Source organism: Acinetobacter sp. IK31, assembly GCF_035615195.1.
In the GTDB taxonomy this organism is placed as follows: domain Bacteria; phylum Pseudomonadota; class Gammaproteobacteria; order Pseudomonadales; family Moraxellaceae; genus Acinetobacter; species Acinetobacter calcoaceticus_C.
In genome coordinates, this window is record NZ_JANBOB010000030.1 from 288358 (window position 1) to 345869 (window position 57512).

At 38.9% G+C, this 57512-nt stretch carries 64 protein-coding genes, 1 tRNA gene and 1 pseudogene (2 of these 66 only partly in view); 35 read left to right on the plus strand and 31 right to left on the minus strand.

Annotated features, from left to right (window positions below; all coding sequences use genetic code 11):
- The 3 genes from rarD to uvrB all read right to left on the minus strand — a co-directional run.
- Nucleotides 1-110 carry the beginning of an EamA family transporter RarD gene (gene rarD, locus MSG66_RS14795; protein WP_127492705.1) on the minus strand. Its footprint begins 838 nt before the window's first position, so the window shows 110 of its 948 coding nt (coding positions 1-110); it begins with the start codon at nt 108-110; the stop codon falls past the left edge of the window.
- A gap of 110 nt (nt 111-220) precedes the next feature.
- Nucleotides 221-808, minus strand: a complete 588-nt coding sequence (locus tag MSG66_RS14800; RefSeq protein ID WP_324654489.1) for a lipocalin family protein — start codon at nt 806-808, stop codon at nt 221-223.
- Between the two features lie 93 nt (nt 809-901).
- Complete coding sequence (gene uvrB, locus MSG66_RS14805; protein ID WP_133972277.1) at nt 902-2923, minus strand: excinuclease ABC subunit UvrB; 2022 nt, start codon at nt 2921-2923, stop codon at nt 902-904.
- A 180-nt stretch (nt 2924-3103) separates the two neighbouring features.
- On the opposite strand from uvrB, the gene MSG66_RS14810 reads away from it, so the two are divergent.
- Together MSG66_RS14810 and MSG66_RS14815 are read left to right on the plus strand one after the other, a co-directional pair.
- On the plus strand, nt 3104-3895 hold the full coding sequence (locus MSG66_RS14810) for a hypothetical protein (protein WP_042898096.1): 792 nt from the start codon (nt 3104-3106) through the stop codon (nt 3893-3895).
- A gap of 164 nt (nt 3896-4059) precedes the next feature.
- Nucleotides 4060-5496, plus strand: a pseudogene (locus MSG66_RS14815) (diguanylate cyclase domain-containing protein); the annotation flags it as partial.
- A 32-nt stretch (nt 5497-5528) separates the two neighbouring features.
- Here MSG66_RS14815 and MSG66_RS14820 read toward each other — a convergent pair.
- Nucleotides 5529-5708 carry a hypothetical protein gene (locus MSG66_RS14820; RefSeq protein ID WP_005038911.1) on the minus strand — a complete coding sequence of 60 codons (180 nt, stop codon included), beginning with the start codon at nt 5706-5708 and terminating at the stop codon, nt 5529-5531.
- Nucleotides 5709-5915: 207 nt separating this feature from the next.
- On the opposite strand from MSG66_RS14820, the gene MSG66_RS14825 reads away from it, so the two are divergent.
- A complete protein-coding gene (locus MSG66_RS14825; RefSeq protein ID WP_324654490.1) occupies nt 5916-7151 on the plus strand; it encodes a pyridoxal phosphate-dependent aminotransferase in 1236 nt (411 codons plus the stop codon).
- Nucleotides 7152-7206: 55 nt separating this feature from the next.
- Here MSG66_RS14825 and MSG66_RS14830 read toward each other — a convergent pair whose 3' ends face one another.
- Nucleotides 7207-8046: a DMT family transporter gene (locus MSG66_RS14830; protein WP_262472612.1), complete on the minus strand. Its 840-nt coding sequence runs from the start codon at nt 8044-8046 to the stop codon at nt 7207-7209.
- Nucleotides 8047-8285: 239 nt separating this feature from the next.
- Between MSG66_RS14830 and MSG66_RS14835 the strand changes: the two genes are divergently transcribed.
- A complete protein-coding gene (locus tag MSG66_RS14835) occupies nt 8286-8723 on the plus strand; it encodes a PaaI family thioesterase (RefSeq protein WP_262472611.1) in 438 nt (145 codons plus the stop codon).
- Nucleotides 8724-8738: 15 nt separating this feature from the next.
- Here the strand turns inward: MSG66_RS14835 and MSG66_RS14840 are convergent, their stop codons facing one another.
- Together MSG66_RS14840 and MSG66_RS14845 are read right to left on the minus strand one after the other, a co-directional pair.
- Nucleotides 8739-9170, minus strand: a complete 432-nt coding sequence (locus MSG66_RS14840; RefSeq protein WP_262472610.1) for a hypothetical protein — start codon at nt 9168-9170, stop codon at nt 8739-8741.
- Between the two features lie 42 nt (nt 9171-9212).
- A complete protein-coding gene (locus MSG66_RS14845; protein ID WP_133976199.1) occupies nt 9213-9359 on the minus strand; it encodes a hypothetical protein in 147 nt (48 codons plus the stop codon).
- 46 nt (nt 9360-9405) lie between these two features.
- On the opposite strand from MSG66_RS14845, the gene MSG66_RS14850 reads away from it, so the two are divergent.
- Nucleotides 9406-9481 (plus strand) — tRNA-Asn (locus MSG66_RS14850).
- A gap of 178 nt (nt 9482-9659) precedes the next feature.
- On the opposite strand, the gene MSG66_RS14855 is transcribed toward MSG66_RS14850, so the two are convergent.
- The 12 genes from MSG66_RS14855 to MSG66_RS14910 all read right to left on the minus strand — a co-directional run bounded on the left by MSG66_RS14855 (nt 9660) and on the right by MSG66_RS14910 (nt 19999).
- Nucleotides 9660-10418: an SDR family NAD(P)-dependent oxidoreductase gene (locus MSG66_RS14855; protein WP_262472608.1), complete on the minus strand. Its 759-nt coding sequence runs from the start codon at nt 10416-10418 to the stop codon at nt 9660-9662.
- A gap of 289 nt (nt 10419-10707) precedes the next feature.
- Complete coding sequence (locus tag MSG66_RS14860) at nt 10708-11352, minus strand: tRNA-(ms[2]io[6]A)-hydroxylase (RefSeq protein ID WP_133972263.1); 645 nt, start codon at nt 11350-11352, stop codon at nt 10708-10710.
- A 6-nt stretch (nt 11353-11358) separates the two neighbouring features.
- Complete coding sequence (gene pdxJ, locus MSG66_RS14865) at nt 11359-12084, minus strand: pyridoxine 5'-phosphate synthase (protein WP_133972261.1); 726 nt, start codon at nt 12082-12084, stop codon at nt 11359-11361.
- A gap of 13 nt (nt 12085-12097) precedes the next feature.
- The gene (gene recO / locus MSG66_RS14870) at nt 12098-12811 is read right to left on the minus strand and encodes a DNA repair protein RecO (RefSeq protein ID WP_262472604.1); all 714 of its coding nucleotides are present in this window, start codon (nt 12809-12811) and stop codon (nt 12098-12100) included.
- A 9-nt stretch (nt 12812-12820) separates the two neighbouring features.
- A complete protein-coding gene (locus tag MSG66_RS14875; RefSeq protein ID WP_133972259.1) occupies nt 12821-13024 on the minus strand; it encodes an NF038104 family lipoprotein in 204 nt (67 codons plus the stop codon).
- Nucleotides 13025-13053: 29 nt separating this feature from the next.
- Nucleotides 13054-14076 carry a GTPase Era gene (gene era / locus MSG66_RS14880; protein WP_133976197.1) on the minus strand — a complete coding sequence of 341 codons (1023 nt, stop codon included), beginning with the start codon at nt 14074-14076 and terminating at the stop codon, nt 13054-13056.
- Nucleotides 14077-14087: 11 nt separating this feature from the next.
- A complete protein-coding gene (gene rnc / locus MSG66_RS14885; RefSeq protein WP_004643662.1) occupies nt 14088-14780 on the minus strand; it encodes a ribonuclease III in 693 nt (230 codons plus the stop codon).
- Nucleotides 14752-15126 carry a DUF4845 domain-containing protein gene (locus MSG66_RS14890; protein ID WP_133972257.1) on the minus strand — a complete coding sequence of 125 codons (375 nt, stop codon included), beginning with the start codon at nt 15124-15126 and terminating at the stop codon, nt 14752-14754. Before MSG66_RS14890 ends, rnc begins: the two co-directional genes overlap by 29 nt.
- A 24-nt stretch (nt 15127-15150) precedes the next feature.
- Nucleotides 15151-15978 carry a signal peptidase I gene (lepB, locus tag MSG66_RS14895; protein WP_262472601.1) on the minus strand — a complete coding sequence of 276 codons (828 nt, stop codon included), beginning with the start codon at nt 15976-15978 and terminating at the stop codon, nt 15151-15153.
- 76 nt (nt 15979-16054) lie between these two features.
- A complete protein-coding gene (gene lepA / locus MSG66_RS14900) occupies nt 16055-17872 on the minus strand; it encodes a translation elongation factor 4 (RefSeq protein WP_133972255.1) in 1818 nt (605 codons plus the stop codon).
- Nucleotides 17873-18048: 176 nt separating this feature from the next.
- Nucleotides 18049-18498, minus strand: coding sequence for an acyl-CoA thioesterase (locus MSG66_RS14905; RefSeq protein WP_324654491.1), 450 nt, complete (start codon nt 18496-18498; stop codon nt 18049-18051).
- Nucleotides 18499-18622: 124 nt separating this feature from the next.
- Nucleotides 18623-19999: a Do family serine endopeptidase gene (locus MSG66_RS14910; RefSeq protein ID WP_197730988.1), complete on the minus strand. Its 1377-nt coding sequence runs from the start codon at nt 19997-19999 to the stop codon at nt 18623-18625.
- Nucleotides 20000-20229: 230 nt separating this feature from the next.
- Between MSG66_RS14910 and nadB the strand changes: the two genes are divergently transcribed.
- A complete protein-coding gene (gene nadB / locus MSG66_RS14915) occupies nt 20230-21873 on the plus strand; it encodes an L-aspartate oxidase (protein ID WP_133972253.1) in 1644 nt (547 codons plus the stop codon).
- Between the two features lie 55 nt (nt 21874-21928).
- Here the strand turns inward: nadB and MSG66_RS14920 are convergent, their stop codons facing one another.
- From MSG66_RS14920 to pabC, 4 genes are all read right to left on the minus strand, one after another.
- The gene (locus tag MSG66_RS14920) at nt 21929-22345 is read right to left on the minus strand and encodes a PaaI family thioesterase (protein ID WP_202743024.1); all 417 of its coding nucleotides are present in this window, start codon (nt 22343-22345) and stop codon (nt 21929-21931) included.
- A 137-nt stretch (nt 22346-22482) separates the two neighbouring features.
- Entirely contained in the window at nt 22483-23082 is a 600-nt protein-coding gene (tmk, locus tag MSG66_RS14925) for a dTMP kinase (RefSeq protein WP_262472594.1), read from the minus strand.
- Between the two features lie 9 nt (nt 23083-23091).
- The gene (gene mltG, locus MSG66_RS14930; RefSeq protein WP_324654492.1) at nt 23092-24162 is read right to left on the minus strand and encodes an endolytic transglycosylase MltG; all 1071 of its coding nucleotides are present in this window, start codon (nt 24160-24162) and stop codon (nt 23092-23094) included.
- Between the two features lies 1 nt (nt 24163).
- Nucleotides 24164-24976, minus strand: a complete 813-nt coding sequence (gene pabC / locus MSG66_RS14935; protein WP_324654493.1) for an aminodeoxychorismate lyase — start codon at nt 24974-24976, stop codon at nt 24164-24166.
- Between the two features lie 263 nt (nt 24977-25239).
- Here pabC and MSG66_RS14940 point away from each other — a divergent pair, with 263 nt between their 5' ends.
- From MSG66_RS14940 to MSG66_RS14965, 6 genes are all read left to right on the plus strand, one after another.
- Nucleotides 25240-26247 carry a sulfate ABC transporter substrate-binding protein gene (locus MSG66_RS14940; protein WP_042898110.1) on the plus strand — a complete coding sequence of 336 codons (1008 nt, stop codon included), beginning with the start codon at nt 25240-25242 and terminating at the stop codon, nt 26245-26247.
- Nucleotides 26248-26277: 30 nt separating this feature from the next.
- Nucleotides 26278-26886, plus strand: coding sequence for an alpha/beta hydrolase (locus MSG66_RS14945; protein WP_324654494.1), 609 nt, complete (start codon nt 26278-26280; stop codon nt 26884-26886).
- A gap of 81 nt (nt 26887-26967) precedes the next feature.
- Entirely contained in the window at nt 26968-27801 is an 834-nt protein-coding gene (gene cysT / locus MSG66_RS14950) for a sulfate ABC transporter permease subunit CysT (RefSeq protein WP_202743030.1), read from the plus strand.
- Nucleotides 27798-28682: a sulfate ABC transporter permease subunit CysW gene (cysW, locus tag MSG66_RS14955; RefSeq protein ID WP_133972247.1), complete on the plus strand. Its 885-nt coding sequence runs from the start codon at nt 27798-27800 to the stop codon at nt 28680-28682. Before cysT ends, cysW begins: the two co-directional genes overlap by 4 nt.
- Before the next feature lie 11 nt (nt 28683-28693).
- Nucleotides 28694-29755: a sulfate ABC transporter ATP-binding protein gene (locus MSG66_RS14960; protein WP_324654495.1), complete on the plus strand. Its 1062-nt coding sequence runs from the start codon at nt 28694-28696 to the stop codon at nt 29753-29755.
- A gap of 71 nt (nt 29756-29826) precedes the next feature.
- Nucleotides 29827-30750 (plus strand): CysB family HTH-type transcriptional regulator, encoded by a 924-nt coding sequence (locus tag MSG66_RS14965; RefSeq protein ID WP_003650277.1) that lies wholly within the window; start codon nt 29827-29829, stop codon nt 30748-30750.
- Between the two features lie 88 nt (nt 30751-30838).
- Here the strand turns inward: MSG66_RS14965 and carO are convergent, their stop codons facing one another.
- On the minus strand, nt 30839-31588 hold the full coding sequence (carO, locus tag MSG66_RS14970; RefSeq protein ID WP_324654496.1) for an ornithine uptake porin CarO type 1: 750 nt from the start codon (nt 31586-31588) through the stop codon (nt 30839-30841).
- 295 nt (nt 31589-31883) lie between these two features.
- On the opposite strand from carO, the gene dapD reads away from it, so the two are divergent.
- From dapD to MSG66_RS15010, 8 genes are all read left to right on the plus strand, one after another.
- On the plus strand, nt 31884-32705 hold the full coding sequence (gene dapD, locus MSG66_RS14975; RefSeq protein WP_042898115.1) for a 2,3,4,5-tetrahydropyridine-2,6-dicarboxylate N-succinyltransferase: 822 nt from the start codon (nt 31884-31886) through the stop codon (nt 32703-32705).
- A 78-nt stretch (nt 32706-32783) separates the two neighbouring features.
- Nucleotides 32784-33494, plus strand: coding sequence for a 7-carboxy-7-deazaguanine synthase QueE (gene queE, locus MSG66_RS14980; protein WP_133972243.1), 711 nt, complete (start codon nt 32784-32786; stop codon nt 33492-33494).
- Nucleotides 33495-33534: 40 nt separating this feature from the next.
- Nucleotides 33535-34203 carry a 7-cyano-7-deazaguanine synthase QueC gene (gene queC, locus MSG66_RS14985; protein WP_197730987.1) on the plus strand — a complete coding sequence of 223 codons (669 nt, stop codon included), beginning with the start codon at nt 33535-33537 and terminating at the stop codon, nt 34201-34203.
- A gap of 16 nt (nt 34204-34219) precedes the next feature.
- A complete protein-coding gene (locus MSG66_RS14990; protein ID WP_003650267.1) occupies nt 34220-34636 on the plus strand; it encodes a hypothetical protein in 417 nt (138 codons plus the stop codon).
- Nucleotides 34637-34732: 96 nt separating this feature from the next.
- Nucleotides 34733-35419, plus strand: coding sequence for a diphthine--ammonia ligase (locus tag MSG66_RS14995; RefSeq protein ID WP_324654497.1), 687 nt, complete (start codon nt 34733-34735; stop codon nt 35417-35419).
- Nucleotides 35420-35436: 17 nt separating this feature from the next.
- Nucleotides 35437-35898, plus strand: coding sequence for a peroxiredoxin (locus MSG66_RS15000; RefSeq protein ID WP_262472581.1), 462 nt, complete (start codon nt 35437-35439; stop codon nt 35896-35898).
- Nucleotides 35899-36015: 117 nt separating this feature from the next.
- Nucleotides 36016-36585 carry a CAP domain-containing protein gene (locus tag MSG66_RS15005; protein ID WP_324654498.1) on the plus strand — a complete coding sequence of 190 codons (570 nt, stop codon included), beginning with the start codon at nt 36016-36018 and terminating at the stop codon, nt 36583-36585.
- A gap of 11 nt (nt 36586-36596) precedes the next feature.
- Complete coding sequence (locus MSG66_RS15010) at nt 36597-36959, plus strand: glyoxalase superfamily protein (protein ID WP_324654499.1); 363 nt, start codon at nt 36597-36599, stop codon at nt 36957-36959.
- Nucleotides 36960-36974: 15 nt separating this feature from the next.
- Here the strand turns inward: MSG66_RS15010 and MSG66_RS15015 are convergent, their stop codons facing one another.
- Entirely contained in the window at nt 36975-37550 is a 576-nt protein-coding gene (locus MSG66_RS15015) for a nicotinate-nicotinamide nucleotide adenylyltransferase (protein ID WP_075431503.1), read from the minus strand.
- A 109-nt stretch (nt 37551-37659) separates the two neighbouring features.
- Here MSG66_RS15015 and MSG66_RS15020 point away from each other — a divergent pair, with 109 nt between their 5' ends.
- Nucleotides 37660-38460 carry an enoyl-CoA hydratase-related protein gene (locus tag MSG66_RS15020; protein WP_133972229.1) on the plus strand — a complete coding sequence of 267 codons (801 nt, stop codon included), beginning with the start codon at nt 37660-37662 and terminating at the stop codon, nt 38458-38460.
- On the opposite strand, the gene MSG66_RS15025 is transcribed toward MSG66_RS15020, so the two are convergent.
- The 4 genes from MSG66_RS15025 to purL all read right to left on the minus strand — a co-directional run bounded on the left by MSG66_RS15025 (nt 38453) and on the right by purL (nt 44284).
- Complete coding sequence (locus MSG66_RS15025) at nt 38453-38773, minus strand: NGG1p interacting factor NIF3 (protein ID WP_133972227.1); 321 nt, start codon at nt 38771-38773, stop codon at nt 38453-38455. The two genes, MSG66_RS15020 and MSG66_RS15025, sit on opposite strands and share 8 nt — an antisense overlap.
- A 68-nt stretch (nt 38774-38841) precedes the next feature.
- Complete coding sequence (locus MSG66_RS15030) at nt 38842-38967, minus strand: KGW motif small protein (protein ID WP_262472576.1); 126 nt, start codon at nt 38965-38967, stop codon at nt 38842-38844.
- A 201-nt stretch (nt 38968-39168) separates the two neighbouring features.
- On the minus strand, nt 39169-40374 hold the full coding sequence (locus MSG66_RS15035) for a multidrug effflux MFS transporter (protein ID WP_202743040.1): 1206 nt from the start codon (nt 40372-40374) through the stop codon (nt 39169-39171).
- Nucleotides 40375-40450: 76 nt separating this feature from the next.
- Nucleotides 40451-44284, minus strand: coding sequence for a phosphoribosylformylglycinamidine synthase (gene purL, locus MSG66_RS15040; RefSeq protein ID WP_133972225.1), 3834 nt, complete (start codon nt 44282-44284; stop codon nt 40451-40453).
- Nucleotides 44285-44594: 310 nt separating this feature from the next.
- On the opposite strand from purL, the gene MSG66_RS15045 reads away from it, so the two are divergent.
- The 9 genes from MSG66_RS15045 (at nt 44595) to pal (ending at nt 52931) form a co-directional block, all read left to right on the plus strand.
- The gene (locus MSG66_RS15045) at nt 44595-45935 is read left to right on the plus strand and encodes a deoxyguanosinetriphosphate triphosphohydrolase (protein WP_042898125.1); all 1341 of its coding nucleotides are present in this window, start codon (nt 44595-44597) and stop codon (nt 45933-45935) included.
- Between the two features lie 90 nt (nt 45936-46025).
- Nucleotides 46026-46625, plus strand: a complete 600-nt coding sequence (ruvA, locus tag MSG66_RS15050; protein ID WP_133972223.1) for a Holliday junction branch migration protein RuvA — start codon at nt 46026-46028, stop codon at nt 46623-46625.
- Between the two features lie 7 nt (nt 46626-46632).
- Complete coding sequence (ruvB, locus tag MSG66_RS15055; RefSeq protein ID WP_133972221.1) at nt 46633-47637, plus strand: Holliday junction branch migration DNA helicase RuvB; 1005 nt, start codon at nt 46633-46635, stop codon at nt 47635-47637.
- A 313-nt stretch (nt 47638-47950) separates the two neighbouring features.
- On the plus strand, nt 47951-48358 hold the full coding sequence (ybgC, locus tag MSG66_RS15060; RefSeq protein ID WP_042898140.1) for a tol-pal system-associated acyl-CoA thioesterase: 408 nt from the start codon (nt 47951-47953) through the stop codon (nt 48356-48358).
- A 23-nt stretch (nt 48359-48381) separates the two neighbouring features.
- Nucleotides 48382-49080, plus strand: a complete 699-nt coding sequence (gene tolQ, locus MSG66_RS15065; protein WP_133972219.1) for a protein TolQ — start codon at nt 48382-48384, stop codon at nt 49078-49080.
- Entirely contained in the window at nt 49080-49532 is a 453-nt protein-coding gene (gene tolR, locus MSG66_RS15070; protein WP_042898128.1) for a protein TolR, read from the plus strand. The genes tolQ and tolR overlap by 1 nt, the downstream gene beginning before the upstream one ends.
- Nucleotides 49533-49535: 3 nt before the next feature.
- Nucleotides 49536-50969, plus strand: a complete 1434-nt coding sequence (gene tolA, locus MSG66_RS15075) for a cell envelope integrity protein TolA (protein ID WP_324654500.1) — start codon at nt 49536-49538, stop codon at nt 50967-50969.
- Between the two features lie 93 nt (nt 50970-51062).
- The gene (gene tolB / locus MSG66_RS15080) at nt 51063-52343 is read left to right on the plus strand and encodes a Tol-Pal system beta propeller repeat protein TolB (protein WP_262472566.1); all 1281 of its coding nucleotides are present in this window, start codon (nt 51063-51065) and stop codon (nt 52341-52343) included.
- 27 nt (nt 52344-52370) lie between these two features.
- Nucleotides 52371-52931, plus strand: coding sequence for a peptidoglycan-associated lipoprotein Pal (pal, locus tag MSG66_RS15085; protein WP_009393712.1), 561 nt, complete (start codon nt 52371-52373; stop codon nt 52929-52931).
- Between the two features lie 54 nt (nt 52932-52985).
- On the opposite strand, the gene MSG66_RS15090 is transcribed toward pal, so the two are convergent.
- Nucleotides 52986-53171 (minus strand): NF038105 family protein, encoded by a 186-nt coding sequence (locus tag MSG66_RS15090; RefSeq protein WP_009393678.1) that lies wholly within the window; start codon nt 53169-53171, stop codon nt 52986-52988.
- Nucleotides 53172-53356: 185 nt separating this feature from the next.
- Here MSG66_RS15090 and MSG66_RS15095 point away from each other — a divergent pair, with 185 nt between their 5' ends.
- From MSG66_RS15095 to MSG66_RS15115, 5 genes are all read left to right on the plus strand, one after another.
- Nucleotides 53357-54328 (plus strand): class 1 fructose-bisphosphatase, encoded by a 972-nt coding sequence (locus MSG66_RS15095; protein ID WP_262472565.1) that lies wholly within the window; start codon nt 53357-53359, stop codon nt 54326-54328.
- Nucleotides 54329-54387: 59 nt separating this feature from the next.
- Nucleotides 54388-55164: a TrmH family RNA methyltransferase gene (locus MSG66_RS15100; RefSeq protein ID WP_075431506.1), complete on the plus strand. Its 777-nt coding sequence runs from the start codon at nt 54388-54390 to the stop codon at nt 55162-55164.
- A gap of 159 nt (nt 55165-55323) precedes the next feature.
- A complete protein-coding gene (locus MSG66_RS15105; protein WP_262472784.1) occupies nt 55324-55938 on the plus strand; it encodes an RNA polymerase sigma factor in 615 nt (204 codons plus the stop codon).
- Nucleotides 55928-56248, plus strand: coding sequence for a hypothetical protein (locus MSG66_RS15110; RefSeq protein ID WP_004643705.1), 321 nt, complete (start codon nt 55928-55930; stop codon nt 56246-56248). Before MSG66_RS15105 ends, MSG66_RS15110 begins: the two co-directional genes overlap by 11 nt.
- Nucleotides 56238-56627 (plus strand): DUF3106 domain-containing protein, encoded by a 390-nt coding sequence (locus MSG66_RS15115; protein WP_133972211.1) that lies wholly within the window; start codon nt 56238-56240, stop codon nt 56625-56627. The genes MSG66_RS15110 and MSG66_RS15115 overlap by 11 nt, the downstream gene beginning before the upstream one ends.
- A 91-nt stretch (nt 56628-56718) precedes the next feature.
- Here MSG66_RS15115 and MSG66_RS15120 read toward each other — a convergent pair whose 3' ends face one another.
- A protein-coding gene (locus MSG66_RS15120) for a CSLREA domain-containing protein (RefSeq protein WP_324654501.1) crosses the window boundary here: on the minus strand, nt 56719-57512 show its 3' end. 1636 nt of this gene lie beyond the right edge of the window; the window shows 794 of its 2430 coding nt (coding positions 1637-2430); its start codon lies beyond the right edge, outside the window; it ends in the stop codon at nt 56719-56721.

Consider the following 57512-nt stretch of genomic DNA (forward strand, 5'->3'; position numbering starts at 1 on the left):
CATCCAAAAGTCTGTTCACTATCCAGCTGACTTAATAATTGAGTATAAAAATAAAGTACACCAAAAGTGATAGATGCCATGACAGACAAGCTCACGCCTTTAAACATCATCACCCTCTTAAACTTTAATAAAAACAACTCACCACAATACTTGATTTATCCACTATAAAAAAGAAAAAACCATGTAAAAACATGGTTTTTTATTAATCAGACATCTACAGCTATTCTTTATGTTCTGTACGGATAACATCGCGAATATCAAAACCTAAGGTTTTTGCATAATTTAGATATTCATCAACCACTTCTTGTTCAGGATGAGGTGTTCTTGATAATACCCACAGATATTTACGAGAAGGTTCTCCGACTAAAACAGTTTGATAGCCTTCATCTATTTTTAAAATCCAGTAATCTCCACGAATAACGGGAATCCATCTCACAGCTTCGGGTAAGAAACTCACCTTCAATTTCGTGTTATATGGGGGGTTGACCACGAAGGCTTCACCAATAGATTGCTGTAATTGTTTTCTATTGTCATAACAGCGATTATCTACAACCACATTGCCATTTTCATTTAAGGTGTAAGTTGCAGATACGTTGTAAGCACATTTTTTTTGAAAAAATGCAGGTTTACGGGCAACTTCATACCAGACGCCTAAATATCGGTCCAGTTCAACTTTATAAACAGTTTGCAAGGGTTTCGGTTGAGCATAGACATACGTTCCAACAGCTAAACCAGCCAAAACGATGCCGCCCAACGCAATTTTACCCAAACGCCAACTGGCTTGCGGAACATTATTTCGAAATGCCATTGTTGCCCTCAACGATTAGTTGTGAATACAAAAGAACTCAAACATCTACAGTAGCTTGTTTTTTAAACACATTATGTAGCGTTATGTATTCGTTTATTGCAACATCTGCGCTTTTAATCGAATGATATCATCACGTATCCGCGCTGCTTGTTCGAACTGTAAATCTTTCGAGGCTTTTAACATATCTTTTTCAAGCTTAGTAATATGTTTACTAAACAATTTTGGATCTGAAAGAATATGTCTTTCGTCGGCACTCAATGCTTGTGCTTGTTCAAGTACTTTTTCATCAATCTCGTCATCTGAAAGTACCTCACCCGAGTCAATTTCTTTGATAACCTGACGGACAGCACTACGTGGCGTAATACCATGCAGCTCATTAAACTCAATTTGTTTGGCTCTACGGCGATCAGTTTCATCTATTGCTTTTTGCATAGAATCGGTAATTCGGTCAGCATATAAAATTGCTTTACCTTTCACATTACGTGCAGCACGACCAATTGTTTGAATAAGTGAACGTTCAGAACGTAAAAAGCCCTCTTTATCTGCATCTAAAATAGCAACCAAAGAAACTTCAGGCATATCCAGACCTTCACGTAATAGGTTAATACCGACTAAAACATCAAATACACCTGTACGTAGTTCATGAATAATTTTGACACGTTCAACCGTATCAATATCTGAATGGAGATAAGCAACCTTAACGCCATATTCTTTTAAATAAGAAGTCAGGTCTTCTGCCATACGCTTTGTTAAAGTGGTAATTAATACCCTTTCATTCAAGTTTTTACGAATATTAATTTCAGAAAGAACATCATCTACTTGGGTTAAGACAGGACGAATTTCAATCTCAGGATCGATGAGACCTGTTGGACGTACCACCTGTTCAACGATTTGGTCTGACTTTTCTAATTCATATTTAGCAGGTGTTGCACTTACAAAAATGGTCGTCGGTACAATACGCTCCCACTCTTCAAATTTCATAGGACGGTTATCAAGCGCACTTGGTAAACGGAACCCATAATTCACTAAGTTTTCTTTACGTGATCGGTCACCTTTATACATCGCTCCAATTTGCGGAACCGTAACGTGTGATTCATCAATAATGAGCAAAGCATCTTCTGGAATATAGTCAAATAAAGTCGGCGGCGCTTCACCAGATGGACGTCCAGACAAATGACGTGAATAGTTTTCGATACCATTGGTATAGCCCAACTGTTGCATCATTTCTAAATCGTAGCGTGTCCGTTGTTCAATGCGCTGTGCTTCGAGCAATTTGTCATGTTCACGGAAGAATTTGAGCTGATCTTGTAATTCATCTTTAATTGTATCGATGGCACGGGTCAAATGATCTTTTGGTGTCACATAGTGGCTTTTCGGATAAATCGTTATCCGAGAAACTTTACGAACCATTTTACCTGTTAGCGGGTCAAACCAACGAATTGAGTCGACCTCATCATCAAATAGTTCAATACGAATTGCATGTTGATCGGATTCTGCTGGGAAAATATCAATAATTTCGCCACGAATTCGATAAGTACCACGTAAAAATTCAAGTTCATTACGCGTATATTGCATTTCAACCAATCGGCGGATGATTTCATCACGACTTACTCGGTCGCCCTCAACCACATGCAGCAACATTTGCATATAAGCATTCGGGTCACCCAAACCATAAATTGCAGACACTGATGCCACAATAATTGCATCACGACGTTCTAATAAAGCTCGTGTTGCCGATAATCGCATCTGATCAATGTGATCATTAATGGCTGAATCTTTTTCAATAAACGTATCCGAAGACGGAACATAAGCCTCTGGCTGGTAGTAATCGTAATAACTTACAAAATATTCAACTGCATTATTGGGGAAGAAAGATTTAAACTCACCATAAAGCTGGGCAGCCAAAGTTTTGTTATGGGCCATCACAATTGTAGGTCGCTGTGTTTGAGCGATCACATTTGCCATGGTATAGGTCTTACCCGAACCTGTTACCCCTAGCAATAACTGATTACGAAAACCATGTTCGATACCACTGACCAGCTTTTCAATTGCCTGTGGCTGATCACCTGCTGGCTGATAATGAGTGACTAAATCAAAAGGTTGATTTTCGTTCAAAGTTATCTCTCTTTATTAAAAAATTGAATTTAACGTCTCCCTCATTAATGGGGATTTTTCTTTTAATTTAAAGTCCAAATTGCGTTGAAAATTCTATGCAAAAGAATAAGCATCTTAACACTTGACCAATACCATAATCAGTTGCAACATGGACCTATCCATTAAATAAAAAGCATAACCATGACCTACCAATATCATGATGAAAGTATTGTAACCGAACTTCCCGAAGATACCGTTTTTGTATTTGGAAGTAACCTTGCTGGACAGCACGGTAGCGGTGCAGCACGCGTTGCCCGCCAACACTTCGGAGCAGTTGAAGGTGTAGGTCGTGGCTGGGCTGGTCAAAGCTTTGCAATTCCCACCTTAAATGAACATATTCAACAAATGCCTCTTTCACAAATTGAGCACTATGTTGAAGATTTTAAAATATATGCAAAAAACCATCCTAAAATGAAATATTTTGTCACTGCTTTAGGTTGCGGCATTGCGGGTTATAAAGTTTCTGAAATTGCACCACTGTTTAAAGATATTCATCACAACGTTATCTTTCCAGAATCTTTTAAACCTTATGTTGAAGACAATGCAGTTTCTCAATTTCCGACATTAACTCAAAAGATGGTGAAAAGTTTCATTAATGATGAGGTTATTTTTTACTTCAATCATGGAAGTGAATCTTTTGAAGAAGCCTTAGATAAAACAGATTTATCAAGTGCCGAAAAAGCCATTGCTCTAATTGTTTTAAATGAAGAGCTTTACCCTCGGGATCGTTATGGACGAGGCCGTGATCATGAGCTGAGTGATATTTTAGGTAAGCTCAACGGCAAGATATTTGATCTTCATGGAAATTCTGAGGGTGCCATGATTTTTGTGAGTGCAGTCGTTGCCCTCATGGAACTTTACGATTTTGACGAGCAAGACTTTATCAAATTATGGCGTGGTGAAAAAAATATTGATCACCCTATTAATCGATAATTTATTTTATAACATTCTCAAAAAGCAGATTAATTTCTGCTTTTTTATTATTCTATTTTCAATTACTACTATTTAATTATTCTAATAAATTTAAAATCTTTATCTTTTCAAATATGAGCTTTTCTCATTATACTTTAAGGCAAACTGAATACTTAAAGAAACATATGGAAACTTTAGATTCTTCAATTTTTGACCTTAGCCCAATTCCAATGTGGATTGAAGATTTCAGTGAAGTTAAACAACAATTTGACTTATGGAGAAATCAAGGTATTGAAAACCTCCATGAGTTTTTAAGTCAAAATAAAAATTTAATTATTGAATGCGCACATAAAATTAAAATCGTTCGCGTTAATCAAAAAACATTAGAACTTTTTGAAGCAAAAACTCACGAAGAACTCTATTCGAATTTAAATCTTATTTTTAAAAAAGAAATGTTCGAATCACATATTCATGAACTTGAAGAACTATGGAAGGGTAAAACTCACTTTTCAAGTACGACTGTAAATTACACCTTATCAGGCAAACGTATTGATGTTCAGCTAAGAGGTTCTATTTTACCCGGCTCTGAATCGACCTTTGAGCGTGTATTAATCACGACCGAAGACATTACGCCCTATCAAAATGCACTTCGTGAGGAAGAAAAAAATCGTCGATTAGCTGAGTCTATGTTTATCTATTCACCCACCTCTCTTTGGGTTGAAGATTTCAGCCGTATAAAAAATAGAATTGATCAACTTAGGCTATTGGGAATTGAAGATTTTAGAACTTTTCTAGATGTTCATCCTGAATTTGTCCGCCAATGTATAGAAGATATTCTGATTTTAGATGTTAATCAGGCAACTTTAGACTTATTTAAATCACCTGATAAAACGACACTCTTGAGAAATACACATAAAATTTTTGCACAAGAGATGATTGAAACCTTTCGGGAACAACTTATCGAACTTTGGCAGGGTAATATTCATCATAAACGTGAAGCCATCAATTATGCCTTAGATGGGCAAATAAGAAATGTATTGCTTCAATTTACCGTTTTCCCTGGTTATGAAGAGACTTGGGGACTGGTACAGGTTGCACTTACAGATATTACCGCACGTAAAAAAGCAGAAAACTATCTTGAATATCTGGGACAACACGATGTTCTTACCAAACTATATAATCGTGCTTTTTTTACAGAAGAACTTAATCGTTTAAACCGAAGTATTATTCGGCCTGTTTCTTCAATTTTCTTAGATATGAATGGATTAAAAGAAACAAATGATCAGTTTGGTCATGATATTGGGGACGGCTTATTGCGTCGCGTCGGAAATATTTTAAATCAGACCATTATAAATACGCCCTATACAGCCTCTAGAATAGGTGGCGATGAGTTCGTAATTTTAATGCCGGGGGCAGATGAAGCGAATGTTCTAATTATGCTTCAAACTATTCAGGAGCTTTTTAATATCGACAATCAATATTATTCAAGCCACCCAGTTAGCATTGCAATTGGACATGCAACAACTCAAGCAAATGAACAAATTGAGGACATGTTGAAGCGAGCTGACCATCACATGTACCAAAAGAAAAAAAGCTATTATCAGGAAATTTTATTTAATCAATAAAAAAACAGGCATATTGCCTGTTTTTGAACTTAACGTTTTCCCATAGAACGACGAGTACCACGTGGAGGCATCCATGTTCTATCTGCGTATTGCTCTGGTTTTGGACGCACTTGGTTGTGTACCGCGTCGTCGGCTTCATTGCTATCATTCGGCATTGGGAATGGCAATTTCACCAAAGCCTTTTTCTGTTTTGGCTGTTGCTCAGTCATGATTCATTCTCGAAATTTCGATTGCGACCTATTATAAATGATTTTCTCATTTCTTTCTAAAAAAGCTTCAATTGAATAAATATTGCTTAAGATGATTACTAAACTAAACTTTTTTACATCTGAAAAGGTTCACATCCGCAAATTACTTAATTTTTGCGATAAGATAGTATGCTTTTTATTTTTTAATCCCATAAGAGGAATATTGCCGTGGACGTACGTCTTTCTGATCGTGTCAATGCTATCAAACCGTCCCCTACACTTGCTGTAACCAACAAAGCTGCTGAACTTAAAGCTGCTGGCAAGAACGTAATTGGTTTAGGTGCTGGCGAACCAGACTTTGATACCCCTCAACACATCAAAGATGCTGCAATTGAAGCGATTAATAATGGTTTCACCAAATATACGGCTGTAGATGGTACTCCTGGGTTAAAAAAAGCAATTATTGCTAAATTTAAACGCGATAATAATCTTGATTATCAAGCGAATCAGATTTTGGTTTCATGTGGTGGCAAGCAAAGCTTCTTTAACTTAGCACTTGCTCTATTAAACAAAGGCGATGAAGTTATCATTCCAGCACCTTTCTGGGTAAGCTATCCAGATATGGTCATTATTGCTGAAGGTACTCCAGTCATTGTGAAATGTGGTGAAGACCAACGTTTCAAAATTACTCCTGAACAATTAGAAGCGGCTATTACTCCTAACACTCGTTTAGTGGTATTAAACAGCCCATCTAACCCAACAGGTATGATCTATAGCAAAGCTGAATTAGAAGCTTTAGCTGAAGTATTACGTCGCCATCCACAAGTATTTGTTGCATCTGACGATATGTATGAACCAATTCGTTGGGAAGATGAGTTCTACAACATCGCAACTGTTGCTCCAGATTTATATGATCGTACGATTGTTTTAAATGGTGTGTCTAAAGCATATGCGATGACTGGTTGGCGTATCGGCTATGCAGCCGGCCCAGCAAAAATCATTGGCGCAATGAAAAAAATCCAGTCTCAATCAACTTCAAACCCAACTTCTATTTCACAAGTTGCTGCTGAAGCTGCATTAAATGGTCCTCAAGATGTACTTCAACCAATGATTAAAGCGTTCAAACGCCGTCATGACTTAGTTGTAAATGGTTTGAATGAAATCCAAGGGATCTCTTGTTTGCCTGCTGACGGTGCCTTCTATGCCTATGCAAACATTCGTCCTCTTATTCGTGCAAAAGGCTTAAAATCTTGCACAGAGTTCTCTGAATGGTTACTAGAAGAAACTGGTGTAGCAGTAGTTCCTGGTGATGCATTTGGTCTAGGCGGTTTTATGCGTATTTCATATGCGACTGCTGATGAAGTGCTTGTTGATGCGTTAGCACGTATCAAAAAAGCTGCTGACTCAATTGACGGTGTAGATGCTGCAATTGCTTCTATTGAAGCTGAAAAAGCTGCGAAATAATCTGCATCTTTTATAAAAAAGGGTTCTCTTCAAAGAGAACCCTTTTTTAATTGTTCTATGCTTTGCCTTTCTTGGGCATCATATAAATAACCAGAAAAATTCCAAACAAAACCATAAAACTAGACAAAATCACTCGCCCTGTTACCACTTCATTAACAAATAGATTTCCACCTAAAATTGCCAAACATGGCACACTCAACTGCACGGTACTAGCAGTCACTCGATCAATATGCTTCAAAATTGCATACCAAACTACATAAGCCCCACTTGAAGTCACACCACCAGACAAAATTGCTAATACCCAACCGTAAAAATCAATATACCGCTCTTGATTAAACAATATATTTGCCAACAAAACGATTGGTACAGCCAATATAAAATTTGCCAATGTGCTTCCGACAGGTTGTGTCATGTTACGGCCAGCAATGCTGTATCCAGCCCATGCCAAACCAGACAGGATCATAAGCAAAGCATACTTCCAATGAGGTGCGTGAGTACCAGGTAATAGCAAAACAATCATGCCTGCTAAAGCTATGCATAAACCGATACCACGGTACATGCCAATTTGTTCGCCATACCAATAACCGTAAAGCACCATGGTAAGTTGTACGACACCAAATAATAGTAAAGCGCCTATACCTGCATCTATTTGAAGATAGGCACAAGAAAATGCTAAAACATAAACTGCTAGAAAAAATGCGTTCTTAAAATTCCATTGAACATCAGTTTGAGACGTTTTTGAATATAAAAATAGCCCCAATAAAACAACTGCACCACTCACTACTCGTATTAAGCTAAAACTCATTGGGTCGATATGATGCCCTGCCAGAGCCAAACGGCACAACACAGAATTTGCCGCAAAAGCCACCATCGCAAGTGCAATTTTTAAAAGCATTATCCTTATGCTCCTGCTATTTTTTATAGTGTATAAGAAGAACTTCTTATCTATCTAATTCATTATGCAACTAATTTATTCCACTTTTTAGAATAAAGATGTTTTATGCTCCGTAGGTAAGCTGTAAGTCTTCAACTCATCAGTTCAATCTTTAATTCGTGGAATTGACATATCGATGACTTAATAATAGGCTAACAACAAGTTCCATTTAAGAACTTATATAATTAAAGGACTCAAAAATGAAAAATCCGATGGAAATGACTGGTCTTGAATTTTTACAAGCGATGATTGATGGCCATATTCCAGCAGCAAGTATTAGTAAAACCATACCTATGCAACCTACTGAAATTTCAGAAGGGTCTGTTACTTTTAAAGCCCAAGCAGATCATAATCATCTAAATCCGCTAGGCGGCGTACATGGTGGCTTTGCTGCTACAGTTTTAGATTCTGTGACTGGCTGTGCAGTACATACGATGTTACCTGCTGGTGTAGGCTACGGAACAATCGATCTTAACGTAAAAATGTGTCGCCCTATTCCAAAGAACCACCCTTTAATTGCGATAGGTAAAGTCATTAACTTAAGTAAAAACTTAGGAATTTCCGAAGGAAAGATTATTGATGAGGAAGGTAAACTGTATGCCTATGCAACAGCAACCTGCATGATTATTCGTCCATAATCATTAAAGGCAGCTTTAAACCGCTGCCTTTTTTATTGAGTAAACTGGATTATCTGGACGGTCACAGGTTTGTGCCACGACATAAGAAGCCCAAATATTCTTGAGTTGAAGCTCTACCACCTCTTGATGTTCAACAGACCAAGCTAGAACTTTATTTTTGCCCAGCAGCAACTCTCCTTCTAATTGAAAAATATATAAAGCTTTAGAAGGGTTTAATAGTTTTGAACTTTTTAAAATTTTTAGTGAACTATGCACATTCCATTTGGAACTAAACCAAAGCTGCAATAAATCACCTAAATACAAGTCCTGCTTTTTAAAAGGATAAGCATCAATCGACGCACCCTCTACAGGCGTGTAATAAGATTCTGGTTGACTTAAAATATTGAGATAATTACGTTGATAAAAATCAAAATTAGAAAAAATAGAGGCAACAGTAAGTGTTTTCATACTTATCTCCGATTTAGCCATTTTAGTGCTGGCAAGTTGGTTTTAAATCCACACTGTTTGAATTTCTTCAAACGCTTGTTCTGTTCCGAATTTAGCAATTGATTTTTTAAAGTGCAAGTAATTTCTTAGCTCACCCCTTAACTGATCAAATAAAAAGCATACAGCACAAAAATAAAGTAAACATGGCAATTTACACTTGACCCTTCTCAAAATCTCCTTATAATCGCATGCAGATTCTCCCATAGCTCAGTCGGTAGAGCGACGGACTGTTAATCCGCAGGTCCCTGGTTCGAGCCCAGGTGGGAGAGCCAAATACTAAAAAGCCCGCAGTATTAAAGCGGGCTTTTTTTTGCCATAAATTTATCAATAACTATAAAAAAACCCCTATCATAACATAGAGGATTTAATGATTAATTTCATTCAATGTCCGAATCAAAATTCAAAAGACCTAGCATCTATAAACTCACTATCGGTTCATTCTGAACCTTATTACTCTACCTCAACAACTTTTAAAGGATTAAAAGACTGAGAAGTAGGCATCATTTCAATACGGTTAATATTAATATGTGGAGGTTGTGATGCAACCCACGCTACCGTATTTGCAATATCTTCAGGCAAAATTGGGTTCTTTTTATCATATAGATTGTTCACTTTCTCCTGATCGCCTTTAAAACGTACTAAAGAAAATTCTGTACCACCACAAAGACCTGGCTCAATATTAGTTACTCGAATGCCAGTACCAGACAAATCAGCTCGAAGATTTAAACTAAATTGCTCCACAAATGCTTTAGTTGCACCATAAACATTACCGCCCGGATACGGATATGTACCTGCAATAGAACCCATATTGATGATTAAACCGGACTTTTTCTTCACCATATTCGGTAAAATTAACCGTGTAACGGTGATCAACCCTTTAATATTGGTATCAACCATAGTGTACCAATCACCCAAATCTGATTTATCTGCTGACTCTAACCCTAATGCTAGACCAGCATTATTAACCAATAAATCAATTTGACTGATTTGAAATTCGGCTGGTAAAGCAACCAATGCTTTATTTATATTTTCTGCCGTATCTGTCATATCAAATACTAACGGATAGAATTTATCACCAAGCTCTTGCTGTAATTCTTTTAGTTTTTCTGCCCGTCTTCCACAGCCAATAACCTTATAACCTAACTCAATCAGTTTTTTAGAAATGCTATAACCAAAGCCCGCCGAGGCACCCGTAACTAATGCTAACATTCTTATATCCTTAAAATATTTGACTACTTTAGTTGATCCGATTATGAACAATCTTATCTGTATATTTACATAATATTCGTTATTACTTTAAAAATAAAAATTTTCGAAAATTTTATTACGAATAATAAAAATCGAGAAAATAAAAATATATGAATATAGTTTTATTAAGATTAACAGGTAATAAACAGCGCAGATCTGAGCTAACCAATCCTAAAAATTAATTTAAAATTAAAGGGTTAAAATAAAAAAGTTTATCTAGATAAGATAAACTTTTTTAAAACTTTTAATATTATGCAGGCACACCACTGTGAAAACGGAAGGTATCATCAGGCGTTAAAATCAGATTCTTTTCAACCTCACGAATATGCTCAATGCGCTGTTGAATATCCTCTTTAGGATTTTTCATTTTTGCATTTTTTGCAGCATCAAGTGCAAGTGCCAAATAGTCTTCAAAATGACGAGACTCCGACTTAAGCAAGTAGCGATAATAGCGCCCCAACTCTTCATCTACGCGTGGAGCAAGTGCATGGAAACGTTCGCATGAGCGAGCCTCAACAAAAGCACCTACCACTAGTACATCAATTAAAGCTTCGGGTTCATAAGTACGAATCTCTTTACGCAAGCCACCCGCATAGCGCCCTGCACTTAAGCCATCCCATTTCTGACCACGCTTGGCCATAAGCTCAAGCACCTGTTCATAATGGAGCATTTCTTCCCGTACTAGTTGTGCAAGCTTTACTTGCAAATCAGGAAAAAAGCTATAACGGAACATTAAGTTCATTGCTGTACTAGCTGCTTTTTTTTCGCAATTAGCATGATCTTGCATCAAGATATCTAAATTATTAATTGCCTCATCTAACCACGCGTTTGGTGTTTGACATCCTAAAAAAGCCAAGACAGGTTGCATTAATTCATCGTAATTGATACTCGACATAACCAATTAACCTGCCACCTGAATTGCCGCTTTCATATCTTTAACAGCTTGAACCAGACCTACAAAAATGCTGTCAGCAATAATCGAGTGCCCAATGTTTAACTCGTGAATTTGTGAGATAGCAGCAATTGGAGCAACATTCTTTAAATTAAGTCCGTGACCCGCATTTACCACCAAACCTTTTGAAGCTGCGTATTCCACACCTTTTATAATACGTGCTAGTTCTTCTTGCTGCTCTTGTTCTGTTATCGCGTCTGCATAGGCCCCCGTGTGTAATTCAATAGTAGGTGCTCCACAAGCAATTGCTGCATCAATCTGAGCTAAATCGGCATCAATAAATAATGATACATCACAACCAATAGCAGCCAAGGCCTGAGTTGCAGCTTTAACCTTATCAAAGTTACCTACTACATCTAAACCACCTTCAGTTGTTACTTCTTGGCGTCTTTCTGGCACGAAGCATACATGCTGTGGCTGAATTTCTTTGGCAAACTCAACCATTTCATCAGTAACAGCCATTTCTAGATTCATGCGTGTTTTTAATAATGGTCGCATACGACGTACGTCATCATCCTGAATATGGCGACGATCTTCACGCAAATGCAAGGTAATCCCTTCTGCACCAGCTTGTTCACAAATGAGAGCAGCTTCTACAGGGTCTGGATAAGTAGTACCGCGCGCCTGTCTTAAAGTAGCAACATGGTCTATGTTTACACCAAGCAATGCAGCCATAAATAAATCCTAATTACGATTGAGTTTGAGTATTTTGAATCCACAATTGTCGACTTTTTAGAGGACGATCTCCTAAAAGCGATGTAATCATTTGACGGTATAGTTTACCTAATAATTGCAGTTGTTCGTGAGAAAAATCCTGCCCTTGCTCATAATCCACCATAGACAAAATCGCTTTTCCTGACAAAGAGGAACGACTCGCCTGCGCAATGGGAGCAAAACCTTCGGTCACTTGAAATTGATAAAACTGATGAGGCTGAATCGGCTGCTGCTGAGTATCAACTGAAAAATCAAGTGCGTATCCCAATTCAGGCAAAAGCACATGTTCGAACTGGCGCAGTATCTGTCTTAAAAAAAGATCGGGGTGATCAGTAGAAGCCAACTGCTGTAACTGCAATAGCGTTAACTGATATTGCTCAAAAGATTGAGGCATTGGTTCTTCTAGTGGACATAGCCGAAGAATGATTTCACTTAAATAAAATCCGGCAAAAAAGGCGTCACCAAAAAAGAAAACAGGCTGATTTAATATTTCTAACTTGGTAAAGTTTTTTAGCTCACTTTTACCTGTCGCTTGTAATCGGATAGGTTGATACTGAGGGGGCGGAGTCTGTCTTAAAATACCATCGACTCGCCCATATTCCTGAGTAAAAAGATGCACAATATGACTTTTTTCACGGTACTTACGGTGATGAATCATATATCCATGGAGGACTTCATTGCGCATCATAAAAAGAAACTATTCCTCAGATTCTTTTTCTTTTTTGTCATCCTCATCATCACCATCAGGAATCACCGCACCTACAACAGCCGCTGTACCTTTGACAACACCTTTTGTAGTTTTATAGGCGATCCCTACTGGTACGGTTACAAGCTTATATACACAACCTTGTAACATCAATGTACATCCAACTATAGTCACCAATGATGTAATTGTTTTCATACCAGTATCCTTATCCTTATCCTTATCCTTTAGATATCACTATATCCTAAGCTTTTTAAGGCACGCTCATCATCAGACCAGCCACCCTTCACTTTCACCCAAAGTGTGAGCATAATTTTTTGCTCAAACATTTTTTCCATGTCTTTTCGGGCATCCATACCGATTGTTTTAAGCTTGGCACCTTTTTCACCAATTACAATCGCTTTTTGGCCCGCACGATCTACAAAAATCGTTGCATCAATATAAGTACAAGCTGGTTTTAAACGACCCGTTTTTTCACTAACAGCAGCTTCTTCCGTTTTGAAAGATTCGATTTGTACTGTTAAATCATAAGGTAGTTCTTCACCTAACTGGCGCATGATTTTTTCACGAATAATTTCGCTAGCTAAAAAGCGTTCAGAACGGTCAGTAATCTGATCAAATGAATACAAAGGCGCTTGATAAGGAAGATACTTCTCAATCGTTTCACTCAAGTGTTCCAGATTTGCTCCGCGTAATGCAGATACAGGAACGATCTCGGCAAAATTCATAAGCTTTGCACGCTCTTGAATTAAAGGCAGAATATCTCTTTTATCTTCAAAAGTATCAGCCTTGTTAATCACCAAAATAACTGGCATTTCAGCATTCTTGAGTTTTTCAAGCACTAAATCATCATTTGGGGTCCACTTATAAGCATCAATAACAAATAAGACCAAATTGACGTCACGTAATGCAGAATGAGCTGCACGGTTCATCATTTTATTAATAGCGCGTACTTCTTTTTTATGCATACCTGGGGTATCTACATATACCGCCTGCATTTTTTCACGCGAATCAATACCAATAATTTTATGACGTGTTGTTTGAGGTTTACGCGAAGTAATAGAGAGCTTTTGACCTAACAAATGGTTCATGAGGGTAGATTTACCCACATTTGGACGTCCTACAATCGCCACAAATCCGCTCTTAAAATCCGAAGGAATTGTCACGCCTTTGGAACTAAAAAATTGATCAATCAGATTATTAGGATCTTGGTTATCATTTGAATCTGGATTGATTTGATCAGAATGCATCGACATGCAGGTTATTGCTCCAATAACTTTAAAATTTCCGCCGCTGCTGCCTGCTCGGCAAAACGACGACTTGAACCCTCACCATAAATCTTTGATAAACCATCAATCAAACATTCAACTTTAAAGTGCTGGTGAGGTGCATCACCCTGAATATCTACAACCTCGTAAACAGGGAGAGGTTTTTTACGTGCTTGTAGATACTCTTGTAAACGTGATTTCGGGTCTTTAAGTTGATCCGTAGGTTCAATATGGTCTAAATAGGGTACATACCATTTTAGCACAATATCTGTAAGTAAGTTGAGATCACCACTATCAATATAAATTGCACCAATAATCGCTTCTACCGTGTCAGCCAATATTGACTCACGATGATGACCACCAGATTTCAATTCACCCGTACTTAATATTAAACACCGACTAAGTTGCAAATCGGTTGCAATCTTACCTAAAGCTTCCTGACGTACTAAAGTCGCTCGCATACGCGTTAGACGACCTTCGTTTTCATTTGGATAGGCATGATATAGATAATTGGCAACAATCATACCTAATAATGAATCGCCTAAAAATTCCAAGCGCTCGTAATTGTATTTATGACTCACCGAACGATGAGTCAAAGCTAACTGTAACAATTCAAGCTGCTTGAATTGATATCCGATTCGACTCAATAAGCGAGGATCACTTAGTTTGAACTGATGTTTTATCAAAACTCTTCTCAAATGTTAAAACTAAATCAATATTTGATAAGAAAGGTTTTCTTACTTCATATTTCTTTTTGACTATCAGACCAGACTGATTAAACACTTGCGCAATCTCTTTAAAGTGGAGATCACGAATATTGTTCATTTCCAGTCGCTGATCCATTTGTGTCGCAAACTTCTGTGGTGTGATCTCAGAAGAGCTTTCTTGTAAAAGCTCCTCTATCTGATTATTAATCAAGCGATCATCCCAATATGCTGGCCAAACTGCAAGTACAGCTTTTACTGCAACTGCAAATATAACCACCCCAAATAAAATTGCTAAATACGAAGTACCTTGTTGTGCCTTACGCATTTCTTTTTTTCCTAATGGTTGTTTTTAATCTATTTTTCCATTTCGGCCAAAGTTAGGAAGATGTAAACCCGGTTCTTTATGCATCCACACATAGAATGCTCGCCCTGTTAAATTTTCTTCAGGAACGAAGCCCCAGAAACGACTGTCTGCACTTTGATCACGGTTATCTCCCATTGCAAAGTAATGTCCTTTTGGAACAGTCACTTCCCAATATAAACCGTCTTGGTTTGCATATTTACCATTTTCAACATAGTTGATAAACGGTGCTTGACGCGCCACATTTACGCCTTCAAGTTCACGCATCATAAAGGTGTGCTCACCTATCGTCTCTTTATGATAAATAGACGTTGGGGTATCTAACACATCTTTTTCGCGACTAAACTGTGTTAATACTTTCGGTACTTTTTGTCCGTTAATAATCAATTGTCCATGATCATAAACAAGATGATCACCCGGCAAACCGATTACACGTTTAATATAACTAATGGTAGGTTGAGGTGGATAACGAAATACAATCACATCACCACGCTTGGGTTCTCCCACATCAATAATTTTCTTATTGACGATAGGTAAACGCACACCATAATCAAATTTATTAACCAGAATAAAATCACCAGTTTCTAAAGTGGGTACCATAGAGTCTGATGGAATATTAAATGGTTCATAAAGAAATGAACGAAGTACAAGTACTACAGCTAAAACTGGCCAAAAGTCATAGGCCCAGGTAATAACAAAATTTTCGTTCCCGCGCCCTTTATTTGCACGCTGTTTGAATACAAGTTTATCTAACAACCACACTGCAAATAGAATCAGCGTAACTGGAACAAGAATTAAATTAAAATCAAAATCCACACGACCTCACTCGCAGCCTAGCTGCTTGTCTTAAAGTAGGGAAAAGCAATATTTTGCTTCCCCCTACCCTCATTTCTTATCTTTCTACTTTCAATACAGCCAAGAACGCTTCTTGTGGAATTTCAACACTTCCCACTTGTTTCATACGTTTCTTACCTTCTTTTTGTTTAGAAAGTAGTTTTTTCTTACGTGAAACGTCACCACCATAACATTTCGCTAATACGTTTTTACGCATCGCTTTTACAGTAGAACGAGCAATAATCTGTGCACCGATAGCCGCCTGAATAGCAACGTCGTACATTTGGCGAGGAATCAAATCTTTCATTTTCTCAACCAATGCAATACCACGATGACGTGCGTCATTACGGTGACAAATCATAGCCAAGGCATCAACCTTGTCACTATTAATTAATACATCAACCTTAACTAAAGCTGAACTTTCGAAACGTACAAAGTTATAGTCTAGCGATGCAAAACCACGAGAACATGATTTTAATTTATCAAAGAAATCCATAACGACTTCAGCCATCGGGATTTCAAAGGTAATAGAAACTTGATTACCCAAGAATTTCATATCTTTTTGAACACCACGGCGTTCAATACATAGGGTCATTACATTCCCTAAGTATTCTTGAGGAACAAGGATATGACACTCTGCAATCGGCTCGCGCAAATCTTCTACAGTAGATCCGTCTGGCATTTTTGATGGACTATCGATATAAATCGTTTCGCCCTTCTTGGTTAATGCTTCATAAATTACGGTAGGCGCAGAACTGATTAGATCAAGGTCATATTCACGCTCTAAACGCTCTTGTACAATCTCCATGTGTAGCATTCCTAAGAAGCCACAACGGAAACCAAAACCTAATGCATCTGAGCTTTCTGGTTCAAAAAATAAAGCCGAGTCGTTGATCTGCAATTTTTGTAGTGCTTCACGGAATGGCTCAAAATCACTCGCATCAATCGGGAAAAGACCAGCATAAACCTGCGGTTTAACCTTTTTAAAACCCGGTAAAATAGCAACATCAGGTGTAGCAGCAAGGGTAATAGTGTCACCTACTGGTGCACCAAAAATATCTTTAATACCCGCAATAACAAAACCTACTTCACCAGCTTCAAGAATATCTGTTTCAGTATGCTTAGGATTAAATACACCCACTGAAGTTACCGGATGAGTTTGTCCTGTCGATTTAACCAACATTTTGTCGCCCTTACGGATACGACCTTGTTTAATACGTACAAGAGAAACTACACCTAGGTAGTTATCAAACCATGAATCGATAATTAATGCCTGCAATGGAGCATCACGATTGCCTTCAGGTGATGGAATAACATCGACTAAACGCTCTAAAACACCTTCAACACCTAAACCAGTTTTTGCTGAACAGGTTGGTGCGTCGGTTGCTTCAATTCCGATAATTTCTTCAATTTCATGAATTACACGTTCAGGTTCAGCCTGCGGTAAATCAATTTTATTTAAAATAGGAAGAACTTCGAGACCTTGTTCAATTGCGGTATAACAGTTTGCAACTGATTGTGCTTCTACGCCTTGCGCAGCATCTACAACCAATAGCGCACCTTCACATGCGGCTAAAGAACGAGAAACTTCATACGAGAAGTCTACGTGTCCAGGAGTATCAATAAAGTTAAGTTGATATTCCTGACCATTCGGATGAGTGTAATACAGCGTGACAGAAGCGGCTTTAATGGTAATCCCACGTTCACGCTCAAGCTCCATTGAGTCCAAGACTTGGGCTTGCATTTCACGATCTTGTAGACCACCACACATCTGAATAAAACGGTCAGCCAATGTAGACTTACCATGGTCAATGTGAGCAATAATCGAGAAATTTCGTATATTTTTGATATCGACGGATTTTTTAGCTTGCGCCATGGGTTACCTTGAGAAAATATAGAGTGCTATGTAGCTTGTTTTAATACACAGCCAAAGCAGTTAAATTAATTGCGTGCGATTATAACAGATGGATATTTTAAAGTATCCAAAATAATCATTACCTTTTACTTATGTTTTTAAAAGGCCAATGCAGCCCAATTCCTTCTTAAGCAACCTCATGTATAAGAAACAGTAAAATCATAAGGGTTTATGCTTGAATCAAGTGGCTTGTATGCATGGGTAAAAGTTGGAGACATTCGTTTTGGGCACCCTGTGGCAATTTCAATACATGCCCATTTGGTATTTCCAACAAATAATACAGCCGGATCTGATGGACGGAAAAATACATACTGGCGGAAAGAATAAAGCGCGTTGATATCATCTAACCATGTGCGTAATACAATTTGTTCACCTTCAAATGCAGCTTTACGATATTGCACATGATGCTCAACCGCGACCATTGCATGCTTTAACTCAAGATACTTAGTTACCCCTACTCCTAATGTTTCAACATGAGCAGCAGCTACATCTTGCATCCACTGTACATACATTACATTATTCACATGTCCTAATGCATCAATATGATGTGACTGTACCTGAATATGTAAATCAAAAATACTACTCACAAATGTTCACTCTTATTTATTAACGTTCAAACTAAAATAAGTGTAGGTAGATATCACTATACGCTCAAGATAAATAACAAAAAACCACCCATATTTAAGGTGGTTCATTGTTTCTTTTTTAAGTTTACTGGATACGTAAACCAAGCATTGCGCGTTGTCCCTGACGAATAATCGCAACACGTGCTACCGTATTTTTTTGCAAGTTAGAAACAACTTTTGCAAAATCCTGACTATTTAAAATCTGGTTATTGTTGACTTGAATAATCACATCACCCGGAATGATATTTGACAATGACGCTAAGCCACCACGGCGAACATCTTGTACATAGATACCACCTTTTACACTTAAAGCACTTTTTTCTGGTTCAGCTAAATCACGAATGCTCATTCCTAGAACTGGACCTTTAGACACCGCAGCTTGTGCTCCTGTAGCAGGAGTCTCATCTGGTGCAGTACTTAAAGTCGCCGAAATATTACGGGTTTTATCATCACGTAATACTTCAAACTGAACAGTTTGATTTGGTTGTACCTTATTCAAAGAATAGAGTAAATCACTAGTACGAAGTACAGGGACGCCATTTAATTTTAAGATGACATCTCCAGCTCTAAGTCCTGCTTTTTGTGCAGGTGAGTTTGGAGAAATCTGAGTAATTAAAGCGCCTTCAGGCTTAGGCAATTTGTAAGCATCTGCAAGATTACGATCAATATCTTGCATCATTACGCCAAGATAAGAACGTGTGACCTTACCTTTAGTTTTAAGCTGATCAGCTACATCCATTGCTACATCAATTGGGATAGAGAAAGATAACCCCATATATCCGCCAGTACCGCTAAATATACGAGAGTTAACTCCGACCACTTCACCATTTTGGTTAAATAGTGGCCCACCAGAGTTACCGGGATTTAGCGCAACATCAGTTTGAATAAACGGTACTGAAGTTTCGCCCATCATATTTCGTGATTTAGCACTGACAATACCCGCAGATGCTGAATAGTCAAAACCAAATGGAGAACCAATTGCTAAAACAGGCTCTCCTACTCGTAAGCGGTCAACGTTCCCTACTCGTAAAGCTGGATAGCTATTTCCGGTCACCTTTAACAATGCAACGTCTGTACGCTCATCGCTACCAACAACTGTTGCATCAATTTCACGTCGATCATTTAAAGTAATACTAATGCGTGAAGCATTTTCAATCACATGATGGTTTGTGAGTAGGTAACCATCTTTACTAATAAAAAATGCACTACCATATGCAGTCTTTTCTTGTGGGCCTTGTTGCTGTGGAATGATGACCTGATTTCCGAAGAAACGTTTTAAAATTTCAGGAACTTGCTGCTGCAACAACTCATCCTGAGTCATTTTTTTTACGACATTCACACTCACCACTGCTGGACTAACTTGTTCAACGAGGTTTGAAAAATCAACAGCAGCATTTGTCTGAACAGCAGCAACTGTAAATACCGCTGCATACATTCCTTGTTGTAAATAGCGAGTTTTCATTTGGTGCTCACCCACAATTGGTCTACGAGAAAAAGAATAAAACTTTTGTATCACAACACTTTGGAGTTGTGGGTAACAATATGTTTATTTGTAATACATCATCACAATGATTATTTTACGCATTGCAACTTTTTAAGCCAATTGCAATTTTTCTGTGAGTTAGAGCGCTTAAGCTCTTGCCTTTTTAGATAAAAAGGGGTGTCATTAGCGGACGTTTTAAATTGTTGCGAATGGACATGCCTAATTTACAGACAATTCACCACTTTGACGTGATTATTGTGGGCAGCGGCGGCGCTGGTTTAAGTCTGGCTTTATCGTTACCAAATCATTTTAATATTGCAGTTTTAGCCAAAGCTGCTTTAACTGAAGCAAGTACCTTCTACGCTCAAGGTGGTGTTGCTGCTGTTCTTGATGAGACTGACTCTATTCAACAACACATTAATGACACTATGATTGCAGGTGCTCATTTGTGTGAAATGGATGCGGTTCAGCATACTGTAGAAGGTGGTCGCTCTTCTGTAGATTTTCTATTAAAGCAAGGCGTTCAGTTTACCCTAGATGAAGATGAACAACTTCATTTAACCCGAGAAGGTGGCCATTCACACCGCCGCATTATTCATTCTGCTGATGCAACAGGCAAAGCTATTTCAACCACTTTAGTTGAACGTGCTAAAGAACGAAAAAATATTACTATTTTTGAAAATTATATTGCGATTGATTTAATTACAACACATAAATTAGGCCATACCGAACAAGCGAATCGTGCTATTGGTTTATACGCATTAGATGAAAATACAGAAAAGGTGCATACCGTCCTTGCACCATTTACCGCGCTTGCTTGCGGTGGTGCAATGAAAGCTTACCTATACACATCTAATCCAGATATTGCTACAGGTGACGGCATTGCCATGGCTTACCGTGCGGGTTGCCGTGTAGCGAACATGGAATTTAACCAATTCCATCCAACTTGTCTCTATCACCCTCAAGCTCGTTCTTTTTTAATTACTGAAGCTATGCGTGGTGAAGGTGCGTATTTACGCTTACCTGATGGTGAACGTTTCATGCTTCGTTTTGATGAGCGTGCGGAACTAGCTCCACGCGATATTGTCGCACGTACCATTGACCACGAAATCAAACGTCTCGGTATTCGCCATGTGTGGTTAGACATTACCCACAAATCACCTGAATTTATTAAAGAACACTTCCCTACACTTTATGCACGTTTATTAGAGCTCGGCATCGACATTACCAAAGATATGATTCCTGTCGTACCTGCTGCTCATTACACCTGTGGCGGTGTTGTAGTCGACTCAAATAGCCAAACCGATATTGAAGGCTTATATGCGATTGGTGAAACATCTTATACGGGTTTACATGGTGCAAACCGTATGGCAAGTAACTCATTACTTGAGTGCTTCGTCTATGGCATGAGCGCAGCAAAAGACATCGAAAATAAATTTGATGAAGATTTAAAACTACCAGAAGTACCGTCTTGGGATGACTCTCAAGTTACCAATCCCGATGAAGATGTGGTGATTTTACAAAACTGGGATGAGTTACGTTCCACCATGTGGAATTACGTCGGTATTGTCAGAACCACGAAACGTTTAGAACGTGCTTTACACCGTATTGAAATGTTAAAGCGTGAGATTACTGAATACTATCAAGACTATCGTGTGAGCAAGAATCTGATTGAACTGCGTAATCTTGTTCTCGTATCTGAGATGATTGTTCGTTGTGCAATGCAACGTAAAGAGTCTCGAGGTTTGCACTACACTCTAGATTATCCAGAAACCTCTAAAGAAATACGCAAGACCGTTTTGACTCCGCCTAATTTTGCAGTAGAACAACCATTGGTTAATACTGATATTTAAGCTGTTTTTCTACAAAAAAGCACAGTTCAGACTGTGCTTTTTATTACTTTAATATTTATGATCGAGGTGGAATTGAGTAAGTCGCGGTAACATGCGCCACAGGTTCATCTAATCCCACTGAATAAATCCAAACTTCACCAACAACCAAGCTCTTCCCGACTTTCATCAGTTTACATTCACTGCGCAAGTCTTGATCACCTGCGGGTTTTCTTAAAAAATTAATATTAAAATTAGTCGTCACAGCTAAACCAACAATTCCAATTTCACCCAATATTGCAATATATAAAGCAAAGTCAGCCAAAGTCATCATGGTTGGACCAGATACTGTGCCGCCCGGACGTTGATGCTTTTGATCGATATGATAATAAACAACTGCTGCTTTTGGGGTAACTGATTCAACAGTACAATGCTCTAGACTTTGTGGAAATTCCTTTTTAAGAAAAGCCACGATTTCTTCTTTTGAACTTTTCATCCTTGTTATTCTTCAATCTATAAAACATATGTAAGATAGCATAAGAAAATGAAGAATATTTTCTATGACGATTCAAACCAGAATTGTCGTTATTTTTAACCACTCCCATAAAATATGAGAGTGGCCCATACACTTATCTATCCTAAATATTGCAAAGCTTGCTCAAAAACCTGATCAGGACTTTGTGTAGCATCTAATCGCTTAATCCGTTCTGGTTCAGCTTTCCACAAGGTTTCATAACCTTCACGAACCTTGGTAAAGAAGCTTAACTTTTCTTGTTCAAATCGATCTAAAGCTCCGCGTTCGCGTGCGCGATCCATGCCTAACTCAATCGGTGCATCTAACCAGAATGTAATATCTGGCATGCGTGAAACAAAGTTCTGATTTAAAAGCTGTAATTTATCTTGGCTTAAACCACGACCAGAACATTGATAAGCAAAACTTGCATCGGTAAAACGGTCACTTAGCACAATTTTTTTGGCTTCTAAAGCAGGTACAATGACTTGCTGTAAATGTTGCGCACGGGCAGCATAAATCAGAAGCAACTCAGTATCATGACTCATATTTTCATCATGATTAACCGCCAAAAGCATAGCGCGAATTTGTTCAGCTAGCGGTGTGCCACCCGGTTCACGTGTTAAAACAACCTGTTTACCTTGTTCTTCAAAATGCTGATGAATTTTTCGAATAAGCGTAGTTTTGCCTACACCTTCCGTGCCTTCAAAGCTAATAAACATCTTTTTTCCTTATTTCTTCGATCTCAACACGGATAAATAGTCTTGCACCGCTTGATTATGCGCTTGCAAGCTTGCCGTAAATTTATGACCACCATTTCCGGTTGCAACAAAATAGATGTTGTTTGAATCATCTGGATGCAACGCAGCTTCAATTGCTTTCTGGCTCGGCAAAGCAATTGGTGTTGGCGGTAAGCCATTAATGGTATAGGTATTATATGCTGTTGGGGTACGAAGGTCTTCTCGGGTAATGTTACCTCGATAAGTTTCACCCATACCGTAAATCACAGTTGGATCAGTTTGTAGACGCATACCCATTTTTAAACGGCGTACAAAAACACCCGAAACCTGTGTGAGTTCACTGTCTAAGCTCGTTTCTTTTTCAACAATAGAAGCCATAATTAATGCTTCATATTTATCTTTATAAGGTAAATATGGTGCACGATTTGCCCAAGCTGCATCCAATGCTTTCCTTTGGCGATGATATAAATCGGTAAGGATTTTCTTGTCAGTCTCGCCTTTAGCAAAAAAGTAGGTATTCGGTGCAAACAAACCTTCAGGATGATCATACGGAATGCCCAATGCTTTCATGAGCTGATCGTCAGGTAAATCTAATATTGTATTTTTTACGTTTTTATCATTTTTTAGTGCAGTAATAAGCTGTTTAAAAGTTGTACCTTCAATGACCAAAACACGGTTCATCTGAGCATTATCCGCATCAGATAACATCTCTAATACTTCTCTTACACTCATTCCCTGTTCAATTTCATACACACCAGCTTTCATGCTGTCATGAATCATAAATTTCTGATAAAGCTTCAATACTACTGGAAAGCTAACTTGGCCTTCTTTCGCCAACCGATCAATAAAACCAGAATAGGTTTCACCAGATGTAATCGATAACATCTGTTTTTTGCCTTCAATAGGATAAGCTTTAAATAAACTCGACCATAAAATGGCAAAAGTAGAAATTAAGACAATAAAAAGGCCAATTAAAACCAGTCGCTTAGAAAATTTTGGAGCTTGTTTCTTGTTATTTTTCTTGGCGTTTTTTGCTTTCGCATTCACAGGTGGCTTCGGCATATTAATGAATCTGATTCAAGTTAAGGATATGAAATAAATCTATGCATGCCTGTGTTTCTAGCGTTTTTTCACCTAAATGAGTGACCACTCGCATAGGGTGTAAAGCATTACAGAAGAATAGACTTTGTATTTCAGATACTTCATCTAATTCAACCACACGTACTTCACAGGCAATACCATGGTGCTGCATACGCGCCAGAATTTCTGCCCGCATTACACCGTGGACGCCATTATAGCGAAGTTCAGGAGTAATCCATCTATCATTTAAACGAATAAAACAATTACTACTGATCCCTTCAACAATATAACCTTGTACATCAGTAACTAATGCTTCAGTCCACCCCAGTTGATCTGCTTCTTTTTTTAGCAATACTTGTTCAAGACGGTTTAAAGATTTAAGCCCAACTAAACTCGGCATGGTTAAACCTAAGGCCTGATTTAAAACTCCACACTGGATAGAGTCTGGCTGAAATGGCTCTAAAGCTTTTGGATAAAACCAGGTATAAACATCCGCCGCATGCTTCGGCAAACTATAGCCTCGGTCACCTTCCCCTCGGCTAATCACAATTTTTAAAGTGCCATTAAGCACCAAATGTTGCTTTTGTAGTTGCTGCAAACTCTGTTCTATTAATTCAAAATCCGCAGTTAAAAACAGTTTTTGACATGCAAGTTTTAGCCGTTCCCAATGTCTTTCTTTAAGCTCAATCTTATTTTGAAAAACACGAATTGTGGTAAAGCACCCATCACCATAATGAAATGCTCGATCGAGTAAAGGAATGGTTTCAACAGGTTGCCCATTTTTAAAACACCACATGTTTAATCCACCCTCTGCTTAAAACGATCCAACAATACAACACCTTTCATTTAAATAATAAATGACTGATTTTTAAAAATTATACCGATTTCGTACCTACTTTTGAAACTTGTTATATATCAAGATTTAAGAATAACTTATCTGTTTTTACTATTTCTATTTTTTTCATATTAAATTCGTTTTTTATTATTTTTTTAGAATAAAGACTAGCGCTATTCTTCGTTCATGTTTTGAACATTTCATATTTTTTGAGGACTTATCTCATGCGTTTTTCTCAGTTAAAAGTCGGGGTTATCGCTGCACTTCTTTCAGTTTCATCATTTGCAGCTCAAGAATTTTTAAACGTCTCTTACGACCCTACTCGTGAGTTATATACAGATTTCAATAAACAGTTCGGTACTTACTGGAAACAACGTACTGGTCAAGATATTGAATTTAAACAATCACACGGCGGCTCTGGTAAACAGGCTCGTGCTGTTATTGATGGCTTAAATGCAGATGTAGTGACATTAGCACTTGCAGCAGATATCGATGAAATTGCTGAAAAAGCAAAATTACTTCCAACTGACTGGCAGAAAAAGTTACCGCAGAATTCTACTCCATACACATCAACTATCGTGTTTTTAGTACGTAAGGGTAATCCTAAACAAATTAAAGACTGGGGTGATTTAATCAAACCAGGTGTAGAAATTATTACACCAAACCCGAAAACTTCTGGTGGTGCTCGTTGGAACTATCTTGCTGCATGGGCATGGGCAAAACATCAAGCAGGTGGTAACGATGCAAAAGCTCAAGAGTTTGTTCGTCAAATTTATAAACACACCAAAGTTTTAGATTCAGGTGCGCGTGGTGCAACCACAACTTTTGCTGAGCGTGGTATTGGTGATGTCTTACTGGCTTGGGAGAATGAAGCACATTTAGCAACTCGTGAACAACCGGGCAAGTTTGAAATCATTACTCCCTCTCTTTCAATCTTAGCTGAACCTCCTGTGGCAATTGTCGAGAAAAATGCAACCAAAAAAGGCAACTTAACTATTGCTAAAGGTTACTTGAACTATTTGTATTCTCCGGCAGGTCAAGAAATTGCAGCACGCAACTTCTATCGTCCACGTAATGCAGCCGTGCTTAAAAAATACAGCAACGTATTTAAGCCGTTGAAACTGGTTACGATTGATAAAGAATTTGGTGGCTGGACGAAGGTGCAAAAACAACACTTCGATAACGGCGGTGTTTTCGATCAAATCGTGAAAATCAATAGTACAGAGAAGTAATTCTTTGCGCTAAAGACAAGGAGAACAGACATGACTCACACTGTAATTGTTCCAGGCGTAGGTGGCAGTGAACATCAGCATTGGCAATCTTGGTTGCAGCGTCAACTCGTGTCTAGTTCTCGTGTTGAGCAAAAAAACTGGGATAGACCCGTATTAAGTGAATGGATTGAGCAGTTAGTTAAAACAGTTCAAGCAGTAAAAGCTCCTGTACAAATTGTTGCACATAGCTTTGGTTGCTTAACCAGTGTCGCAGCTTTAGCTGAGCACCCTGAATTAAAAAGCCAAGTCAAAAAACTTATTTTGGTGGCTCCAGCCAATCCGGCACGTTTTGGTGAAGCAGGCTTTGCTCGGCATAGTCTGACTGACTACAAAGAGTATTTCTATCATTTGCGAATTGATGTTCCAGCTACGCTGCTCATTAGCGAAAATGACCCATGGTTGGGTTTTGTAGATGCCTTACAGCTTGCAAAAGCTTGGCGTCTAGAACCGATTAACTTAGGGGAAGTTGGTCATATTAATGTTGCATCGGGTTTTGGTCCCTTTCCGGCCCTGCTGAATTATTTGATTCCAGAAAATTCGATGTGTAGTCGCTCATCTTTCGACCCGGTAAAAACTCATTTCTCTTTGAAATTTGCTTAATACCCATCTTTGTTATCGCACTGTTTATCTTTATTTATTCGCTTACTGGTTTCAGCAGGCTTTTCTCTTTGAGGAAATATCATGTCGCAGCGATCCCGAGTGCTGCCTGGGTTTGGCCTTTCATTAGGTTTCACCCTCGCCTATGTGTCTTTTATTGTGCTTATTCCATTAGCCGCAGTCTTTATCAAATCATTTGGAATCGGATGGGACGGGTTGTGGGAAATTTTAACTTCTGAACGTATTTTAAAGTCGCTTCAACTCAGCTTTAGTTCAGCGTTAATTGCAGCCTTTATTAATGTTGTATTTGGCTTGCTTCTGGCTTGGTGCCTTGTACGTTATAACTTCCCCGGAAAACGTCTGGTTGATGCCCTAGTAGATTTACCTTTTGCATTACCAACCGCAGTTGCAGGTATTGCACTTACCTCACTCTATGCTCCTACCGGCTGGATTGGCCAATATTTAGTGCCACTGGGTATTGAGGTTGCGTACACGCCTATCGGGATTACTCTAGCTTTAGTATTTATTGGTATTCCATTCATTGTGCGAACAGTTCAACCTGTTTTGAGTGACATTGAAACCGAGCTAGAAGAAGCGGCATCAGCACTGGGGGCAAATCGCTGGCAAACCATCACAAAAATCATTTTACCTATTTTATTACCAGCCCTATTTACCGGCTTTGCTTTAGCATTCGCCCGCGGCGTTGGTGAATATGGTTCGGTTATTTTTATTGCAGGTAACCAACCTTTTAAAACTGAAATTGCTCCACTCATGATCATTTCACGTCTTGAAGAATATGATTACGCGGGTGCAACAACAATTGCTGCGGTCATGTTAGTTCTCTCTTTTATCATTTTATTTGCCATTAATTTACTTCAAGTCTGGGCAAACCGTCGTACAGGGAGAAATATCACATGAACCTACACAGCGACAGCAATGCACTTGCATTTAAATTGCAATCACGTGATGCCACCCGTGAACCAGTTTGGGTCCGTTACACGCTCATTACAGTTGCTTTGATTTTCTTCTTAAGCTGCCTAATGTTGCCACTCATTCTGGTTTTTGTAGAAGCATTTAAACAAGGACTTGAAGTTTATGTTCAGGCTTTAATTGACCCAGACACCTTATCAGCAGTGAAATTAACGCTGTTAACCGCAGCAATCGCCGTTCCAATTAATGTGGTATTCGGTGTTGCAGCAGCATGGGCAGTTTCCAAATTTCAATTTAAAGGTAAAGCCATTTTAACCACCATCATTGACATGCCTTTTTCGGTTTCACCTGTTATTGCCGGCTTAATGATTGTATTAATTTTTGGTGCTCAAGGTTGGTTTGGTGGATGGTTAATGGACCATGACATTAAGATTTTATATGCCGTACCTGCAATTGTTTTAGCCACTATTTTTATTACTGTTCCATTTGTCGCTCGTGAGTTAATTCCCCTCATGGAAGCTCAAGGCACTGAAGAAGAAGAAGCAGCTATTGTACTCGGCGCATCAGGATGGCAAACGTTTTGGAAGGTCACACTACCCAACATTAAATGGGGCCTCATTTATGGCGTGATTTTGTGTAATGCCCGTGCAATGGGTGAGTTTGGTGCAGTATCAGTGGTTTCTGGTCACATCCGTGGTGAAACCAACACCCTGCCACTTCATGTCGAAATTTTATATAACGAGTACACATTTAGTGCAGCGTTTGCCGTGTCCTCATTACTTGCTTTCTTAGCCCTATTAACACTGGTACTAAAAACTTGGTTAGAACTACGCCAAGACAAACCAGAACCGCATTCAACTAATTCGTAAGGAATGAACACATGAGTATTCAAGTTAAAAATATTGAAAAACGCTTTGGTGCATTCCATGCGCTTAAAAATATTTCCCTAGATTTTCCGGAAGGTGAACTGGTTGCCCTACTCGGCCCATCTGGTTGCGGTAAAACAACTCTACTACGTATTATTGCGGGCCTAGAGTCAGCCGATGGCGGTCAAGTGCTGCTTGAAGGAGAAGATGCAACCAATGTACATGTGCGTGAGCGTCAGGTCGGCTTTGTATTTCAGCACTATGCTTTATTTCGCCACATGACCGTATTTGACAATATTGCCTTTGGCTTACGTGTTCGTCCTCGTGCAACCCGCCCTTCTGAAGCTGAAATTAAAAAACGTGTGACTCGTTTGCTTGATCTGGTTCAACTTGGATTTTTGGCAGACCGCTACCCTGCTCAGCTTTCAGGCGGACAACGCCAGCGTATTGCTTTAGCACGCGCCTTGGCAGTAGAACCACGCGTATTATTGCTTGATGAACCATTCGGTGCCTTAGATGCCAAAGTCCGTAAGGAATTACGTCGCTGGTTACGTAACCTACATGATGAGTTGCACATTACTTCAATTTTTGTGACCCACGATCAGGAAGAAGCACTTGAAGTAGCAGACCAGATTATTGTCATGAATAAAGGTAATGTCGAGCAGATTGGTTCTCCTCGTGAAGTTTATGAAAAACCATCGACGCCATTTGTATTTGATTTCTTGGGTCAGGCAAATCGTTTTGAAGGTGAAAACACAGGCGGTATTATCCGTATTGGCAATGACCGTATTCAATTACCAACTTTAGTTGAGGCACCTCAAGGAAAAGTGATTGCTTTTGCCCGTCCAGATGAGTTACATATTCACTCGCAACCGCAGGCTAATACTATTGAAGCGACTTTTGTACGTGAAATCTGGATTGCTGGAAAAGTTGTGGCGGAATTACAAGACCGTAATGGACGTTTAATTGAGATTGCTCTGAGCAATGAAGCTGCAAAATTACATGCATTTAAACCAAATCAAACTGTTTGGGTAAGTGCATCTCAACTGCACTTATTTGCAGATCAAGTTGCTTAAGAAATATATTTGGTGAGGAAATATCTTGCGGAACTAAAGCAGTTCCTCACCTCTTTTGAGGAAAAGTGTGAATGAACTTTCAACAATTAAGAATTATCCGAGAAACTGTACGCCAAAACTTTAACTTAACCGAAGCATCGGCTGCACTCTACACGTCTCAATCGGGTGTAAGTAAACATATTAAAGATTTAGAAGATGAGCTAGGTGTACAACTTTTTATACGAAAAGGTAAACGTCTTTTAGGTTTAACCGAACCAGGACAATCTCTTCTTGGCATTGTTGAACGCATGTTGGTTGATGCTGAAAATATTAAACGCCTTGCAGAAGACTTTAATAAAGTTGATGAAGGGACATTAACGATCGCGACGACCCATACTCAAGCACGTTATGTACTGCCTCCGATCGTCAATCAATTTAAGAAATTATTTCCTAAAGTTCATTTGATTTTACAACAAGCCAGCCCTGTTGAAATTTCAGAAATGCTTTTACAAGGTGAGGCAGATATTGGGATTGCTACAGAGTCTTTAACGACTGAAGAAAATCTAGCAAGTATTCCTTACTATCAATGGCAACACAGCATTATTACACCGCAAAATCATCCTTTAGTGAAGGCAGACAAGATTACGCTTGAACTTTTAGCGGACTATCCACTCATTACTTATCATGGGGGTTTTACAGGTCGATCTAAAATTGACAAAGCCTTTGAAGAAGCTCACCTCGATGCAGATATCGTGATGTCAGCTCTTGATGCGGACGTTATCAAGACTTATGTCGAATTGGGCATGGGAGTCGGAATTGTCAATGCCGTAGCTTATGACACAGAACGTGATCATCGTTTAAAACAAACTAAAACCGATATTTTTGGTGTAAACACGACATGGATTGCGGTTCGTAAAGGCCATCTATTACGCGGTTATGGCTATGAATTTATTTCGCTGTGCTCTCCAGATGCTGATATTAAAGCACTTAAGAAAATTGCTTACCCAGATGAATAAAAATTAAGAACAAAATAAAAGAGCTTTTTAGCTCTTTTATTTTGTTAGATGAAAAAAACGAGCCGTGGCTCGTTTTTTCTTTAGGATATTACCAGTAGAAATTCACACCAACTTTACCAACTGGCATCCATTCATATTTATTATCATTACGAATTTCATTTTCTTCCTTATCAACTGCATCTTGAGCAGATGTTGGATTACCATTCACTGGAGCAAGGTTATATTGAGTTAACTGTACTTTAGGGTTGCCAGTATAGTATGCACCTACCTCACCAAATACGCCCCAGTTTTTGTTAATTTTTGGAGCGAAGCCGAAACCTAAATAAGGGGCAATATTATTTTCATAATTCATCTTACCTCTTACACCGCCCTCTTGACCAGCAACTGCTTGTTGATAATTCTTACCATCAATTGATAAAGTTTCACCATTACCAATACGTTTAGCTAAGTCATAATCATTATCTAGATAAGCAGCACCTGCAGCTACATATAAGCCTTGAGCCCATGGATTAGAACTAGCACCCCAAGGGCGGATCTCAGCATTTAAATAGATATTGTTATTATCCATATCTAAGTCATATTTAGTACCATTTACAGAAACATCATCTGTCCACGAAATGTCACCACCGTTATAACCTAGAGCCAAACCTACATATGGGTTTGCTTGCCACAATAAAGCACCACCGTAACCAGTTGTACCTACCTCAGCACGCACTCCCACAGGAAGTAATTGTTTTTGATCAAATGCGTAGCTGTCATGAACAACGGCTTCATCTGCCATTGCAGCACCAGCAGCGAATAAAGCTGTTGTTGTTACTAAAACACGTAATGCTTTCATAGTTTTCTCCTCAAAAAGGCTTTGTTTTTAATTTATTCATCTTGTGACTGAAATCATAATAAAGAGAGCTTAGAGTCTTTTTTATACAAAAAATGCTAGATTTCTGTTATTTTTTGATACAAATTGAGTTAAATTTTTATTTTCAAATCATTTTTGTGTAAAAAACACCTGATTATCTAATAAGCTTAATTTCATTTACCCCATTTATACCATCGATTAAACGTAACATGTTTTTTCAAAGATTCTTGTCACAAATTAGTGTAAAATCTTTAAAATTTTTTATGGAAGGAAGATCATGTCTCAGCTTTCTACGATCATTGAGCAAGCATTTGAAGACCGCGCAAACTTTACTGCAGCAGATTGCTCAAGCGAAATTCGCCAAGCTGTTGAAGAAGCAATTGCTGGTTTAGATAACGGCACACTTCGAGTTGCTGAAAAGATCAATGGTGAATGGGTTGTTCACCAATGGTTAAAAAAAGCTGTTTTATTATCATTTAAACTAAATGACAATAAACCAATCGAGTCATGTGATCTTCGTTTCTACGACAAAGTTGAAACTAAATTCTCTGGTTGGACTGAAGAACAATTTAAAGCAGCAGGTGTTCGTGTTGTTCCTCCTGCTGTAGCACGTCGTGGTAGCTTCCAAGCTAAAAACGTAGTGTTAATGCCTTCTTATGTAAACATCGGTGCTTATGTAGATGAAGGCACAATGGTTGATACATGGGCAACTGTAGGTTCATGTGCTCAAATCGGTAAAAACGTTCATTTGTCTGGTGGTGTAGGTATCGGTGGTGTTTTAGAACCATTACAAGCTAACCCAACCATTATTGAAGACAACTGCTTTATCGGTGCGCGTTCAGAAATCGTTGAAGGCGTTATTGTTGAAGAAGGCTCAGTAATTTCAATGGGCGTTTTCATTGGTCAATCAACTAAAATTTATGACCGCGCAACTGGCGAAATCCACTATGGTCGCGTTCCAGCAGGTTCAGTTGTTGTGGCAGGTAGCCTGCCTTCTAAATGTGGTACTTACAGCTTATACGCTGCAATTATTGTGAAAAAAGTTGATGCGCAAACACGTGCAAAAACAAGTTTGAACGATTTGTTACGCGCTGACTAATTTCAGTTTGATCAAATATCTCTACGGTCAACACTGATCGTAGAGATTTTATTTTTTATATAGTGTGGTATTTCTAGAATGGCTTCCTTACGTTCCTCTGCAATTCCTGTCTCAGACCCTGCGTCCGGTTTACGCATTACCGAGATTTTTTACTCGTTGCAGGGTGAAGCAAATGCTTCTGGTTTACCGACTGTATTTATTCGTCTAACGGGCTGTCCATTACGTTGTAGCTATTGTGATACCACTTATTCTTTTGAAGGTGGTGAACGTTTTTCACTTGAACATATCATTGAAACAGCTACACAATTTCAAACGCCTTATATTTGTGTAACTGGTGGTGAACCACTTGCACAGCCAAACTGTTTGATTTTATTACAACGTCTATGTGAAGCTGGCTTTGATGTTTCTTTAGAAACCAGTGGCGCGCTCGATGTCTCAAAAGTAGATTCGCGTGTTTCTAAAGTTCTCGATTTAAAAACTCCAACTTCTGGTGAGGAACATCGTAATCTCATCAGCAATCTTGATCATTTGACTGCGCGTGACCAAATTAAATTCGTCATTTGTAACCGCGAAGATTATGAATGGTCAAAGCAACAAGTTGAAAAATATCAACTGCATAAAAAAGTCAGTACCGTTTGGTTCTCCCCTGCCTTTGCAGTTGAAAAAGGTGCTGTTGGCCTGCCACGTCTAGCACGTGATCTGGCACAGTGGATACTGGATGATAAATTACCTGTTCGCTTCCAACTTCAGTTACATAAACTGCTGTGGAATGACGAATCAGGTCGCTAATCACTCAATAAAATAAATCATTCCGAATATGGAGAAAAATATGCGCCCTCGTGCGATTGTTTTACTTTCAGGCGGCTTAGACTCAACCACTTGCCTAGCTTGGGCACAAGCACGCTATGAATGTATTACTATTAGTTTTATGTATGGTCAACGCTCAACCACTGAACTTGATGCTGCAAAAGCATTAGCTCAACGTGCAGGGGTTGAACATCGTGTAATTAATATTGATTTGGCTAATTTAGGTGGATCTGCACTTACAGATCACAACATTGCCGTACCAGAACAGTTACAAGAAGGTATTCCTGTAACTTATGTACCAGCGCGTAACACTATTTTCCTCTCTTATGCCCTAGCCGCAGCCGAAGTATTTAATGCTGAAGCTATCGTTATTGGTATCAATGCTGTTGATTATTCAGGATATCCTGATTGTCGTCCTGAATTTATTGATGCTTTTGCCAATATGGCACGGTTAGCAACTAAAGCTGGCGTAGAAGGAAAACCACTTAAATTTGAAACACCCCTGTTACATTTATCCAAAGCGAATATTATACGTTTAGGGATTGAACATGGCGTAGACTATAGTCAAACGGTATCTTGCTACCAAGCAGATGCTCAAGGACGTGCGTGTGGCAAATGTGACAGTTGCCGTTTGCGTAAAGAAGGCTTTATCGAGGCCGGTGTTGCCGATCCAACACGCTATATACCGTAATAAGTAGGTAAAATTTATGAAGTTGTTAAAATCAAATCTTATTCTTTCATCTTTGTTTTCAACAGTTGCTCTTATGGCTGGCGCAGCACATGCTGCCGAAAACCCAGTTCAAGCAGCATATAAAAGTACTAACGTTAAAGGTGCATTAGTTAACGTTTGTAAAGATCAAACAGCTAAAGGTGGCAAACTAAGTTCATCTGAAGTTAGCAAATTCTGTAGCTGCCAAGTTGAAGCACAAGGTAAAGTCACTGAAGCACAAAAATGGGAAATCCAAAGTGCAATCAATGCCAAGAAAAGCCCAAGCTCTCTAGGATTTGTACAACAACAAAACCGTGATCTTAAAGCATGTTTCGGCCCTCAGTTAACAACTAAGCTTGAAAAATTAACTGAAGATGCTATGAAAGCAGCTCAACAACAAGCTCCTAAAAAATAAGCTTTTGTTATTCCAAAAAAAGCCTGCATTTATGCAGGCTTTTTTGTAGCTCTGTTAAAATGAAATCGATCTTGACCAATTCATTTGAAATAAACCATGCAAGAACAATGGAAAACTAACGCAATTAACAAACAGTCTATTGTCTCATTTAGTGGTGGCAAAGATAGTTCTCTTGCACTCTACCATGCAATGCAAACTGGTACGGTTAATGGATTAATCGTTATGTTGGAAGAACAAGGCCAGCGCTCTCGTTCACATGCTATGCCACTTGATATTATTCAAGCTCAAGCTGAAGCAATCGGCCTACCAATATTCATGGCTTCATCAAGCTGGAATGACTATGAAGCTAAATTTATTACATTACTCATTCAAGCAAAACAACAAGGTGCAGAGGTACTCGTTACAGGTGACCTTGATATGCCTGAACATGGGTGTTGGCATGATCGAATCACTCAACAAGTGGGGCTCAAATTAGGCATGCCTCTTTGGCTACGTCCACATCGTGAGGTTGTTGAAGAGTTTATCAATCTTGGTTTTCGTAGCATCATTGTGACAGTGAACTTAAAACTAGGCATGACAATTGAAGATTTAGGAAAAACTTTAACCTTAGAATATATAACAGAACTTGAGAATCGCGGTATTGATCCATGTGGTGAAGGCGGCGAATTTCATACAACCGTGATTGACGGTCCAATTTTTAACAAAGCAATTCCTGTAAGAAAGCTCGATATTGTTTATCATGAAGAATATGCTTTTTTACCACTTGAATTAGATCAAATTTAGCTTTTGAAGGATGAGAAATGTCTGAGAATATTCAATTACCAAATCAAGTTTTACCAACGACCCATGGTGAAGTGAACTTGGCCGAGGTTGAAAATGAATGGTTAATCATTTATTTCTACCCAAAAGATTCAACACCAGGATGTACAACACAAGCAGTTGGTTTCTCTTGTTTAAAAGACCAATTTGAAGCTTTAGGTACACGTATTTTCGGTATTTCACGCGACTCGGTAAAAGCCCATCAAAACTTTACTGAAAAACAAGCGCTCACGATTGACCTCATTAGCGACAAAGAAGAAGTGCTCTGTAATCATTTTGATGTCATTAAAGAAAAAAATATGTATGGCAAAAAAGTTATGGGAATTGAACGCTCTACTTTCATTTTCCATAACAAAACCTTAGTTAAAAGCTACCGTAAAGTCAAAGCAGCAGGACATGCTGAACAAGTACTTGAAGACCTAAAAGCCCTTCAATCGGTTTGATAAAGTTATCCAATAAAAAGCGAGTATCGAACTTGCTTTTTTATTGCAAAGAATTGCTCAATAATTTTACTTTGGCGTATGATAAAAACATTAGAATAATTATTTTAAGGCGTTCACATGAGTCTACTCAAAAATTACTCTTTACTGCCTTTTGCTCTTTTTATTTCAGCCTGCTCTGTTAGTTCACCAAGCACACCTTCGGATGCTGTATCTGTAATGCCCCACACTCAAAAAACAGCCATCGAAATAAGCTGCCAAGATTTACAAAACCCAGCTTATCAACAAGCTGTACTTGATAGAATTAATCAAGTTCGCCAACAATCACGCCAATGTGGCCAACAATATTTCTCAGCCGCAAAGCCTCTTAGCTGGAATAATAATTTATATAAAGGTGCCCTCGCCCATAGTGTAGATATGGCAAATCATAATTTTCTTAGCCACGTAAGCTCAACAGGTCAAGATTTAAGAACACGTTTAAAAAACTATAATGCCTTGGGTAAAGCCAATGGCGAGAATGTTGCAAGTGGTCAAAAAACTTTAAATGAAGTAATTACTAAATGGATAGCTAGCCCTTTGCATTGTAGTAATATAATGAACCCGAAATTCACAACTTACGCACTTGCCTGCGCCTCTGATCAGTCTGTAAAACAAAAGAGTTATTGGACTCAACAATTTGGCACACGTTAAAAGGAATAATGATGCAATCAGGTTCAATCACTCCTATCTTAAGAATTTTTGATGTGAATTTAGCCCAATCATTTTATCTAGAATTCTTAGGTTTTCAGCTTGATTGGCAGCATCAATTTGAAGATAACTTTCCCTTATATCTACAAATTTCCAAAGATGAATGCGTAATTCACTTATCGGAACATTTTGGAGATGCAAGCCCGCATAGTGCAATCCGCATTTATTGGGAACATATTTATGAGCTGCATGCAGAATTAAGCCATAAAGATTATAAGTTCGCCAAGCCTCAAATCGAAAAAACGGATTGGGAAACACTTGAGCTTAGTATCACCGATCCTTTTTCCAATCGAATTATTTTTTGGGCAGATGCTTGATCTATTCTAATGCGTTTATTCAAACTCATCTAAATTAGAACGGTCATCTTGTTCAAATCGTTGTTGTAACTGCTGATAAGTACGTGTTTTTTGAAATTCATCCAAAAACTGAATGGTTCCCACAGGGAAAAATTCTGTTTGGATTTCACCACGGTAATAAGCTTCACGCATTGGCGTTGCCGAAATAGAATCTTTTAAACTATCAAGCTCAACCATAATCCATTCAGGGAAAAGTTTTAAATAGTAAGAAGACTCATCTTTAAAATGTCCTATCAAACCCACTGTTGAGTTAGGCTCAATCACCCCATTCACTAAAGACTTGACTTGTTTTACCCATTTTTCATCATTATAAACATCGACCACATGCACAAATTTAATACGTTTTTGCTCATCTAATGAGAAATTAGATAAAATCATTTGCTCTCGTTCAATCGCAAGGAACGGGTTTTTAATATTACGTTCCATTTGTGCAGAGCCTAATGCCAAAACTACATAGTGGCTTTGCTGTAAGGCAATTTCAATTGTCTGCATATGAGCCAAATGAAATGGTTGAAAACGACCTATAAAAACGAGATAGTCAAATTTATACATAATTAGATTTTCACTTTTTATGAACTCACCAGTTACGCTTAATACAAAAAATATGCGCCATAATGAGAGCCTAAAAATTAACAACGTGGTTTAAAGCAAGGATAGTACGATGACACTTAGCTGTATTCAACAACCTCATCAACATTTAAACGCAAATTTAGAGGGTGGCGTACTCACCTTAGCCATAAATCGTCCAGAAGCAAAAAATGCACTGTATGGCGAACTTTATTTATGGATTGCTAAAGCACTAGATGAAGCCGACCTCAATAAAGAAGTTAGAGTAGTCGTTCTACGCGGTGCAGAACAAGATTTTACTGCTGGCAATGACATGAAAGACTTTATGGGTTTTGTACAAAATCCTAACACAGGCCCAGCCGGAGAAGTCCCACCATTCGTTTTACTTAAAGCGGCTGCCAAATTATCAAAGCCACTTATTGTTGCTATAAAAGGTGTCGCAATTGGTATTGGCGTTACGATTTTATTACATGCAGATCTGGTTTTTGCTGACAATACAGCTCTTTTCCAAATTCCATTTGTAAGCCTCGGTCTTTCTCCTGAAGGTGGAGCAAGCCAATTACTCGTTCAACAAGCAGGCTATCATAAAGCAGCCGAGCTTTTATTTACTGCGAAAAAATTTAATGTAGAAACTGCGGTACAAGCAGGCTTAGTCAATGAAGTGGTTGAAGACGCTTATGTTTCAGCTCAACAGACTGCTCAACACTTAGCAGCTTTACCTCTTGCATCTTTAAAACAAACTAAAGCACTTATGAAGCATAATTTAGAACAAATTATTGAATGTGTTGATCATGAAGCTGAAATCTTTATGCAACGCGTTCGCTCACCCGAAATGCTAGAGGCCGTTCAAGCATTTATGCAAAAACGTAAACCCGACTTCTCTCAGTTTAATTAAAATCAATTTCTATGATTTGAACAAACTCAAAGGCAGGCTCTTCGTAAGGATGGCTTGCCTTTAATACTTTCGCTACAGCCTTTGCGTTTTCTTCAGGAACAATTGTTTCGACACGCCATTCCTCGACTTGCTCAAGTTCATTTAGTTGCCCGATATAAGGATCAGCTCCCTTAACTGGCTTAAACTGCCCTATTCCCTTCACTTGCCATGCACAGTGTTCGTAATTACCAATGCCGCCTGCACCAGCAGAAAAAATGGCTTGTTTAGTCGTCTCAAGATATGATTCTGGTACGTAATAAATCAGCTTTAGCATGAGTAAAATGGCTCAAGACTTATAAATTAGGTTTAAATCATACCGTTAAAAAAGAACTAAAATCAAAGTCAGCTCATCATTGCTAAATAATTCACTCCAATAAATAGTATTTGAAGAGCAAGCGCTAAACCAAACCAACGCCAGCCTTTATCTTTTGTATAAATCATTTTCATGTGATTTTTGTTTTTCATCATTTTGATCTCCGATTTTTTATCGTTGTTGCAGAGAAAGCAAAAATTGGTCCAACCTCGAACCGAGCATACTGCGATAAATAGCTCTATGTCTATAGTCTCCTAAGTTTTCTAAAACGCTTAAAAGAGCTGCACTCATCCATATGCAACTTTTAGTCTAAAGAAAATTTAAAAAATCAGTGGCCTATCTTCACCTTTAAACTCTTAAGCACTCATTTTTCTTAAATGTCTGTTCTCATATATCGTCATAACAAAAGCTAAACCACACAAAATCACAAAACCGCAAGTCATTGGAATTAATGTACCGTTATATAACTGCCCAATAATAGATGCCAGAATAAGTGACAATACAGAGGAAGCTGCACCAATAATAGCCGATGCCATTCCAGCAACATGCCCCATCGGTTCCATGGCAATCGCATTTAAATTACCAAAGAGGGTTCCAAATAATAAAAACAAAATGCAGGCATAAAGCATAAACATCCAAAATGATACCGTTACACCCGCAAGTTGAATTAACAAGAAAATTAAAGAAATTAAACATAAGCCCAAAAAGCCATAAATACAGATTGGGCGCATACCAAACTTCATGACAATTTTAGAGTTTGTAAATGATGCAATTCCCATTACACCTGCCAGCACAGCAAAATAAGCACTAAACTCTTGCCCTGTTTTACCAAACTGCTGCATAAAAATTTGCTGTGAAGTTCCTAAATAACCAATAAATCCACCGAAGCAGAACCCTGCACATAAGAGATAACTCATAGTGGTTTTATTACTTACGACCTCTTTAAAGCCTTCCTTAAATGCGTCTATACGCATGGGCAAACGATTTTCGGGAAGTAAAGTCTCTTCTAGTCGTAAAGCGACCCATGCTCCCACAACTGTGGCATAGACCATATATAAAACAAAAATTTCACGCCAACCAAAGAAATGAATAATGAGCTGCCCCAAACTTGGTGCAATTGCAGGAGCCACCATAAACACCATCATAATTAAAGACATGATGCGTGCCATTTGAGCTCCGCTGTATTTATCTCTCACGATAGAAATAGAAGCAACGTAAGGCCCCGAAACACCAAGTCCCTGAATAAAGCGCCCAACTAAGAACCACTCAAAACTTTGTGTGGAAAAACACAATAAACTTCCCAGAAAATAAATAATAATTCCTGTGAATAAAATGCGTTTACGCCCAATAGCATCAGATAATGGGCCTGCAATGAGCTGTCCAATGGTCATTCCTGAAAAAATACCGATGATGACCCACTGCGACTGATTATTATTTTTTAATTCAAAAATACGCCCAATCTCACCTAAAGCAGGTAAAACTGCATCTATCGAAAAAGAAACAATCGACATAAGCAATGCCATCAGCAATGCAAACTCACGGAAATGGATTTTTGATTTCATTTTTCTTCTCCACTATTTTTAATATTTTATTACACATAAATAAGCCACCTTACGGTGGCTTATTTCAAACTTTATATTACCCAATAAACTTACGCGCATTTCGGAACATACGCAACCATGCACCGTCTTCAGTCCACTCTTCTGGTTTCCAAGAATGCTGAAGCGCACGGAAAGTACGCTCAGGGTGTGGCATCATAATCGTTGCACGACCGTCTTTAGAAGTAACACCAGTAATTGCTTCAGGTGAACCATTTGGGTTCAATGGATAGTGCTGAGTTGGGTTACCAAGGCTGTCAACATAACGTAATGCCACTTGGTTACCTGCATTTAAACCAGCAAGAGCACTTTCACTTGCAACAGCACGACCTTCACCGTGTGCAACAGCAATCGGTAAAATCGAACCTTCCATACCATCAAGCAATACAGAAACAGATTTTTCAACACGAACGTTTACGCTACGAGCTTCAAAAACTTCTGACATATTGCGGTGGAAACGCGGCCAGTGTTCAGCACCCGGAATGAGTGGCGCTAATTGTGACAACATTTGGCAACCATTACAGATACCTAAGCTGAACGTATCTTCACGGAGGAAGAATTGTTCAAACTGATCACGTAATTTAGCGTTGAACAATACTGATTTTGCCCAACCACCACCAGCGCCCATTACGTCGCCGTAAGAGAAACCACCACAAGTCACTAAACCTTCAAAATCACTTAGGCTAACACGACCAGCAAGTAAATCACTCATGTGCACATCGACAGTATTGAAACCAACCTTATCAAAGGCTGCTGCCATTTCAATATGACCGTTTACACCTTGCTCACGCAAGATTGCCATATTAGGACGACGCGTGTTGATAAACGGCGCTTCAACAGGTTCATTCAAGTCGAATGTTGGTTTAGCAATCAAACCTTGGTGCGCATTATCAGTAATTAATGAAAATTCCTGATCAGCAGTTTCTACGTTATCACGTAGACGTTGGATCTGATGAGATACCTCAGACCAAGCTTGTTGTAATTCAGCACGATCTAAAGTTAAACCATTTACAGATAATTGATCTGAGTTATTTACACGACCCACTACAGCAATTGCATCTTTCAAGCTAGAAGCAGCAATTTCTGTTTGTAAAGCTTCCCAATCAGTTGCTTTGATTTGAAGTACTGCACCAATTTCTTCTGCAAACAAACTTGCTTGAGTTTGGTTTTCTAATGCAACACCTAAACGCGCAGCAAACATCATTTCAGCTACAGAGGCTAATAAACCACCATCACCGATGTCATGATAAGCCTGAATCAAACCACGGTTATTCCAGTCTTGGATTAAAGCAAAGAATGCTTTGAAGTCATCAAAACTATCAACGTCTGGAGTGATTGAACCAATTGCTTTATATACTTGCGCAAGAATCGAACCGCCTAAACGGAACTGACCTTTAGATAAATCAATACGTACAAGTACTGAGTCTTCTAAATTTTTAAGTTCAGGAGTTAGGGTCTTACGGACATCTGTTACTGGAGCAAACGCAGTGATTACCCCTGTCATTGGAGAAGTTACAGCTTTATCTTCGCCGTCATCATTCCAAGTTGTGCGCATTGAAAGTGAGTCTTTACCTACAGGAATCGCAATTCCTAAAGCAGGGCACATTTCCATACCAATCGCTTTCACGCCTTCAAACAATGCTTGGTCTTCACCTTTTTGACCAGCAGCAGCCATCCAGTTTGCAGAAAGTTTGATATCGCTAATTTGTTCAATGTTCGCACATGCAATATTAGTAATTGCTTCAGCAACTGCTAAACGAGCAGATGCCGCTGGGTTTAACAAAGCAACTGGTGGACGTTCGCCCATTGCCATTGCTTCACCAGTGAAACCTTGCAAACTTGTTGTTGTTACTGCTGCATCTGCAACAGGAACCTGCCAACGACCAACCATTTGATCTCGAGCAACCATACCTGTAATTGAACGGTCGCCAATGGTAATCAAGAATGACTTAGACGCAACTGTAGGGTTTTTCAATACGCGGAAAATTGCGTCTTTCAAATCAACTTTTGAAGCATCGAAATCATCGCCACTACGCTCGATAGTTTCATAAGAACGTTGCATACGCGGTGTACCACCAAGCATTACCTGCATTGGGATATCAACTGCATCATTTTGGAATAATGGATCTTCAACTGTTAAGTGACGCGCTTCTGTTGCTTCACCTAACACAGCAAATGGACAACGTTCACGCGCACAAATTGCTTCGAACTGATCCAAAGATTCTGGACGAATTGCGAGAACATAACGTTCTTGCGCTTCATTTGACCAGATTTCCATTGGGCTCATGCCCGGCTCTAATGAAGGAATCTTACGAAGATTAAGCACTGCACCCAACTCATGATCATTCACAAGTTCAGGCATAGCGTTTGATAAACCACCAGCACCAACGTCGTGTACAGAAACGATTGGGTTGAAGTCTTCTAAACGCCAGCAAGTATCAATCACTTCTTGACAACGACGTTCCATTTCAGGGTTTTCACGTTGTACAGATGCGAAATCAAGGCTTTCCCCCATTGTACCGCTGTCTACAGAAGATGCAGCACCACCACCAAGACCGATTAACATTGCAGGGCCACCCAATACAATGAGCAAATCGCCTGGTTGAATCGCATCTTTTTCTACATGGTCAGGACGGATATTACCGTAACCACCAGCGATCATGATTGGTTTATGGAAGCCTTTCACTTCACCATTTACATTCTGTTCGAAAGTACGGAAATAACCATTTAATGCAGGACGGCCGAATTCGTTGTTAAATGCCGCGCCACCTAATGGACCTTCAATCATGATTTGTAATGGCGATGCCATACGTGAAGGTTTACCGTAGTTTTCTTCCCAAGGTTGTTCAAAACCAGGAATGTTTAAGTTCGAAACGGTAAAGCCGGTTAAACCAGCTTTAGGTTTACCACCACGACCAGTTGCACCTTCATCACGGATTTCACCGCCTGAACCAGTTGCAGCACCAGCAAATGGAGAAATTGCTGTTGGGTGGTTATGGGTTTCAACCTTCATTAAAATATGAGCAGCTTGGCTCTTATATTTATAAACGAAGTGACCATTTTCATCCGCTTTCGGATAAAAGCGCATCGTGTCATAACCTACAATCACTGAAGCATTATCTTTATATGCCGATAACACATCGTTCGGAGATTCTTTATAGGTATTTTTAATCATCTGGAACAATGACAATGGTTGTTTTTCACCATCAATTGTCCATTCAGAACCAAAGATTTTATGACGACAATGTTCAGAGTTCGCTTGAGCAAACATCATCAACTCGATGTCGTTTGGATTACGACCAAGCTTACCAAATGCTTCAGTTAAGTAATCAATTTCTTGTTCAGATAACGCAAAACCGAATTCATTGTTCGCTTTAACTAAGGCTTCTTTACCTTGACCCAAGATATCAATTGAATTTAATGGTTTTGGAGCAGTTTCTGAAAATAATGCTTTTGCATCATCAATTTGAGCAAAAACTGTTTCTGTCATACGGTCATGAAGTACTTGTTTAACTTCATTAGAGATTTCAGAAACACCTTTTAACGTAAATAAAAGACCACGTTCTAAACGGTGTACTGGCGTATTACAGTTTTTGAAAATATCAGTTGCTTTAGAAGACCATGGTGAAATAGTACCCACACGTGGCGTAACTAAAATCTGAATCTCATCACTTGCAGTTTGACGAAGTTCAAAAGACTCTCCGTCATTTAACAATTGCAAAGCAGATTGACGTTGCTGCTCGTTGAGCGCTTGATCAAACAAATAGACCCACTGGCTGTCAAAAGATTGAACAGAACTAATTGACGATAAACGTGTTAATAGTTGAGCTTTCTTAAAAGAAGAATGTGCTGCTGCACCGGCCACGATAAACATGTTGATTTTGGCTCCACGGGCAGGTCTTGTGAACCTTACCGCAATGTGACTTTAGAGAGAGCGCATATTCTACTGCGTCTTGCTAAAATCAGCTAGATGTAGAATCAGTATTCTGTAACCTAATTCTGTAAGAAGTGATTTCTTTTTTGTTCAAAATCATTTTTTTATTCATTTTAGCTAAAAATAAATTGTTTCATGTTTGTTCAATAACATAATAAAACCTGAACTAGGACAAACTATGTCGCACCAAGCTAGTGCTTTTAACTTTTTTTTGGCATGATCGGGTTTTATAGTTTTTGAATAATGATAAATGGAACAAATGCGTTGGTTAGAGCTGCTTTCTGCAGTTCGTTTAGGCAGTAAAAAAAGCAGTACAGAACTGGCTCGTAGCCCATTCCATAAAGATTATGACCGTATTATATTTTCGCAAAGCTTTCGACAATTAAACCGTAAGACACAAGTTCACCCACTCGCACAGCATGATGGCATTCACACCCGTTTAACTCACTCACTTGAAGTTTCCTGTATTGGCCGCTCAATGGGCATGCTCGCAGCAGAAAAAATAAAAAATGAATTACCCGTCTGGATTTCTCCTGCAGATGTAGGCGCAATCATTCAAGCAGCTTGTCTTGCCCATGATATTGGTAATCCACCTTTCGGACATGCGGGTGAATATGCGATTCGTGAATGGTTTGATGATGCTTCGCATAATGATTTTTTGAAAAAATTAAGCCCAGAAGAAGAAGCAGATGTCCGTCAGTTTGAAGGCAATGCTCAAGGATTACGTCTATTAAGCCGTATTGACTATCATCCAAATGATGGTGGAATGCGATTAACCTATGCCACCTTAGGTGCTTATTTAAAATATCCTTGGCTTTCAAAAACCATTGCTGAACAAGGTGATCGTCCCTCACATCAACGTGCAAAATTCGGATGTTATCAGTCTGAAAAAGAAATTTTAAAACAGATTGCTGAACAACTTGGACTCATTCAACTGGGTGAATATCATTACTGCCGTCATCCACTGACCTACTTATTAGAAGCCGCTGACGATATTTGCTATGCCTTAATTGATTTAGAAGACGGCATTATCTTAAATATGCTAAGTTACCAAGAAGTTGAACCTATTTTTCTTAATTTGATTGCCGACTATGGCCAACCAGAAGAATTGTCACATCCAAACAGTACTTGGCAGCAAAAGATTTCGGCATTACGTGGACGTGTCATGAAACGTCTGGTTGATGAAGTCACCACAGCGTTTGCCAAACATCATTATGAAATCATTACCGGTCAACTTAAAGGCAACCTTTTACAATATTGCTCCCCTGATATTGCAATTGGTATCGAAACAGCCAAAAATCTGGCACGTGATAAAATTTTTGAGCACCCACAAAAGTCTGGTTTAGAAATTATTGCTCACCAAAGTTTGCAAACGATTTTAGATGCATTTGTACCTCTGACCACACCACATAAATCTTTAAGCTTTAAAGAACAACGTTTAATGTCTATCCTTAATCTGTATGGTGCTGACTTTAGCAATAATCACTACAGTAATATTATGCAAGTACTCGATATTATCAGCAAATTCTCAGATCATCAGGCTTATAGCTTGGCTCAAGAATTACGAGGTAATAAAATTGGCCTGTTTTAAGTATGGTTTACTATAGTTAAAGAAATGTATGAAGTTTTAAAAAGAATTTAGAACTTCCAGATTTACCGAAATAAATAAGTGAAATCCTCTATGATCGGATGTTTAATTGGCGAAGTGTTTGCCCTAGAAGCCCCTACTGTCTTACTGAATGTAAATGGTGTGGGTTATGAAATCGATACGCCACTTTCAACATTTTGCCAATTACAAAAAGGCCAGAAAGTTACGTTATGGACGCATTTGGTTGTCCGTGAAGATGCACAGCAACTCTACGGCTTTAGTGATGCTCAAGAAAAAACAATTTTCCGCACTTTATTAAAAGTAAATGGTGTCGGCCCAAAAATGGCATTAGGGATTCTATCAACCTTAAGTGTTGAGTTATTAGTGCATACGATTGAGCATGACGATATCAACACGTTAGTCAAAGTTCCGGGTGTTGGCAAAAAAACAGCTGAACGTTTAATGATCGAGCTTCGCGACCGTTTCAAAACGTTAGCTCAAGGGACTTCTTCTGGGGCTACCCTGCCTCAAATTCAGTTTGCTGCAAACTCGCCTGTGGCAGAAGCAGAAGCAGCCTTGCAATCTTTAGGTTATAAACCTCTTGAAGCTCAAAAAGCTGTTGCTGCGGTTAAAGCCGATTACACAGAATCAGCCGATATTATTCGTGCTGCTCTTAAATCAATGATGAAGTAAAACACTTATGCAAGACCGTCTAATCAGTGGAGCGGAAAAACCAGAAGATCATTTTGATCGGGCTATTCGACCAACTTCTCTTGCCGACTACATCGGGCAACCTGTAGTACGCGAGCAAATGGAAATTTTCATTGGCGCAGCTCGCGGTCGTGGTGAAGCACTCGACCACACGCTGATTTTTGGTCCACCGGGCTTGGGTAAAACCACACTTGCCAACATTATTGCACGTGAAATGGGTGGTAATCTTAAATCTACTTCGGGGCCAGTTTTAGAGCGTGCAGGTGACTTAGCTGCAATGCTTACGAACCTCGAAGAAGGCGATGTTTTGTTTATTGATGAAATTCACCGTCTTTCACCGGTTATTGAAGAAATCCTCTATCCAGCGATGGAAGATTACCAATTAGATATCATGATTGGTGAAGGTCCTGGTGCTCGTTCAATCAAACTGGATTTACCACCATTTACGCTTGTCGCTGCAACTACACGTGCGGGATTACTTACCTCACCACTACGTGACCGTTTTGGTATTGTTCAGCGTCTTGAGTTCTATTCTGTAGAAGACTTAACACATATTGTGTCACGTTCTGCAAAGCTAATGAATGTACCCATTACAGTTGAAGGTGCAGAAGAAGTTGCCCGCCGTGCACGTGGCACACCTCGTATTGCTAACCGCTTATTACGACGTGTTCGTGACTATGCACAAGTTAAAGGTAACGGTGAAGTCACTCACGAAATGGCACAACTTGCTCTTGATATGCTTAAGGTTGATAAAGCGGGTTTAGACACTCTAGATCGTCGATATTTAAGTATGCTTCTGGAACGTTTTGATGGTGGACCTGCCGGAGTTGAAGCACTTGCAGCAGCCATGGCAGAAGATAGTGGTACGCTTGAAGATGTGATTGAACCGTATTTAATTCAACAAGGTTATGTGATGCGCACCGCACGCGGGCGTATTGCAACTAATCAATCTTATTTACAGTTTGGACTGACACCACCTGAGCCTAAAAACTAGTGATTAGGAGAGCATGTCTCTCCTTACTTTAGTTCCTAATTTATTATTTTTAATTTTATATCATTATAAATAATAGCTAAAGAAATCAAATATTGTCTTCTTTCTATATTTACTTTCTTCTTTTTTTGCAGCGTTATAAAACGTAAAAATGCTTTGACCGCAATTGAAAGGTTGTGCCATAGGACTTAGTATGCAATCTGCTAAACTGCCCCGTATTTAAAGCATATACGTGGCTTCGAATAAAATTGATGTTTTATTCAGCAGTCATATTTTAAATGCAAAGCTCTATAGTGAACTAAAACGGAATCCTCTCATGGCGAATCATTTTGAATTCAACATTCGTGTTTATATTGAAGATACGGACGCAGGTGGTATTGTCTACCATGCCAACCACATTCGCTATATGGAACGTACCCGTACTGAATGGCTCCGTGCTTCTGGCGTTGATCATTACTGGCATCAAAAAGACTACAACTTTGTCGTACACAAAATTAACGTAAAATACATGCGTCCTATTTTAATGGATGATTTAATTACTGTTACAGCACGTGTAGTTTCATGTAAAGCTGCGTCATTTGTGTTGCAACAAAATATTTATCGTGGTGAAATCTTGCTTGCTTCTGGTGAGGTTGAGTTGGCATGTTTAAGCAAAGAACTGATAGCTCGTCGTCTTCCAGAAGAAATACGTGATCTTATTCGTAAAGAATTGGAACAAGACTAAAAAAACAACCGGCATATGTAACTATGGCAACAAACATTGAATCAACCCTGCATATTTCTGACCTTATTTTACAGGCAAGTCCAGTCGTTCAGTTGGTCATGCTAATTTTATTGTTAGCATCAATCTTTAGTTGGTATCTGATTGCCAAGTTACATATGAGTTATAAAAAAGCACATCAAGAAGATGAACATTTCCAGAAAATGTTCTGGTCAGGTGCTGAACTCAATACGCTTTACAACAATGCTCAACTCAACTCAAAACGCTCAGGTCTTGAAGATATTTTTTATCAAGGATTGAGTGAGTTTTTTAAACTTAAAAAATGTCAGGCCCCTGTTTCACAAACGATTGAAGGGACTGAACGTATTTTACGTGTAGGTTTGAGTCGTGATCAAAGCCATCTGGAATATGGCTTAGGTAGTTTAGCAAGTATTGGCTCTGTAGCTCCTTACATCGGTCTATTCGGTACCGTTTGGGGCATTATGAATGCCTTTATCGGTTTAGCTGCTGTTGATCAAGTTACACTGGCAACTGTTGCACCCGGTATTGCCGAGGCACTTATTGCAACCGCAATTGGTTTATTTGCTGCAATTCCTGCTGTATTGGCTTTTAACCATTTCACGTCTAAAAGCGAAAGTGTTTACTCTGATCGTGCTTTATTTGCTGAAGAGATGATTGCTTTATTGCAACGTCAGTCTGTGGGTTCATCACAGGAAGATGCATAATGGCAATTCAGCGTTCAGGGCGCTTTGAGCGCATAAAAAAACCACTAAAAAGTGATATGAACGTCGTACCCTATATTGACGTTATGCTGGTACTTTTGGTTATTTTCATGGTGACTGCTCCCATGATTACTAGTGGAATTAAAGTCGATTTACCTCAAGCAAATAACCATCCAATCGAATCAAAAGACATGCCAGCCATGGTAACGATTGGTAAAGACGGCAATATTTATCTTCAGTATGAAGATTATAAAGATAGTGAGCCATTATCTCGTGAAAAACTTGAAGAAGTTTTAAGCAATGCTCAAAAACAAGCTGAACAAGAAAATAAACAACTCACAGTTTTAGTCAATGGTGATAAGTCTCGTCCTTATGGAGAAGTCGTATCATTGATGGCAAGTTTACAAGAAGCAGGTTTAACTCAAGTTGGCCTTCTGACAGAGCCTTTAAAATAAGCTATGAATAAAAATCAAAAGCCGCACTTTAAACAAAATGCGATTGCACTGAGCTTTACAATTGGAGTTCATGCAATTGCCATTGTTGGCTTGCTTTTTTTAGGCTTGAGTAAACCACCTGAACAGCCAAAAAAGCTAACAACTATTTTAGTTAAGCCAGAAGATTTACCCCCTCCTTTAGCAAAAGCAGTTGAACAAGAGACAACTGCTACAAATGAAGCAAAAGAGGTGTTAACCCCTATTGTAGATGAGACTCTCCCTCAAAATCTTCCGGCCGCACCTCCTCCGCCAACTGCTCAGCAACTTACTGCTCAAAAGCAAAAAGCTGAACAGGCACAACAAGCAAAATTAGCGGAACAAAAACGTAAAGCTGATGAAGCAGCTAAAGCTAAACAAGCTGCTGAACAGCGTAAAGCTGATGAAGCTCAAGCACAAAAACAACGTGCTGATGCTGAAGCAAAACGCCAAGCCGAATCTAAAGCGAGATCTGAAGCCGAACAAAAACGTAAAGTCGAGCAAAATGCAAAAGCTGATGAAGCGACCAAAGCTAAACAAGCAGCTGAACAACGTAAAGCTGCTGAAGAGGCTAAGCGAAAAGCAGAGACAGAGGCAAAGCTGAAACGTGAGGCTCAGAAGGCCGAAAACGCTAAACTACAAGCGCAGCAAGATGCTAAACACAAAGCTGAAGCTAAGGCAAAAGCCAATGACGACGCTAAGCGTAAAGCTGAGACAGATGCTAAAGCTAAGCAACAAAAAGCTAATGAAGACGCCAAACGTAAAGCTGACGCCGATGCAAAAGCCAAGCAACAAAAATTAAATGAAGATGCCAAACGCAAAGCTGAAGCCGACTCAAAAGCTAAACAACAAAAAGCAAATGAAGATGCTAAACGCAAAGCTGACGCCGATGCAAAAGCTAAGCATGAACGAAGTGAAGCTCGTAAAGCTGCTGACGACGCTAAACGTAAAGCTGAAGCCGACTCAAAAGCTAAACAGCAAAAAGCCAATGACGACGCTAAACGCAAAGCCGAAGCAGATGCAAAAGCCAAACAACAAAAAGCTGCTGACGATGCTAAACGCAAAGCTGAAGCAGAGGCTGAAGCAAAAGCTGCATCTGCTCAAAAAGCACAAGAAGAGGCAGCTCAAAAGAAAGCTGAGGCTAAAAAAGTTGCTTCTTCAGCTAGACGTGATTTTGAGCAAAAAATTCGACGCTCTTGGGATGTTCCAACAGGCAGTAGTGGTAAAACAGTTGGTGTTCGTTTTACCCTCTCAGATTCGGGAAGTGTCAATTCAATTGTAATCACGCGTTCAAGCGGAGATGATGCTTTAGATGCAAGTATTAAAGCTGCAATTCAAGCCGCAGCGCCATATCCTATGCCATCGGATCCAGATGCAAGACGTGAAGCAAGAAGCGTGACCTCTACATTTAGAGCGCAATAATTTTGAAAGAGTTACATGCTTTAAATAGTTTAAGGCATGTAACTATGCTACAAAATCAACAGTCACAAAAATACCAGCTATGACTTTAAACTTATGAATACGAGCCGCAAACACCTGCTATCTTTAGCATTGATCACCGCACTAAGCCCTCTTGCTTCTACAACTGCTTTTGCCCAGTTATATCTGGAAATTGCTAAAGCACCAGATCAGGCACCCAAAATTGCAATTGTCCCGTTTAGTAATGACAATGGGCTCTCTCCTATTGTCGAAACTGACTTAAACCGTTCTGGGCGCTTTACAAGCTCATCTAAAAATTTACCTGCTAATGCTGCAATCAATCAGATTCAAGCTTCTGACTGGCAAGCTGCCGGAATTCCATATGTAGTTACTGGACAAATTAAACAAACAGCTACAGGTTTTGAAGTTCATTACCAACTTTATGATGTACAAAAGCAGCAATACATTTTAAATGAACTTTTAAATGTACCTGCTTCACGTATACGTCAAGCTGGCCACATGGTAAGTGATGCTATTTATCAGGCTCTTACAGGCATTCCTGGTGATTTTAGTGGCCGTATTGCATATGTGCTTAGAAATCCGGCTACTCCTGCAGAACGTTATACATTACAAATTGCAGATACGGATGGAGAACAACCAAAAACTGTTTTGTCATCTCGTGACCCAATTCTTTCTCCGGCCTGGACACCAGATGCCAAGAAAATTGCTTATGTTTCTTTTGAAACCAAACGTCCAGCCATTTATTTACAAGATTTATCTACTGGAACGCGTGAAGTACTCACAAGCTTTAAAGGCCTAAATGGCGCACCGAGTTTTTCACCTGATGGCCAATCAATGCTATTTACAGCATCGATGAATGGCAATCCTGAAATCTATCAAATGGATTTATCAACTCGCCAAGTCAAACGTATGACAAACGACTCGGCCATTGATACGGAAGCACGTTATACACCAGATGGAAAATCTTTTATTTTTACTTCTGACCGTGGTGGTTCTGCCCAAATCTATCGTTATACCTTTGCTGATGGCTCAGTAAAACGTCTAACGTTTAAAGGTTCATTTAATGCACGTGGAACTTTGAGTGCAGATGGCAAAAAGATTGCTCTTGTTCATCGTCCAAGTGGCAGCAGTTATAAAGTTGCAATTCAGGACATTAATACTGGCATCACCAATATTCTTACTCCAACCAGTTTAGATGAGTCACCAAGTTTCTCACCAAATGGGCAAATGGTGGTTTACGCAACTCGTGAAGGAAGCCGTGGCTTGTTATCTATCATGTCTACTGATGGACGTTTCCGTATGAATTTACCAAGCGAACAAGGTGAAGTACGTGAACCAGCTTGGGCACCAAAATAACTTTTAATTCCATTGATGGAGATGATCATGAAATCAATCAAATATTTAGCTTTACCCTTTCTTAGCGTAGCACTTGTGATGACAGGTTGTGCGAGCCGTAAACCAGCAGCGACGACTACAACTGGTACAAATCCAAGTACGGTAAACACTTCTGGTTTAAGTGAAGATGCGGCATTAAATGCTCAAAATTTGGCTGGTGCTTCATCGAAAGGTGTGACTGAGGCAAATAAAGCTGCTTTGGCTAAACGTGTTGTTCATTTTGATTATGACAGCAGTGACTTATCTACTGAAGACTATCAAACTCTGCAAGCTCACGCACAATTCCTTATGGCAAATGCAAATTCAAAAGTTGCATTAACTGGCCATACAGATGAACGTGGTACACGTGAGTACAATATGGCTTTAGGCGAGCGTCGTGCTAAAGCTGTACAAAGCTACTTAATTACCAATGGTGTAAACCCACAGCAACTTGAAGCTGTAAGTTATGGTAAAGAAGCTCCTGTTAATGCAGGACATGATGAATCTGCGTGGAAAGAAAATCGCCGCGTTGAAATTAATTACGAAGCAGTGCCTCCTTTATTAAAATAAGGCATATGCATAAAAAAACGCTCATATATGAGCGTTTTTTTATAACAACAAAACTTAAGAAGATTTCTTTTCTTCTTCCGTATGTTGCATAGATTCAATCAAATCATGCTTATTAAAATCTTTATATTCAGGTTTTGCCTCATAATCTTTCCAAGCTTCCTGAACATTCTCTTTCGAAATTTCATCTAGATTGATTGGTTCACCTGCTGTGGGGGTCGCATCAAACTTCTTTGTTGTCATTTCGATTCTCCTAAAAATATACAGTCCGTTGTCATATAATCAACATACCATTTAAAATGGAGGTTGTAAGCATAAATCCAACACAAATAAAGTAAGATAATTTTTATTTTGTGACATTCTCATCTAGAATATGCCACGTATTTATCTGACTCATTTTGATGCTTGAAGCACAGGAGCTATTTTATATGTCCAACCTCACATTGTCCCAATTTTTACAACAACAAAAAGGGAATCTAACACCTGAGTTGGCTCAAGTCATCGACACTATTGCCACCACCTGTAAAACTATCGATCAAGCCTTACAAAAGGGCGCGCTCGCTGGTATTTTGGGTAGTGCTGGTAATGAAAATGTTCAAGGTGAAACACAGAAAAAACTTGATGTGATTTCTAATGACTACTTAATTGATGCTTTAAAAGTTCATCCACAAGTGAGTGGTCTTGCTTCTGAAGAGCTTGATGAGTTCACACCTGCACAAGAAAATGGTAAATATCTGGTTTTATTTGATCCGTTAGACGGCTCAAGTAACATCGATATCAATATGTGTGTAGGCACAATTTTCTCTATCCTGCCTGCAAAAAATGCCGTAACTCAAGCAGACGATTTCATGCAAGCGGGTACTCAGCAAGTTGCTGCTGGTTATGTACTTTATGGCCCATCAACCATGATGGCCTTAACTGTAGGAAATGGCGTAGTATTCTTTACTTTAGACCCAGAAACTCAAACCTTCTTGCTTACTACTGATAATGTTCAAGTTTCAGCAGACACTCAAGAGTTTGCAATTAATACGTCTAACCAGCGCCATTGGGAAGAACCTGTAAAACAATATATTGATGAATTACTTGCAGGTAAAACATCTGTTCGTGAAAAAGATTTCAACATGCGCTGGGTAGCATGTATGGTGGGTGATATTCACCGTATTTTATGCCGCGGTGGTATTTTCCTTTATCCATACGACTTAAAAGATCCGAAAAAAGCGGGTCGCTTACGTTTAATGTATGAGGCAAATCCAATGAGTATGCTCATTGAACAAGCAGGTGGTACATCAACTACTGGCCGTGTTCGCATTTTAGACATTGAACCAACGGAGCTTCACCAACGTGTTCCTGTAATTATTGGCTCTAAAAATGAAGTTGAACGCGTAACAAGCTATCATTAATAATTTTAATTATTTAGGGCATCATAGTATGATGGTGCCCTTTTGTTGGATATTTTCTCATGGCGGTTATTTTTTTAGAATCAAAAGACAATGCAAAAATTAAACATTTGCGTGGATTAATCGAACTTAATAGCGCTCGAAAAAAGCACCAACAAACAGTCCTTGAAGGTACCCATCTCTGTTTAACGTGGTTACAACAGCAAAAGAAGATTTTTTCTTTATTTACGACAGAACAAGCACTAGAACACACTGATTTAAAAAAAATAATTGAGCTACATCAAGGTCATATCTTTGTTATTAGCGAAGTCTTATATAGAGATTTGAGTACATTAGGTACGAGCTTACCTTGTTTAGCTATTATTGATTTGCCTAAAACTGCATCAACAATTGATTACAAAGTGGACACTTTGATTCTGGAGAATATACAAGATCCAGGTAACGTAGGCACATTGCTACGTTCAGCAGCAGCAGCAAATATTAAGCAAATCATTTGCACACAAGGCTCTGCATCACTTTGGTCTCCACGAGTTTTAAGAGCAGGTATGGGAGCTCATTTTAGCTTACATTGTTTTGAAAACTTCCAACTTACAGATATTCTTCCAAAATTTAGAATCCCAGTTTTTGTTACAAGCTCTCATCACTCAACAAGCCTTTACTCACAAGATCTTTCTCAGCCCTGTGTCTGGATTTTAGGAAATGAAGGCCAAGGTGCAAGTGATTACGCCTTAGAGCATGCGCAATCAGTGACTATTCCACAGCCAGGTGGACAAGAGTCATTAAACGTAGCAATTGCAGGGTCTATTTGTTTTTTTGAGATGGTTCGTCAACGCCAATAAAACGTTAATTTATTTTACATCTCACATATTTGTGAAAAAAATCAATTACACTAGTAAAAAATAGCCGATTGTTGTCAACCTCCCACCTCTTTTCAACGTTATATAAGAGATATATTGAAGATAAGGTGGGTATGTCCAATGACAGGATTTTCCATCTCCATGGATTTAGCACCGAAAAAGTCTCGATCGGAAACATCTAGTGCTCATGCAAGCACGGCTGAGCAACGCCTGAAAGTTTTCATGCAAGATGTAACTGGTCGTGCTTTGGTGATGATGGAGAGTGCTACCCAAGGTCAACAAGGTATTGCAATGGATTTGGTTCAAGAAGCATTTATTTCTTTACACAAATCTTATGCCGATAAAAGTACTGAAGAATGGTATCCCCTGTTTTATACGATTTTAAACAACAAACTTCAGGATTGGCGTCGCAAAGAATCTCGTAGAGCAAACCCATTTTCATTCTTCAAAAAAGTTAGTCTCGACAATGATGACGACGAAATTATTGATGTAGTTGATGAAAAAGCCATCAATCCTGCGGATTTTCTTGATCAAGCAGTGACTATCGAAGAAATTCGAGAAGCGATTTCAAAGCTACCAGTTCGTCAACAACAGGCATTTATGTTACGTGCGTGGGAAGGTTTTGACACACACACAACAGCTCAGATCATGAACTGTACCGAAGGTAGTGTAAAAACCCATTATCACCGAGCAATTCAGGGACTTAGAGAGTATTTGGCCCATTTAAATCCCTTGGGAGGTTATGATGAATCATGATGATTTCACTAAAAAGGTGACGTCTAAACTTGATAGTTTGGCACATCACCATAAAAATAAAACAGTGGTCATGAATCATGTGCTTGACCATATTCAACAAAAACCAGCCTCTTTTTATAGTGTCTGGAAAATGTCTGGTTTTGCACTTGCAGCAGCGATCACAGGTTTTGTAATTTTACCTAATTCAGCAGATATTGTTGATAAGCCACAAAATCAAGTGATTGTAAATCCTAAATTATCCCCACAAATGGTGGAAGATTTAGAAATGCTAATGGTCTTGGGTGAGGATAAAGTACAACATGGCAGCTAAAAAATTAGCGCTTATCCTTTGTTCATTAAGTTTCTTGCAAACCAGTTTTGCAGGTTTTGAACGATTTTGGATTTTTTCTAAAGATGCCAATACACAAGTTGATGACACATGGAATGCTCTTTCTGAAGAAGAACAACGTGCAGTTATTAAACGTTACCAGAGCTTAAAAGAGTTACCAGCGAATCAAAGTACAAACCTACAGCAACGTATGGACTGGTTTACTCAGCTTCCCGATGCTGAAAAAGAAAAAATGCGTGAAGCATGGCAAAAAATGAGTACGCAAGAGCGTAATGATTTGCGCCAGCGGATGCTTAAAGCAAATGGTGAAGAAAAAACAGCTATTCGGGAAGAATATATGAATAAGTATTTAGAACATTAAATAACTCTGCAAAATTCCTATGTAGTGAATTTAGTGTCTTACATAAATTTTATAAAAAAGCCTCCAATTGGAGGCTTTTGTTTTATATATTTTATTTACGGTAGCGTCTATAGGCCGCTAAACCCAGTAAAGATGCTATAGATAAAATTCCTAAGCTACCGCCACCGCCGCCACTTCGAGAATCGTCCGTGGTAGTTGCAGTACTTACTAGATTAATTGTGCCAGCTTTAGATGAGATTTTACCATCTGCATCATAAACGTTATAGCTCAATGAATCGTTGAAAACATTAAAGACGTTATTTGCCTGAATATAAATATTCCCACCATAACAAGTTTTATCTTTATCATCTTCCGGACAAGGTCCTTCTCGATCTGCTTTAACAACCTTAAAAATTCCATCTTTTGAAGTTTTGCTTGGTAAATAGATTGGTAACTCTACGCCTTTTTCATTCACCCAAAATTGTGTTTTAGGTTTTGAAATTGTGCTTACTGGCCCATCTCCATCATCATCCGCATATTTAAGAAGATTCAATGGAATAGTTTCATTTGCAAGATACTTAAAGGTAAGTGTTCCATCTCCAGAAACAGGTTCAATATTATTAAAACGTGCTTTTATCAAACCGCTCGAGCTTGATTTACTATCGGCTGTTGTAATCGTATATTTACAATAAGCATAGCTACCGGCTTGAGTAACTACATCATCCTTGCGATAAAAAACAATTTGCTGTAAAGCGCTATTCCACTCACAAAATACCTTGTCCTCATCAGTCAAAGCATCGATTTGGCTTTGATCAAATGTGTCATCAAGTGATCCAATACCCAATGCCTCTGTTGTAATACGATAGTCAGTTGTATTGAAGAACTTCAACACATGATTAGCATCTT

Excerpts from the sequence above, each read along its gene's own strand:
- purL (WP_133972225.1), bottom strand. The coding sequence starts at position 44,284 with ATGTTTATCGTGGCCGGTGCAGCAGCACATTCTTCTTTTAAGAAAGCT.
- MSG66_RS15000 (WP_262472581.1), top strand. The coding sequence starts at position 35,437 with ATGTCTGAGAATATTCAATTACCAAATCAAGTTTTACCAACGACCCAT.
- nadB (WP_133972253.1), top strand. The coding sequence starts at position 20,230 with ATGGACATGCCTAATTTACAGACAATTCACCACTTTGACGTGATTATT.
- pdxJ (WP_133972261.1), bottom strand. The coding sequence starts at position 12,084 with ATGGCTGCATTGCTTGGTGTAAACATAGACCATGTTGCTACTTTAAGA.
- MSG66_RS14800 (WP_324654489.1), bottom strand. The coding sequence starts at position 808 with ATGGCATTTCGAAATAATGTTCCGCAAGCCAGTTGGCGTTTGGGTAAA.
- MSG66_RS14840 (WP_262472610.1), bottom strand. The coding sequence starts at position 9,170 with ATGAAAACACTTACTGTTGCCTCTATTTTTTCTAATTTTGATTTTTAT.
- mltG (WP_324654492.1), bottom strand. The coding sequence starts at position 24,162 with ATGCCGAAGCCACCTGTGAATGCGAAAGCAAAAAACGCCAAGAAAAAT.
- carO (WP_324654496.1), bottom strand. The coding sequence starts at position 31,588 with ATGAAAGCATTACGTGTTTTAGTAACAACAACAGCTTTATTCGCTGCT.
- MSG66_RS14995 (WP_324654497.1), top strand. The coding sequence starts at position 34,733 with ATGCAAGAACAATGGAAAACTAACGCAATTAACAAACAGTCTATTGTC.
- MSG66_RS14860 (WP_133972263.1), bottom strand. The coding sequence starts at position 11,352 with ATGTCGAGTATCAATTACGATGAATTAATGCAACCTGTCTTGGCTTTT.
- tolR (WP_042898128.1), top strand. The coding sequence starts at position 49,080 with ATGGCAATTCAGCGTTCAGGGCGCTTTGAGCGCATAAAAAAACCACTA.
- MSG66_RS14855 (WP_262472608.1), bottom strand. The coding sequence starts at position 10,418 with ATGTTAGCATTAGTTACGGGTGCCTCGGCGGGCTTTGGTTATAGCATT.
- era (WP_133976197.1), bottom strand. The coding sequence starts at position 14,076 with ATGCATTCTGATCAAATCAATCCAGATTCAAATGATAACCAAGATCCT.
- MSG66_RS15105 (WP_262472784.1), top strand. The coding sequence starts at position 55,324 with ATGGATTTAGCACCGAAAAAGTCTCGATCGGAAACATCTAGTGCTCAT.
- queE (WP_133972243.1), top strand. The coding sequence starts at position 32,784 with ATGGCTTCCTTACGTTCCTCTGCAATTCCTGTCTCAGACCCTGCGTCC.
- MSG66_RS14940 (WP_042898110.1), top strand. The coding sequence starts at position 25,240 with ATGCGTTTTTCTCAGTTAAAAGTCGGGGTTATCGCTGCACTTCTTTCA.
- MSG66_RS15015 (WP_075431503.1), bottom strand. The coding sequence starts at position 37,550 with ATGTATAAATTTGACTATCTCGTTTTTATAGGTCGTTTTCAACCATTT.
- MSG66_RS14835 (WP_262472611.1), top strand. The coding sequence starts at position 8,286 with ATGAAAAATCCGATGGAAATGACTGGTCTTGAATTTTTACAAGCGATG.
- pal (WP_009393712.1), top strand. The coding sequence starts at position 52,371 with ATGAAATCAATCAAATATTTAGCTTTACCCTTTCTTAGCGTAGCACTT.
- MSG66_RS15100 (WP_075431506.1), top strand. The coding sequence starts at position 54,388 with ATGGCGGTTATTTTTTTAGAATCAAAAGACAATGCAAAAATTAAACAT.
- lepA (WP_133972255.1), bottom strand. The coding sequence starts at position 17,872 with ATGGCGCAAGCTAAAAAATCCGTCGATATCAAAAATATACGAAATTTC.
- MSG66_RS15095 (WP_262472565.1), top strand. The coding sequence starts at position 53,357 with ATGTCCAACCTCACATTGTCCCAATTTTTACAACAACAAAAAGGGAAT.
- MSG66_RS15020 (WP_133972229.1), top strand. The coding sequence starts at position 37,660 with ATGACACTTAGCTGTATTCAACAACCTCATCAACATTTAAACGCAAAT.
- ybgC (WP_042898140.1), top strand. The coding sequence starts at position 47,951 with ATGGCGAATCATTTTGAATTCAACATTCGTGTTTATATTGAAGATACG.
- MSG66_RS14830 (WP_262472612.1), bottom strand. The coding sequence starts at position 8,046 with ATGCTTTTAAAAATTGCACTTGCGATGGTGGCTTTTGCGGCAAATTCT.
- MSG66_RS14990 (WP_003650267.1), top strand. The coding sequence starts at position 34,220 with ATGAAGTTGTTAAAATCAAATCTTATTCTTTCATCTTTGTTTTCAACA.
- MSG66_RS14875 (WP_133972259.1), bottom strand. The coding sequence starts at position 13,024 with ATGAAAACAATTACATCATTGGTGACTATAGTTGGATGTACATTGATG.
- MSG66_RS15090 (WP_009393678.1), bottom strand. The coding sequence starts at position 53,171 with ATGACAACAAAGAAGTTTGATGCGACCCCCACAGCAGGTGAACCAATC.
- tolA (WP_324654500.1), top strand. The coding sequence starts at position 49,536 with ATGAATAAAAATCAAAAGCCGCACTTTAAACAAAATGCGATTGCACTG.
- ruvB (WP_133972221.1), top strand. The coding sequence starts at position 46,633 with ATGCAAGACCGTCTAATCAGTGGAGCGGAAAAACCAGAAGATCATTTT.
- MSG66_RS15010 (WP_324654499.1), top strand. The coding sequence starts at position 36,597 with ATGCAATCAGGTTCAATCACTCCTATCTTAAGAATTTTTGATGTGAAT.
- MSG66_RS14890 (WP_133972257.1), bottom strand. The coding sequence starts at position 15,126 with ATGCGTAAGGCACAACAAGGTACTTCGTATTTAGCAATTTTATTTGGG.
- pabC (WP_324654493.1), bottom strand. The coding sequence starts at position 24,976 with ATGTGGTGTTTTAAAAATGGGCAACCTGTTGAAACCATTCCTTTACTC.
- MSG66_RS14910 (WP_197730988.1), bottom strand. The coding sequence starts at position 19,999 with ATGAAAACTCGCTATTTACAACAAGGAATGTATGCAGCGGTATTTACA.
- MSG66_RS14960 (WP_324654495.1), top strand. The coding sequence starts at position 28,694 with ATGAGTATTCAAGTTAAAAATATTGAAAAACGCTTTGGTGCATTCCAT.
- MSG66_RS15115 (WP_133972211.1), top strand. The coding sequence starts at position 56,238 with ATGGCAGCTAAAAAATTAGCGCTTATCCTTTGTTCATTAAGTTTCTTG.
- tolQ (WP_133972219.1), top strand. The coding sequence starts at position 48,382 with ATGGCAACAAACATTGAATCAACCCTGCATATTTCTGACCTTATTTTA.
- MSG66_RS14965 (WP_003650277.1), top strand. The coding sequence starts at position 29,827 with ATGAACTTTCAACAATTAAGAATTATCCGAGAAACTGTACGCCAAAAC.
- ruvA (WP_133972223.1), top strand. The coding sequence starts at position 46,026 with ATGATCGGATGTTTAATTGGCGAAGTGTTTGCCCTAGAAGCCCCTACT.
- tolB (WP_262472566.1), top strand. The coding sequence starts at position 51,063 with ATGAATACGAGCCGCAAACACCTGCTATCTTTAGCATTGATCACCGCA.
- MSG66_RS15005 (WP_324654498.1), top strand. The coding sequence starts at position 36,016 with ATGAGTCTACTCAAAAATTACTCTTTACTGCCTTTTGCTCTTTTTATT.
- queC (WP_197730987.1), top strand. The coding sequence starts at position 33,535 with ATGCGCCCTCGTGCGATTGTTTTACTTTCAGGCGGCTTAGACTCAACC.
- MSG66_RS15025 (WP_133972227.1), bottom strand. The coding sequence starts at position 38,773 with ATGCTAAAGCTGATTTATTACGTACCAGAATCATATCTTGAGACGACT.
- MSG66_RS14920 (WP_202743024.1), bottom strand. The coding sequence starts at position 22,345 with ATGAAAAGTTCAAAAGAAGAAATCGTGGCTTTTCTTAAAAAGGAATTT.
- MSG66_RS15035 (WP_202743040.1), bottom strand. The coding sequence starts at position 40,374 with ATGAAATCAAAAATCCATTTCCGTGAGTTTGCATTGCTGATGGCATTG.
- cysW (WP_133972247.1), top strand. The coding sequence starts at position 27,798 with ATGAACCTACACAGCGACAGCAATGCACTTGCATTTAAATTGCAATCA.
- recO (WP_262472604.1), bottom strand. The coding sequence starts at position 12,811 with ATGATGCGCAATGAAGTCCTCCATGGATATATGATTCATCACCGTAAG.
- dapD (WP_042898115.1), top strand. The coding sequence starts at position 31,884 with ATGTCTCAGCTTTCTACGATCATTGAGCAAGCATTTGAAGACCGCGCA.
- MSG66_RS14810 (WP_042898096.1), top strand. The coding sequence starts at position 3,104 with ATGACCTACCAATATCATGATGAAAGTATTGTAACCGAACTTCCCGAA.
- tmk (WP_262472594.1), bottom strand. The coding sequence starts at position 23,082 with ATGTTTATTAGCTTTGAAGGCACGGAAGGTGTAGGCAAAACTACGCTT.
- MSG66_RS14820 (WP_005038911.1), bottom strand. The coding sequence starts at position 5,708 with ATGACTGAGCAACAGCCAAAACAGAAAAAGGCTTTGGTGAAATTGCCA.
- cysT (WP_202743030.1), top strand. The coding sequence starts at position 26,968 with ATGTCGCAGCGATCCCGAGTGCTGCCTGGGTTTGGCCTTTCATTAGGT.
- MSG66_RS14945 (WP_324654494.1), top strand. The coding sequence starts at position 26,278 with ATGACTCACACTGTAATTGTTCCAGGCGTAGGTGGCAGTGAACATCAG.
- MSG66_RS15110 (WP_004643705.1), top strand. The coding sequence starts at position 55,928 with ATGAATCATGATGATTTCACTAAAAAGGTGACGTCTAAACTTGATAGT.
- MSG66_RS15030 (WP_262472576.1), bottom strand. The coding sequence starts at position 38,967 with ATGATGAAAAACAAAAATCACATGAAAATGATTTATACAAAAGATAAA.
- MSG66_RS15045 (WP_042898125.1), top strand. The coding sequence starts at position 44,595 with ATGGAACAAATGCGTTGGTTAGAGCTGCTTTCTGCAGTTCGTTTAGGC.